The following is a 56,754-nucleotide window of genomic DNA, read 5'->3' as shown; positions in this document are numbered from 1 at the left end:
AGTGTCACCGCTGCCCGTTGATAATACGTCAGCTGTCTCCTTTTGGCGTGAACGCTACACTTCGCCTTGCGGAAGTTCAGTTCAGCGTTGCAAACGGCTGCATCGCGCCGTCTATGTCGGTAGTTTTCTCGACCCCGGCAGATAGAACTCCGTAATCCCCCGCTTCCCCTCGGCCCGCCCGAGCTGGACGATCACATCGATGGATTTCCGGATGTATTCCCGAACCTCGGCAAAGGTCAGTGGTGTGCCGGCCTGCAGCACCATGATCGCCAGTCGATCGATTGCGAGTTCTGCGGTTTCCGCGTGGATGGTGGAAACCGACCCGCCATGGCCGGTGTTGATGGCCTCGAGGTAGGTCAGGGCCTCGGCACCGCGCAGCTCGCCGACGATGATCCGGTCAGGTCGCATACGGAGGGAGGCTTGAAGGAGAGCGTTGGCGCTGCGTTGCGAACCGGCACCGCGGTCGGCAAGGAGGGCGACGGTGTTGGGCTGGCCGGGGAAGAGCTCAAAAGCGTCTTCGATGGTGATCAGCCGCTCGTGCTCGCTCACATGGGTCAGGAGGTGGCGGGCGAACGTGGTCTTCCCGGTCGAGGTGCCGCCGCTGATCAGGACGTTGAGCCGCGCCTCGACCAGAGTCTGCAGCGCGGCCTCAAGGTTCTCCTCCGCTAGACTGGCGATGTTTTTCATCTTCTCCGCGCGGAGGGCGTCGAGCGAGACGGCCTTGCCGAAGAGATAAGCCGGGGCGTAGTCCCTAATGCTGCCAGAGGCGAAGAGGCGAATGGTGATCGAGGCACCGCGATCGATGGCGGGCGGCACGGCGACCTGGACCCGAAGCGGGCGGCCCGCATATTCCACCTTGCCGGAGACGAGGGGGTTCTTTTCAGAGACGCGGGCCTTGGCATCGCCGACGATGGTCTGGGCCATGTTGAGGGCTGTGGTCCGATCCACGGTCTGACCTTCGTGGCGCATGCTGGCATCCCCCGCGACCTCGAGCCAGACCTTGCCGTCGGGGTTGATCGCGATCTCGACCACGTCGTCACGCCGCAGGAGATCGCGGAACGGGTCGAGATAACGCTCGAGGTATGAGGCTGGCGAGGCCTGATCCATCAATTCGGTGATTCCGGTAATATTGAACCTGGTTTCGCTGCCTCTCGCCTGCGGCTCGAACGCGAAACCTGATGCTTCTTTTTCATTGTGAACCGGAACCCCCGTAGATCACCACATCCCGGTCCACGAGCACGGTGACCGAGGCGCCCTGATCGACATAGATCGTCGGCGCGATCGAGACCTGATCGGCGATGACCGACCCGACAGCGTCCTGCAGGTCGCTGCTGACATCGCCCAGGACAATGCTTGTCGTCTCGTTGTTGGCACTCTCCGCCGCCACGGCAGGCGCCGCCCCGATCACGGAAATCAGCGCCGCCCCGCCGAAGCGCTCGGCAAACTTGGTGTCGACGAGACCAGTGAGGCCCGAGCGGCCAAGCTGGTCGCCGCCCACAGCGGCGATTTCCATCGAGGTGCCGTCCGGGGTCAGGACGCGGGTCCAAAGGATCAGGATGCGCTTCTGGTGCATTTCGATCCCGGAGCGGTATTGGCCAAAAAGGCGGGAGCCCCGGGGGATCAGGATCCGGTCTCCGGAAAACGCCAGCACCGGCTCGGAGACCACCGCGACAACGGAGCCGGGCAGATCGCTGTTAATAGCGGTTTGCAGCGCCGCCTGGATGACGGATCCTTGGGTCAGCGTGCGTTCGGGATGGATGAGGCGGGCGGCCTCCTGCACCTCGAGCGGTCGCGCACTCTGCAAGAACTGCTCGTTGCCCGAGAGGGCCGGTCCACTTGCGCCAGCGGCGGCAGGATCGGCCACCGCCGCGCCACTCGCACCACCACGTGGACCGTCCGCATAGACCACGGCGGGGGATTTGATCTGGGCAGTCAGAAGCTCCTCGGCGATGCGTTCGGCCTCGCGCAGACGCTGCTCCTCTTCCTGACGCCGGCGTTGTTCGAGAAGGCGCTGATCGGCGATCACCCCTTCGCGATCGAGCTCGGCCTCAAGCCCCTCGCGCTGCGCCCGTTCGGCATCGAGCATGGCCTGCAGCCCCTCGATGCGAGTCTCGGTCTGGCGTTGGAGGTTTGCCAGCTCGGTTTCCTTTGCGGCGAGCGTTGCTTCGAGCGCGGCCTTTTGCTCGTCGAAGGCCTCGCGCAGGTCCGCGACAGCGGATTGGATTTCCGAGTTGCGGGCAGCCTGGCTGGCGGCGAGGGCTTCGCGGAGCTTGGCGATTTCGGCCAGCACCTCGGCGCTCGGTTCCGGGGCAGGGGCGGCGGGCACGTCGAGCGCTTCCTCGACGGCGATCAGTGCGTCATTGACCCGTTGCTCGGTCTCGTCGGGCGGAAACTTCAGCCGCCCGCCGGAGCCGGGGCGGCGGTCCTGAAAGGTCTCGACATCGGAGGTCTCAAGCGCACTGTCACCTTCCTGCAGACCGGTGGCCAGAAAATACGCGACCCCGGCCCCGCCAAGGGCGAGGGCGGCCGCGAGCGCGCCGACCCCGAGGCTGTTTCCGCGGGGCTTGGACTTGCCGCGCTGGCTGAACTGGTCGAGACGGTCCTGAAGGTCGGGAGGGGTTTGTTCGGCCATGGTCAGTTGCTCACGTAGATGGCGCTCTCGTCGCGCCAGGCGCAGATCGCCTCATCGCCGATACGCAGCGACCAGTAGGTGTTCACCCCAAGCACCCGGACCGTGTTGCCTTGCTGGGTCCAGTTGACCGTGCGCTCACGGCCCTGGTCATCGGCCTTGAAGAGGGCGGGCTGGCGACCGTTTTCCGGGATGACGAAGTAGGTATAGCGCCCGTCGTCATAGATATGGCTGGGGCGGAAATCACCTTCGCCCGAGACGCGGTAGTTGTAGTTGCGGGGCGCCTCAAAGCCTTTGGGCTGGGTAGCCGCCGTCGCTCGACGTTCCTCATCGGGGTAGCGGAAGCGGACTTCGAAGAACATGCCGGTGCGGTTCGGGATCGAGCCTTCGCGCAGGTGGAAGGAATAGGTGCGTCGGTTGGTGATCACCGTCATGTTGGTGGAGGCATTGGCCACATGCGGTTTGATGGTCAGCACATTGCCAAGCTCTGGGATCGGATCGACCTGGAAGCTTTCGGTGTCGCCGACGATCACGGCCTCGAAGCGCTCGCCCGCCCCGAAATGGATCGTGGTCGAATGCCTCAGATCGGTTTCGATCCGATAGACCTGGTTTTCACTATAGACGGCGGTGCGGATGCGGATGTCGAGCGGGCCGCCTTGCGGCGTGGCCTCGGCGTTTGCGGCAACAGGAAGGGCAAGCGCCAGGAAAAGCGCGGGCAGAGATTTCATCTTGGTCAGTTCTCCAGAGTCTCGGCGTCGACGCGGTAGGAGGTCACCACGAAGCCCAAGGGGTTGGCCCAGACGTCCTGAAGGCGCTGGCGGGTTTCAGGTTGGAAGTCATAACCAACGGTAGCGACATAGGACCGGGTGACGGTGCGGGTGTCGCGGGGACGGCGCAGCGTGCGGGTGAAGCGGACCTGGGCCACGCCGCGCTCGATCTGGTTCACGGACTTGATCACCACCTCGATCTTGGCGTCGCGGCCATAGACGGTGATCGGGTAGTCTTCGTTGGTCGAGGACCAGAGATCGCGCAGCGTGCGGGCGGCATCGCCATCGGAACGGTTGAGCACCGAGTTGATACGCTGCTCGCCATCGGTCAGGTCATAGGTTTCCCGATCATCGACATAGGCCACGAGATTGGCCTGGATGATGGCGTCGCTCTCGGAAAGCGTCAGCGCCTGTACGGCGGCGACCCGGTCCATCTCTCCGGTTTCCTTGTCGACCACGACGACGAAGGTCTCGGTCGATTTGAGTGGAAAGAGGCTCGCGCCCGCGACCATGCCGGCAACACCAACCAGCACGCCTGCCGCCGCAACGAACCAGGCGAAACGCTCACGCCGTCTTGGCCCGTAGATGAAATCCGCCTCGAAAGCGTCGCGGTCAGGCGCGGAGGAACTGGTCACAAGCTTCTTCAAAGTCGTCGTCTTTCACATCAGGGTTTGCGGAAGGCCTTGGCGGCGGAGAGAAGCGCGCCGGGGCTTTGCCGGATCAGCTCGCCGGTCTTCACCACACCCGCATTGGCCATCTGGTTCAGCTCATGCGGGGACTTGCCGGTGACGAGGCGCGAGGTTGCGCCCGCGCCATACTCCCGTGTGTTCACGAACCCCTGGCGCGCAAGGCCCGTGAGACCGACGGCATTGGACGCGATGCCGACGACACCGGTGAGATTGGAGGCGATGTAGGGCACCGAGGCCATGATCCCGGCGCTGAGGATCAGAATGACGAGGAAGGGCAGGATCAGGCTGACGGTTTCGACATCGCCCGGATCGGCGGAGGCGTCCCCGATCGCTTCGGCGATGGCGACGATGATGCCCGCGGCGCCTGCTGCGGCGACCGGCATGAGCGCGTAGCCAATGGTGGCGCGGGTCCAGGCCTCGAAGAGGGACTGGGTCGGTTTGAACAGCGAGGTCACGATCATGAAGGGGGCGATGACGATCATCAGCGCGAAGACGATGCGGGCGAAGGCGATGATCCCTGCGGTGACGGCGGCGAAGACGGCGGAGAGGACGAAGAAGATGGCACCCAGAACCGCGCCGAAGACCCAGCCCGCGCGGTCGCCGATCGTATCGCCATAGGCGGTGATGCGGGCGACCATATTGTCGAGGCTCTCATAGACCCCTGCCTCGTCGCCCGAGCCGGTAAGCGCCAGGATCGAGGCGCCCACGGAGTCGGGCACGCGCGTGACGATGTCATAGATGACGCTGAAATTATCCCAACTCTGCGCGAAGATCCCGACCAGGGCCACTTTCATCCCGAAGGCAAACCCGGTTCCGAAGGGCAGGGGGCGGAGCTGCATGACCGCGTTGATCCCGAGGAGCACGACAAGGAGCGTCGCGCCCGCCGAGATGACATTACCGACCGAGGCCGCCGAGGAGATAAAGCCGTCCTGCGCCACGGTGTTCACCGCGGCGTCGACTTGGCCAAGGATGTCGCGAATGACCCCCATTTACTCCGCACAGGCCTCCACAACTTGCGCCTCGAGCGCGTCCGCCTTGGCGTAGAGCTCGAGCACGTTGAAGGGCAGGCGCGGGTTGTCCGAGGTCTGGAACCGGGGCAGGGCGGCAAGCGCCTGATCCCAGGCGAACTGATCCAGCAGGCAGGTGCAGGTTTCCGAAGCGAGCGCCTCTTCGGCAATCAGGATGCGCAAGATCGCGCGGTAGCCATTGCGCAGATAGGCGGTTTCGGCCAGATCGGTAGGGGGTTTCGGAACACGACATTCATCCGTTTGATCCCGCGCGATGGCCATCGAGTTGAAGGGCGTGTCGCCGGAAGGGTTCGTGCTCGGGGTCTGGGCCGACGCAGCATTGTGCAGGATGCTCAAGACAAGGGCGGCGAGACCGAGCGCCCGGCCTGGAGCCAAGCTGCGGGTCATGGTTTGCCTCATGGATCCACCGCCATCGAGCGGAACTTGCGCTCATCCGCGAGGGTCGCGGCATCGACAACGCCAAGCTGGCCGGCACTCACGCCTTGCGCCGCTTCCAGCCGCCAAATCTGGGTCAGGATGATGCCAAGCTCGGCGGTGACGCGGGTGTTGAGATCGACGGCAGCCTTCAGCCCGTCCTGATCGTCGATGAGCCCGACCATGGTCTCGAGCCGCTCAAGGCTTTGGCCCGCTTCTTCGTGGCTTTCCTGTGCCGCGACGGAGAGCATGGCGCTGGCCCCGGCGGAAGCGGCGATGCGGTTATCGGCGGGCTCATCCGAGCCAGAAAGCGTGCTCAGGCGTTCCGAAGTAAACCCGCTGCCCGAAAGCACCCGTTCGACCGAGGCCGAGAGTTCTGCACCCGGATTGAAGCCGCTGAGAAAATCGCCGCTTGCCAGCGATTGTGCGGTATTGAGGGGCGCCACCAGCTTGCCGCGCAGCGCTCGGAATTCTTCGACCGTGGCGAAGAGTTCTCCGAGCCCGCTGCCTTCAATGAGCGAGGTCAGTTGCGCCTCGAGGTTCGTGAGCTGCGAGAGCTGGGTTTCCAGTTCCAGCCGCATTGTGGCGAGCTGCTGCATCTGGACATTCAGGTCCTCGGCCATGTGTTCGAGCTGCGCCACGAGTTGACCAAGCTGCGAGCCATCAAAGGTTGGGACGCCCTGGGCCGTTGCGGGCGAGGTAAACCCGAGTGTGGCGACCGCGGCCACGGTCAGGAGAAGCTGTCTCATTCGGGAACTCCCATCTGCATGAAGTCGCGCTCCGCCAACCGGTCTGCGACGAGGTGCTGCGCATAGACCGCCTCGCGCTGCTGGTTGGCGGCCATCAGCCGGACGCGAAGGTTGAGGATGCGGCCAATCTCGGCCTTGGCGTAGGTGTTGAGTTCCCAGGCCGCCTTGGCATTGGGTTGCGCATCGATCTGCAGGATGATCGCGCGGAGGCGGTTGATCACTTGCTCGGTCGTTGCCGAACTGTCGGCGGCGTAATAGACGCCCGCCTCGGAGATGCTGGCATATTCGGCGAGCGCAAAATCCGAGGGCGAGAGCGTGCCAAGCGCGTCGGCACCGCCCACCACAGCGAGGTATTCGTTGTAGAATTTCGAGATGTTGCGCACATAGCCTTGGGTCTCGGCAAAGGGCGGCACGCCCCCGTATTCGATGACCCGACCCGGCCCCGCGTTATAGGCCGCGAGCGCATGGGGTATGTTGCCGAAGCGGTTGAGCTGGGTGGTGATATAGCGCGCGCCGCCGCGGAGGTTGTCTTTCACGTCATAGCGGTCGACGCCGAGATCGGAGGCGGTGCCAGGCATGAGCTGGGTCAGGCCATAAGCCCCGACCGGGCTTTCAGCGGCGACGTTGAAGCGACTCTCCTGTTTAATCAGAGCCTGGAAGAGGCAGCGCCACTGGGTGGCCGAGAGACCGGCGCGGGCCACACCGGGCGCGCCTGCGAACTCGCCGGCGACCTCGACGATCATCATCTCGACCGTCTCGCGGCCCTCGCCGAAGAGGCGGCTGTTCATCGGGCTTGGATCGGTATTGGGATAGACCGCCGCCACCCCGAAATCCGCATTGCCCTCGAGCGCACGGATGTCGAAGCCAGGCCCGGTAATGGCAGCGGTCATTTCCTCGAGGACGCGCAGCTGGTCGGCCTGCACATCCGCCAGCGTGGACTCGGTCCGATCCTTGTCCTGCTGGACGCTTAGATCCTCGGCCAATGCCCTCACCCGGGCGATGGCGCGACCGATCGCGGAATTGTCCTGTGTCGGCACGCCCTGGGCATGCGCAGGCAGGGCGCTGAGGCCGAGGCAGAGCCCGGCGGATATGATCGCGGCGCGGCTCATTCCGAACGGGGCAGGGGCTCGAAGGTGCAGTCAGGCTTGGCCGTCTCCTGCACCGGTGCGCCCATGGTCGAGAAGGACAGGGCGGACCGCGTCACTTGCGGCTCGCCATTGCGTCCGAAACAGGGCGAGGTTTTCTCGGTGTATTTCTCGCAAGCGGAAAGAAGGCTCGCGGCGGCGCAAAGCGCGAGGAGGGGTTTCGAACTCATATCACATGTCTCCAGAAATCGGGATTGGCGCGCCAATCGGCAGGCACGCGGGCCTCGCCAGTGGCGCCGCCGCCAAGGATGGGAAGGAGGTCGCCAAGTGCGGAGAGATCGGCATCGACGAAGACGCTGTCGCCCGCCGAGCGGATAAGCGCGATGCGCTGGCCGATGGTCGGCTGCACGAGAAGGGCAGCCTCCTTGGCGTTGACGCGGAGAAAATCGTAATCGGAGACGGTGGCGCGATCGTTCGGGAAGAGGATCTGCGTCGGCACCGTCTCGACGATGGTTTTGCCGACGCGGCTGTCGCGCAACTGGCTCGGATACTGCGTCATCATGATGACGACGCAGTTCATCTTGCGAAGCGTCACCAGCCAGTTTTCCAGCCGCGCCCCGAAATACGGATCGTCCAAGAGCTTCCACGCTTCGTCGAGCACGATGATGGTGGGACGGCGGTCTTCGACCACGCGTTCGATCTGGCGGAAGATGTAGGAGAGTACCGCCATGCGCTCGGTCGTCATGTCGAGGATCTCGGTCATATCAAACCCGACGATGTCGCCCGTGAGCTTGAGGCCCGCGCCGCGCTCGGGCTCGTCGAACACCCAGCCATAGCGCCCGCCGGGGGCCCATTCGGCAACGCGGGATTGCAGCTCGCCATCATCATCGAGTGACTGGAACAGGGTCTCGAAACTGGCGAAACGCTGCAGCGCCGCCCCCGCATCGGCGTTCTGGCCGACCGCGCTTTGGATATGGCGGGATTGCTCGCCCGAGAGCGTGCCATTCCGTGTGAGAAGTGTCGCAAGCCAGTCCGAGAGCCAGGCGCGGCCGCGCTCGTCGGTTTCGGTGGCGAGCGGGTTCAGACCTGTCGGCACGCCAGCCCGGATTTCGTTATAGCGCCCGCCGAGGGCGCGCACGGCCATCTCCAGGCCGCGATCCTTGTCGAAGAAGAAAAGCCGTGCGCCGACCCGCTGCGCCTGCGCTGCGAGAAAGGCAGTGGTGAGCGTCTTGCCGGTCCCGGTGCGCCCCAGAACCAGCGTATGGCCAACGGTCGGTTCCTTGCCTGGGGCTCCCGCCTCGTGGAAATTGAAGCGATAACCAGAGGTGCCGACCGTGGGCAGGACCGAAATGGTCTGACCCCAGGGCGACTGATCAGGACCGCGTCCTTCGACGCTACCATGCAGAGCTGCGAAGTCGGCGAAATTGATGGAGGAAATCGGCGTCTTGCGAGCGCGGTAGCCGAAATTGCCGGGGGATTGTGCGAAGTAGGTGGCTTTCAGCGCCATGTTCTCGCGCACGATGACGGACATGATCTCCTGACCCACGCGTTTGATCTGGGCGGCGGCCCGTTCGAGCGTGTCGCGGTCCGGCGCGTAGACCGCGATGGAGAGGTGATGGTCCCCGAAGGCGATGCGTCCTGCCTCCTGGTCGTCGGCAGCCTGGCCCAATTGTTCGCGCAGGGAGACGGCCGCATCGTCGGAGGCCTGCATCTGGCGGATGATGCGCTGGATGCGTTCGGCCATGATGTTGTTCGGGATCGGGCTGAAGGAGTTCGTGAGCACGATGTCGAGCGGCAGGTCGAGCGCGTCGAGCAGCGTCACATCGGTCAATGCCGGGTAGGTCTTCATCGAAAAGAGCGCGCCGTATTTGACCCGCCCAGTCACGGCGTCGGTCAGGGTGACGACGTCGCCGTCGAAGGTCGCGCGGCAATTGCTCAAAATATGTGAAAGAGGCAGAGCGCTTTGTCCGAAGGCTATGGGGGAGAAGCTGCCCGCGTTCAGCGTGTTTAGATAGCCCAGCCATTCACCACCCGTGCGGGTCAGGCGCACAGGGTTGGCCGAAGACAGAGCCACCTCGAAAAAGCCCATGACCTCGTTCAGCTCCTGCAGGCGCGTCGCGCGGTCCTTGACCCAGGCTTTGCGGGCCAGCGTCCGAAGGAATGGAATGCGCGCGGAGATATCGGGGCGCCGGATCACGCTGAGATAGAGTTGGCGCTTGGCCGGGCGCAGGTCTTTCACATGGGCCTGCCAGCGGGCATCTATCGCGGCGGCGAAGCTGTCGCCCTCGATGGGGCGCATCCCCAGATCCTGTGGCACGGAGATGCGGTGGATGTAAAAGCCGAAGGCATTGCCGGTCTGGGCGACGATGGCGGCAACCGCGCGCTTGAGCGCATCGAGCCGTGCGTCTTCGCTGGTCATCGGGTTCAGACCATCAAGGCGCAGGGTCGCCATCAGATCGCCCTCGCGCAGCACCATCACATCGTCATCGGCAAGCGCGAAATACGGCAGGTGATCAGCGAGATAGCTCTCCCGCGCGAACTCCCCGCCGCCAGCCTGAAGCAGAGCGGTTCCGTGAGTGGAAAGTGTGCCCGCATCAAGCGCCAAAGCTGTCGCCTCCATGCAGGGCGCGGTTCTTCGTCGGGCGCACCGAGCCGTAGGAAACGCGCAGGACCTCGAAGAAATGCGGCTCGCGGTCGGCGACGAACCAGAGGATCGGATAGGCGACGAGGCCGATCAGGAAGAAGACCATGGACTTGGTCCAGATGAACGGCAGAACGACCCCGGTCGCCAGCACCACGAGGTATCCGACAGGGAGGCCCAGATACTTGGGCGGTCGGGCGAGGCCCAGAAAAAGGGGGGATCGTTCTGCCAACTCTATTCTCCAACCTCAGGAGAAGCCGTCGACGATGGTGCCGGCCGAGAAGATCAGCACGATCCCGATGATGACCGAGGCGAACCAGCCCCAGTTCAGCCGCCCCATCATGCACATGAAACCAGTGCCGATGACGGCGAGTGTGGCAACCGCGATCCCAATCGGACCGGTCAGCGCGGCCTCGACGGTTTCCAGCATGGTCTGGATCGGCGACAAGTCCTGCGCGAAGGCAGGGCTTGCGAGAGCCGCCAAGGTTGTGGTGGCAGGCAAGAGGCGGCTGAGGCGATGTCGAAGCATGCGAAGTTCCCTTGTTTTACTGAAGATCGATGAGGACCGGCGCGCGGGCTGGAACCCGGTCTGCGACGCGGATGTCCGGCGCGGAAACAGGTGTACCCGCAAGTCGGGACCGGATCCGGTGGATGCGCGCGATGTAGTCGCGGGTCTCGATGAAAGGCGGGATGCCGGAATACTCGACCACCCGGTGCGGTCCGGCATTGTAGGCCGCGAGCGCCAAGTCGATGTCCTTGAACGTTCCGAGTTGTGCGAGCAGATACCGCGCCGCGCCGTCGAGGTTCTGGGAGGGATCGCGCGGATCGACGCCGAGCGCACGGGCAGTATCCGGCATCAGCTGGCCAAGACCATAGGCATCCTTCGGGCTGACGGCGGTCGGGTTGTAGCTGCTTTCAGCCTCGACCAGGGCGCGGAACAGAATTTGCCAGTCGTCCGCATCAAGGCTGACCTGCCGCAGGGCACGGTTCCCCTGGTGGCGGACGGCAGTCGTGCGGATCAGGGAGAGGGTGTCGTCGCGACTGGAAGGCGGCGTGGCGTCCAACGAGGCCAGAACGACCTCGGCTTCAGCGCTATGTTCCAAACCAGCCCAGGCAGGGCGCTCACCGTGAAAGGTCCAGCCCGAAGTCCGGGCTGTGCCGTCGCGGCCGAAGGCGATAACGTCAGCCGCGCTCCTCGAGGGTGATGCTGTAGTCAGGACCAAAGCGCAGATCGCGCCCGTCACCGAACTCGAGATGATGTTTGAAGAGCCCTGGCCATATGTTGAAATACCGCGGCTCAGGCCCGTGCGGGGTGATCCGGGTCGAGACCAGAATGGCTTCCGGCTCACCCTCGCGCAGGTAGATGCACTGGTAGCGCGGCTTGCCATCGTCCGTGAACCCCACGAGTTCATACCGGCAGCGGAACGCGATGCCCTGTTCGGACAGGTCTTTGACACCATCGATGGTGATCAGGATCTGGTTGCGCGCTATCGGCATGTTCGGACTCTCCCCACGAGAGCCCTTCTACTGCACGACACTAAGGCCATAAAGTCATATGGAGTCAATACGACATATTGCAGAAAAATACATATTGCGCGATAGTCTGCGCAACTTTTGCGGGAGAGCGACATGAAGCGACAGGCGATGGCAGCGGCGATGGGGGTGATGGCGGTGTTCGGAGCCCCGGGGAAGGCGCAGGCCTATGACATCGACTGCGCCATCATGCTCTGCATGGCTGGCGGCTTCCCCCCGAGCGCAGTCTGTGCACGGGCCTATCGCACTATGATCCGCCGCATCACGCCCTGGCCGAGCCTGCCGCCCTTCGGGGTCTGCACCTTCGCACATGTGCCGGTCGAGCTGGGCGGGCCCGGCGGGGAGGGCGAGCTCGACACCACTCTGCCCGAATACGAATGGCTGAACCGCACCCATGTGATCTGGTTCACCGGTCAAGCCTATAGAGAAAGGGGAGGTGAACAGTATTGGGACTGGTCTCTCCGTTCCTGCGACCGAGAGAACCGCACCTGCCGGTACATCCAGCGGGTCTACCGATCCCACACGCCCTGGCCCGAGGCATTCGTATCGGAAGGCGGTCAGGAGATCGCCTATCCGACCGGCGGAGGTTCCTCGTACTTCTATTTGCGCAGTATCATGGTTGAATACGGCGACTACGAGGGCAACATGGGCCACTCGGAGTGGTTCTCCTACTGATCCGAACGGTCTGATGCCTTCAGGGAAACTGGGCGAAGCTCGACCAGACAAGCATCAAAGCGTTCTGGATCGACATGCCAGCGGCGGCTCACCGAGCCATCATTCCAACGGTAATCGGTGAACAGGTGAATCTCCTGCGCACCGTCGTTCAGAAACCCGTTCTGGAAGGGCCAGCCTGTCTTCTTCTTACCCATCGAACTCTCTGCACTCCATTTGACTACCTCTTGAGACGTTCCGCTCCAGGACGCATCAGGGGCTGGCAAAAACTGGCTAGCGTTTTGTGAAGAGCTCTGCTGGATCTACGTTCAGTGCTTTGGCGATACGTTCGAGAAGGTCGAGGGAGGCCGCGAACTTGGCGTTCTCGAGCTTGCCCATATGGCCGCGACTCACATCGGCCCGATGAGCAAGCTCCTCCTGGCTGAGGCTGCGGGCGCGTCTCAATTCCTGGATGTTTAGTGCTACACGGTCCCGCAAGTTCATGCCGTTGAAACGGACACGATGCGCGAAATATCGCCACGCGATATATGTTACATTCGGAAGTGCAGAGAAGAAATCTTGGGATGGCGCGAGATCGCCGGAATGGAATGCCTGCCGAAACGCAGGTCACGTGATGATCCGTCTCGCAAACATTATGGGCCGTTCAATCGTTCTTTCAGGAAAGGGCGGCACCGGAGAGAGGTTCCGGTACCGCCAGGGTATCGCCCACAGGGAGGTGGTAGAGGGCGAATTCTACACGGAAAATTTGGGGTCGACCAATAATCGCGTAATCATGATTATGGTAATTTTTAGGCTGTCACGGCACCTCAGACAGCTTCGAGTGCGATTGCAATTCCCTGTCCCACGCCAATACACATGGTCGACAACGACTTTTCTCCAGGTTTGAGGTCCAGCATCGCTGAGCCGGTGATGCGGGCACCCGACATGCCAAGCGGATGGCCGAGAGCAATAGCGCCGCCGTTTGGGTTCACGCGGGCATCATCATCCGCGATCCCCAGGTGCCGTAGTGTGGCCAGACCCTGCGAAGCAAAGGCTTCGTTAAGTTCGATCACCGAGAAGTCTTCTTGTTTCAGTCCAAGTCGCGCCATCAGCTTTTTCGACGCCGGTGCCGGCCCGAAACCCATGATGCGCGGTGCAACGCCGGCGGTTGCGCCGCCCAAGACCCTTGCGACCGGCGTGAGGCCAAATTTTTTTGCGACGTCGCTGGTGGCAAGGATCAATGCTGCGGCACCATCGTTCACGCCTGAAGAATTCCCTGCGGTTACCGTGCCATCCGCTTTTACGAAAGTTTTCAGTTGGGCGAGCGCTTCCAAAGTCGTACTCGCGCGAGGGTGTTCATCCTGTACGACGATCTTTGGCTCCCCCTTTCGCTGAGGAATCTCTACCGGGACAATTTCACGGGCCAAACGACCGTTCGCCATAGCAACGCTCGCCTTTTGCTGGGAATGTAGGGCGAAAGCATCTTGGTCGGCGCGGTTGATGCCGAAGACTTCAGCCACGTTTTCGGCCGTTTCAGGCATACTGTCGACGCCGTATTGGCTCTTCATCAGTCTATTGACGAAGCGCCAGCCGATGGTGGTGTCTTCCACACTATTCTCGCGCGAGAATACTGTTGTAGCTTTTGGCATCACAAACGGAGCACGCGACATGCTTTCCACACCACCTGCGACAATGAGATCGGCCTCTCCTGATTTGATAGCGCGGGCGGCCGTGATTATCGCATCCATGCCCGACCCGCACAACCGATTCATTGTTGTCCCCGGTACACAATCCGGAAATCCAGCTAGTAGAAGCGACATGCGAGCAACATTACGGTTGTCCTCTCCCGCTTGGTTGGCGCAGCCAAAAATCACTTCGTCAATGGTCGCTAGATCTAGCCCCGGGTTTCGGCTGGCCAAGGCCCTGAGTGGGATTGCGCCAAGATCGTCGGCTCGCACAGAAGAAAGCGCGCCGCCATAGCGACCGATTGGTGTGCGGATGTAATCGCAGATATAGACGTTTGTCATTCTTTGAGTGCCTTTGTCAGGTCCGGGACTGCGTCGAAGAGGTCTGCGACGAGGCCGTAATCGGCGATTTGGAAGATGGGGGCCTCTTCGTCCTTGTTGATGGCGACGATGACCTTACTGTCCTTCATCCCCGCAAGGTGTTGAATTGCCCCGGAAATCCCGACCGCGATATACAGCTCGGGCGCCACGACCTTGCCGGTCTGGCCGACCTGCCAGTCGTTCGGTGCGAACCCAGAGTCCACAGCCGCGCGCGAGGCGCCGACGGCAGCACCCAGTTTGTCCGCAAGTGCTTCAATAATCGCGAAATTTTCCTCGGAACCGACGCCGCGCCCGCCCGAGACCACGACCTTGGCCGAGGTCAGTTCCGGACGATCCGACGCCGCGACCTTGTCCTCGACCCAGGCGCTCAGGCCCGCGTTGCCGGCTGCTGCGATGGCCTCGACGGCGGCCGAGCCACCCTGGCCAGCCGCGTCGAAGGCGGTGGTGCGGACGGTCAGTAACTTCTTGGAATCGTTGGACTTTACCGTCTGCATCGCGTTGCCCGCGTAGATCGGGCGCTCGAACGTGGACCCGTCCAGGATGGCCGTCACGTCCGACAGAACCATCACATCCAGCAGCGCCGCAACGCGCGGCAGGATGTTTTTCGCGCTTGCCGTGGAGGGAGCAACGATATGTTCATAATTGCCTGCCAGGCTGACCACCAGATCGGCGACCGGCTCGGCCAGGCCGTTGGCGTAGGCCGCGTCATCCGCGACCACAACCTTCGCCACGCCGTCGATCTGCGACGCGGCCTGACCCGCAGCAGCAGGGCCCGCAACCAGAACGGTCACATCGCCCAGCGATTTGGCAGCGGTCACCGCCTTGGCGGTGGCGTCCAGCGCCAGCGCGCCACCGGCGATTTCTGCAAGGAGAAGAACAGCCATTACACGATCCCCTTTTCTTTCAGTTTCGACACCAGCTCGTCGACCGAGCCGACCATCTCGCCTGCCGACCGTGCGGCGGGCTCGGCGGTTTTCACAATCTCCAGGCGCGGGGTGACATCGACGCCGTAATCGGCGGCGGTCTTCTCATCCAGCGGCTTCTTCTTGGCCTTCATGATGTTGGGCAGCGAGGCATAGCGCGGCTCGTTCAGGCGCAAATCGGCGGTGACGATCGCCGGCAGCTTGACCTTGATCGTCTGCAACCCGCCATCCACTTCGCGGGTCACGACGGCATGATCGCCTTCGATCCCGACCTCGGAGGCATAGGTCGCCTGGCCCCAGCCCAGCAGCGCCGCCAGCATCTGGCCGGTGGCGTTCATGTCATTGTCGATCGCCTGCTTGCCCGCGATCACCAGGCCCGGCGCCTCGGCGTCGATCACGGCCTTCAGGATCTTGGCCACCGCCAGCGGCTCGATGTCCTGGTGCACGTCATCGGCGGCCACAACCAGGATCGCCCGGTCCGCGCCCATCGCCAGCGCCGTGCGCAGCGTTTCCTGCGCCTGCTTCACGCCGATCGAGACGACGACAACCTCGTCCGCCTTGCCCGCTTCCTTCAGCCGGATCGCCTCTTCGACCGCAATCTCGTCGAACGGGTTCATCGACATCTTCACATTCGCGAGATCAACTCCGCTCCCGTCCGCCTTAACGCGAACCTTCACGTTGTGGTCAATTAGGCGTTTTATAGGAGCAATTATTTTCATTGGCTTTTATCGTTTTCAAAATTTGCAATGGTGGTAACGGCCCGGATTCCGAGCCGTTACTCGGGATGGGTCCCTGTCAATTCGCAGTATAACCGCCATCTACTACAATCTCTGCTCCGTGAACGAACGATGACTCATCCGATGCGAGGAACAGGACCGCATTCGAAACCTCTTCAGGTTTGCTTGGTCGCTTGAGCAGCGTCGCCCCCAGAATTGCCTGCCGGGTAACTTCGTCGGCGTGTAGCAGATCTTTTGTCATGGGAGTATCGATGACACCGGGATGGATCGAATTCACGCGTATGCCACTTTCAGCCAGGTCGACTGCGCAGGATTTCGTCAACATCCGTACGGCGCCTTTGGATCCAATGTAGGCTCCCGCCGAAGCGGCTCCAACAATCCCATAGATTGAAGAAATATTGATAATAGATGCCTTTTCGGCCTCTTTCATCAATGGAACCGCGGCTCGGATGCCGAGATAAATACCGCGTACATTGACGTTGAACGTCATGTCAAATTCGTCAGGCGAGGTTTCGTGGAGCGGCTTAAGAATGAGAATGCCAGCGTTGTTCACTAGCACATCAAGCCGACCAGCACTTGATTGCACCGTAGAGATGACATTCTTCCAATCTTCTTCAAGCGTCACGTCATGTTGAATGAATTCCGCCTTCCCTCCGGCTTCAATGATACCTTTCACTACGCTTTCAGCCGCTTCCGTGTCACGGTCGGTTACAAATACATGCGCACCTTCACGTGCCAGCGTTTCACAATGGGCTTTTCCCATGCCCATCGCTCCACCTGTTACCAGTGCGACTTTTCCGAATACCCTTCCCAAATCTCTCTCCCTAGTTTTCATGAACAAATTTAATTGGTTCCGCCGGGGATTCTTGATGCCCGGCGGAATTCTTTACACCTTCTCGGCAGTGCGGTTGCGGATCAGGGATGTATAACCTTCCTCCTTCACTGCATTAATGGCATTTCGGTAATTGCCAATCCCGGCCATGTAGAACATTACTGCATTCTTCTTTCCGGGGATATTTGCGCCGAAGATCCAGCTTTCAGCTTTGGGGAAGAGTGTCATGTCGGCGATTTCACGACAGGTGCGAACCCAAGCATCGCGCGCTTCCACGGTTGGCTCCACATTTCGAACCCCCTCTTCTTCCACCGTGCAAATCGTGTCAGCGATCCATTCGACTTGCGTCTCAATGCTGGGGGGCAGGTTGGTGAAGGGGCCATTAGGGCCAAGGATCATGAAGAAGTTCGGGAAGTCGACCTCCATCATGCCGAGGTAACCGAGCGGGCCTTCCTTCCAAGTGTCGCGCATGGTCACGCCTCCGCGTCCGCGGAGGTCCATTTTGACGTAATTGCCGTCGACCGCATCGAAGCCAGTGGCAAAGATTACGATGTCAAGCTCATGCTCCTCGCCGCTTTCGAGACGTATGCCGTTCGGAGTGAACTCTGCGATCGGATCGGCCTTAACGTCGGCGAGGGTCACGTTGTCTCGGTTGTAGACCTCGTAATAGTTGTTTCCGCAAAGCGGGCGCTTGGCGTAAAGGTCCTTCGGCGTCAGTTTCTCTGCGACCTTGGGGTCCTTCACGATTTTCTTGATTTTGCCCTTGATGAAGTCAGCGGCCGCATCATTGGCCACTTGGCTGGTCGCAATATCGCAAAAGGTGCCAAACATGAAATAGAAACCACCGCCGCGCTGCCAGGCGGCTTCGAAGACCCGCTCCCGTTCTTCGGGGGAGGCGGTTTCGGCGGGCTTGACGCTTTCTTCGAAGCCGAAGGCCACAACAGAATTCTTCACTTGATTCCAGATACTATCGTAGTTTGCCTTTTGCTCTGCGATGGTAGCATCGTCTTGCGGGGTGTTCCCAATCGGCACGACATATTGTGCAGAGCGCTGAAAAACAGTCAGGTGTTTTGCAACTGGTGCCGTTGCTGTAATAACCTGCACACCGGTCGAGCCAGTGCCAATAATGCCCACGCGTTTGTTGCTCAAGTCCACGCCGTCGGGCCAGGCACCTGTGTGTAAGATACGGCCTTTGAAATCATCGATGCCCTTGAATTTTGGAACATTCGTTGCGGACAAGAGACCGAGGCCAGTGACAAGGTATTTGGCGGTAACTGTCTCACCACTATCAGTGATCACGTTCCAGAGACCGGTTTTTTCATTATAGTGCGCGCCGTCCACCTTGGTGTCGAACTTGTAGCTGCGTCGGAGATCGAGATGATCCGCCACCTCGTTCATGTATTCGAGGATCTCGGGCTGGGTCAGATACCGCGTTTTCCAGCGGCCTTTTTGAAGCAACTCTTTGTCAAAAGAATAGCGGTAGACATAGCTTTCCGTGTCCGACAGCGCACCGGGATATCGGTTCCACCACCAGGTGCCGCCAACGTCACTGGCGCTGTCATAGCCCCGGACGTTCAGTCCCTGCTCGTTGCGAAGTTTGTGGACGGCGTAAAGCCCGCCGAAGCCCGCGCCAATGACGACTGCGTCGTAATCCGCTCCGGATGTTTTAGTAATCTCAGTCTGAATGTTCATGTCACTCCTCCCAGAGTAAGACTGCTCCGCCCCGCAGTTTGCGGGTGAGATGGCAGATGAATGTGTCGTAGGGGTTTCTCTCGCACCGCACCGCACCGCACCGCAATGCAGTGCGAGTACAGGTGTCAGAGGGCCTGATACCATGCGGCGATGCGACCAAGTTCCTCGTTCGCCTCGGGCGCGCGTCCCGAAAGCGCGGGAAAGACATGCTGCATGCCTTCGACGATAGACAGGGTCACATTTACGCCCTGTGCCTTGGCCTTTTCGTGCAACCGCTCGGCATCGCTCCTAAGCGTCTCAGCCCCTCCGGCATTGATATAAAGCGGCGGGTAACCGGTGAAATCGTTCTCCAGAGGGTTGGCCAACGGATTTAGCTGATCAGTGCCTTCACCGAGGAACATTCCCGCCATCGCTTCGAGAATCGGTTTCCCGACTAGCGCATCGGTTTCCGCGTTGGTTTCCAGTGTTTCCCCGCGCATCGCCATGTCTAGCCAGGGCGAATATGCGATGACCGCTCCGGGCAGTGGCAGCCCAAGTTCGCGAAATTTCAGCACGCTGGCGATGGCAAGATTGCCGCCAGCACTGTCGCCAGCGGTCAGAATATTTCTTGCCTTGAAGCCCTTATCCAGCAATGCTGTGTACGCGGCTACCGCATCTTCGATCTGCGCCGGAAATGGGTGCTCGGGTGCGCGTCGATAGTGCAGGATCACCGACGTAACCCCAAGCACCTTAGCGAGGTGCCCTGCCATTTTCCGATGACTATCGGCTGAGCCGACGGCAAAGCCGCCACCATGAGTGTAAACAATTACACGCGAGGTATCGGCCCCGACAGGCAGTGCCCAGATAGCCTCGACTCCTCCGATATGATCGCTTTTGTAGCTAACGTTTTCCGGCTCTAGAGCAGGCTGCCCCCATTCATCGAACATGCTGCGCAAGTTCGCGATCGTCAGGTCTGGGTTCTCGACCATCTGATCGGTCCAATTCTGATAAAGCGCCCGCAGCGTATCCGCTTCTCTACTGATTTCCATATTTATCCTCCCAAGAGTAACATTTGGCAAAGCCACCACCTGACGTCGCCAATCTCGGAGGCGTCAAACGGTCTGAGGCGTACGCCAATGATCTCAGAGTAAGGGCGAAGAATGCACCGTGTATTGAACATACCTGCTTTGGAAATTGTATGATCTTGCTCAGCCTGTCGTGAGGCAGATATGCCTGCTACTAGGCTCTGTTGAACAAATTCCGTGCGGGATCCATCTTATGAACCCGGCTTGGTAGCCGGGGTGCATGAGCAGACTGCACCCCCGACCTACAACACCAGGAACTTGCGAGCCTACAATGAAGCGCTCAAGCGCCGGGGCGCTCTGGCAATCTGGTTCGACCCCGAAATGAGCTGGGAGGCCGCGCCGATAGGCAGTCGTGGCCGGCAGCAGACCTACAGCGATGCCTCCAGCCAGACCTGCCTTTCCATGAAGGTGTTATTCGGCATGGCGCTCCGGTAGACGACTGGGTTCGTCTAGAGCCTGCTGCAGCTGGTTGGTCTCGTCCGGACTGTGCCCGACTTCAGCACCCTGTCCCGGCGTCAGAAGACCCTGGCCGTGAACATCTCGAATCGCGGCTCCAAGGGGCCGCTGCACCTGCTGTCAGCACGCGTATCAAAGTCGCGGGCGAAGGCGAGTGGCACGCCCGCAAGCATGGTGGACCCAAACGGCGCGTCTGGACCGAGATCCATCTCGGGGTTGACGAGGAAACACTGGAGGTTCGCGCAGTGACGAGGTCACAGGGAGCCACATCGGCGATGCATGGGTTTTACCCGACCTCCTCAACCAGATCCCGGCGGACCAGTAGATCGGCAGTGTCATGGCTGACGGTGCCTACGACACACGGAAATGCCACGACGCAATTGCTGACCGTGGTGCCCACGCCGTTATCCCGCCACGCAAGAACGCAAAGCCATGGAAGACCATCACCGCCGGAGCCGTGGCGCGAAACGAGGCCCTGCGCGCGGCGAAGTGCCTGGCTCGCGCGCTCTGGCGACGATGGAGCGGATACCACCGCCGAAGCAGTGTCGAGACGAAAATGAACTGTGTCATGTCGCTGGGGCATCGCCTTATAGCGCGGGACTTTGACCGTCAGGTCGCGGCACTCCCAGTCCGCATCGCCGTCCTGAACGGATACACTGCACTCGGCATACCCGTTACGGAAGCTGTGGGATAAGTTTATCCGGGGAAAGGGCAACCACGGCCATCACCCCATTTGCAAAACAGACTCCCTCTACCACAGAAAGACAACTTATCTGCCGGTGATCGTGGGAAACATGCTGACATGTTCCTCCCCGGTCGCGAAAACTCTTTCTAAATAACGAGGCACCCTCCAGCCGCAAGGATCCTCTTTGACATGCGCGCTGAAGAGCGCGGTCAACCGATCCTTGCCGATATTTTTGGCGTGGTGCATCAGGCCTCCCCGCCAGCGGGGAAATCCGTAGCCGTGAATCATTACTAGGTCGATGTCTTGCGGTTTTTCTGCTACGCCTTCGTCAAGGATATCGCAGGCTTCCGCCACCATTGTGAGCAAGAGCCTTTCTACGATTTCGTCAGCTGAGAACTCGCGGCGAGTGAAGTTCATTTCTTCTGAGACACGGAGTATTTCGCTAGCGACCAGCTCCGAATGTGAGGGTTTGCCGTCTGGCCCATAGTCGTACCATCCGGCGCCCGATTTGCGTCCTAGGCGTTTGTGCTTTTCGACCAGCCGCTCGACCAAGGGCACGTGACCACAGCAGTTCCCTTCGGCAACTGCCTTGCGACGGATATTCGCGTAGGCGATGTCCAGCCCCGACATGTCCTGTGCAGCATATGGACCCATCGCCATACCGAATCCGCGCATAGCCGCGTCGATCTCGTCGACATTAGCCCCCTCCACCAGAAGGCGATTAGCGGCGCGACGGTAGCTCGACAAAATTCGGTTTCCGATGAAGCCATCGCAAACACCAGACAGTACCGGGATTTTACCAAGCCTGTGCGCCAGCACAAGTGCTGCACCTAATGTTCCGTCTGACGTTCGGTCGCTCCTGACGACTTCCAGAAGTTTCATAATATGCGCAGGACTGAAGAAATGCATCCCTACAAAGCGTGCCGGGTGTTTCAACCCATCAGAGAGCCGATTTACATCGAGATAGGATGTGTTTGTGGCAATGATGGTCTCGGGTGGCAGTGCGCCTTCGAGTTCGGTCAGGATCGCGGTCTTAACCGCAAAATCCTCGAAGGCCGCCTCGATTGCTAGATCGGTTGGTGGCAGAGCGTCATAGCCTGAGACCGTAACCAGCCGGTCTTCAACCGTCTTTGCCGCATCGACGGACAGAATACCGCGACTGATACCCTGATCAATCAGCTTTTGCAGGTTTTTACTGGCCCACTCGGCGGACGAGGCACTACGTTCGACGACAGTCACCGAGATCCCTGCGGTCGCCAGCGTGTACGCAATAGCTGCGCCCATATTGCCACCACCGACCACGATGGCGGTTTCAGCATCTCGGGAAGGTCGGGGGTAGGCGCGCCCCTTGTTGGTTGCGGTACGCTCGGTGAAGAAAACGTGCCTAAGGGCCCGCGCCTGATCCGAGGTACGAAGGTCCAAAAACGCAGAGCGCTCGCTGGCTAGTGCGTCGTGCAGCGGCGTCGTCGCACTGGTCGCGACTAGGTTCACCGCAACCTGCGGGGCATTCTGGCCAGGCATACGCCGCGCTACATGCGCTCGGGCGACTTCCGCTGCGACGTGGTTTGGCTTTGGTGAAGGAAGATTGTCGGGTGCCTGTGCCGCCTCAAGTACATCGTCATCGAGAGCTATGGCCGCGCCAAGCGGGTCATCGGCTAGCAGCTGGATCAGTCCCATTTTCAGTGCCTGCTCGGCGGAAACAGCCTTCCCGGTGACAATCATGTCAAGCGCAGCTTCAATACCGATAAGTCGCGGCAGTCTTTGGGTTCCCCCTGCGCCAGGCACGATCCCCAAGTTTACCTCTGGCAAGCCCAGTTTGGCAGAAGTTGAGGCGATGCGATAGCAGCAAGCCAGAGCAATCTCTAGTCCCCCACCAAGCGCAGCCCCGTTGATTGCTGCGATAGTAGGAATCGGGAGGTGTGCAAGTTGCATCAGCACATCATTTAGTTGTGGATCAACAGGCAACTTACCGAATTCCTTCGCATCCGCGCCCGCGACGAAGGTCGTTCCTGTGCCGGTGATAATCAGCCTGGTAGCCCCAGTTTCGAGGACTTTGAAGATACAGTGTTGTATTCCAGCCCGAACCTCCGCGTTGATTAGGTTAAGCGGCGAATTGTCTATGGTCAGAATTGCTGCGTCATTTGAGAAGCTTAATTCAACAGGCATGGGCATCCTCACAGCACTGGCGCGCGATTGCGCGAGATAAATTTGGTAATGAGATAGCCTTCGAAGGTTTCCGTCCCGCCTTCAGTCCCATAGCCGCTGTCTCTCACGCCTCCAAACGGAGTCTCGGGCAGAGCGAGGCCGAACTGGTTGATGCTTACCATACCTGCCTGCAAACCCGCAGCTGCTTTATCTGCACGCTCTAACGAATTGGTAAAGACATAGGACGCCAGCCCGAAGGGTAGCCCGTTGGCCCGCGACAGTCCGTCCTCTATGTCACGAAAAGACGAGACGACAGCAATCGGGCCGAAGGGTTCTTCGCGCATCAAGTCAATGTCGTCGTTGGGCGTATCGACGATTGTCGGGGCATAGAAGTTACCATGATTTCCAAGCCTTTTGCCTCCCGTCAACACCCGTGCGCCGTTTTCGCGGGCATCCTCGACGAGCTTTTCCATCGCATTCACGCGTCCGCGATGACACAATGGTCCCATCTGCGTGCCTTCGGCTAAACCAGCGCCCACCTTTACGCTCTCAAATGCTGAAACTAGTTCGGACAGAAATCGATCGTAGATGCCTTGTTGTACGTAAAACCGGGTTGGGGCGATGCACACCTGGCCTGCATTGCGCAGCTTGTTGACCGCCAAGGCGCGCGCCGCGGCCGTGGCATCGGTGTCGTCGAACACCAATACGGGCGCGTGACCGCCGAGCTCCATCGTCGCCCGCTTCATATGGCGGCCAGCCAATTCTGCCAGATGCTTGCCCACCTCGACCGAACCGGTGAAGGTGATTTTGCGCACCTCGGGGCGCGCAATTAGAGTTTCCGAAATGAAGGCCGCATTACCCCAGACAAGGTTCAGACAGCCTTCGGGCAATCCTGCATCCAGCAGATAGCGAGCAATTGCCATGCAACCCGCCGGAGCCTCTGCCGGGGCTTTTAAGATCATCGTGCAACCTGACGCAAGCGCCGCCGCGACCTTGCGTACCGCTTGGCTCAGCGGAAAATTCCAAGGCGTGATGGCAAGGCAGACGCCTATCGGTTCGCGCACGACAAGCTGCTGTACCCGCGGGCTGCGTGATGGAATGATGCGCCCATAAATGCGCCGACATTCCTCGGCGTGCCAGTCAACGTGGTCAGCCGAGGCGCGGACCTCAGCCAAAGCCTCAGCCAGCGGCTTGCCTTCATCGAGAGTGATCCAGCCAGCGATCAGTCTGTCATTTTGGCGCAGCAGGTCGGCAAACCGCCGCAAAATCGCACTTCGTTCCATGGGAGAGCTGTTTTTCCATCGGCGAAAAGCTGATTCGGCCGAGTGAACCGCATGGTCTAGATCTGCGGCGCTAGCCTGCGGAATCTGTCCGATAGTTTGCCCGTTTGCAGGGTTTATGACTGCACGATCCTCTGGCGTGGGAGAAGCGATCCAGTCTCGTCCGATGAGGTGCTGGATGGTCGGATAATTCATTTCTTTCATGGCATTATGCCCTCGCTTAGTTGTGTCATCCGCAGGATCCGGCACGAATGGGACTAGGTGGACGACCTTAATTTTCCGCATAGCGGGAAAGTTTACCGCAGTATTGACTCGGACGTTATCGATCGTTTAGGTGTGTTTCAAGACGCATAATTCTTTCCGAGGAGGGATATCGTGAGACCAAGGAAAGACCGCACCAAGGATGCCGAGAAACAGGATCGCGATTTTGTCACGGCGTTGGCGCGCGGCTTGGAGCTGTTGCGGGCCTTTCGGCGGGAAGGGGAGGCTCTGGGGAACGGTGAGTTGGCCGAGCGCACTGGCCTGAGCAGATCGACGGTCTCCCGGCTGGCCTATACACTGAACAAGCTGGAATACCTCAGCTACGACCCGGATACAGCACGTTATCGACTGGCCCCTCCAGTGCTTTCGTTGGGTTTCTCCTGCCTTGCAGGGATTCCGCTGCGGCAACTGGCGAAGCCCTTTATGCAGGAGCTGGCTGATTACACAGGCATGCCGGTGGCCATGGCCAGTCGTGACCGGCTATCGATGGTCTATCTGGAGCGGTGCAAGGGCACTAATGCCGTCACGCTGGCGATCGAGGTTGGTGCCCATATTAAACTGGCCACGACCGCGGTTGGTCGCGCCTGCATAGCGGCGCACGACCCGGATGAGCGGGCCAGAATTCTGGCCCTTGTGGAGGAACATGAAGGCGACAACTGGCCGAATGTGCAGCCCGGAATCGAAGCAGCTATCGCAGACTACCAACAGCACGGTTACTGCACGTCCTTCACGGAGTGGAAACGTGATGTGAACGCTGTAGCGGTGCCCTTCGTGCCGAAGGACGGCTCACCCATTATTGCCTTCAACTGCGGTGGCCCTTCGCAAACCCTTACGCGCGACTGGATCGAAAGCGACGTCGCGCACCGCCTTGTCGATCTTGTCCGCCGCGTTGCGGCGGTCGCACCCTGAACAATAGAGAGCATCATGGCCCTTGATAAAGATACCCTTTCCCAGTTTCTCGACGCGCTCGACCGCTTCGTGAAAGAGCGACTAATCCCTTACGAGGATCGCGTCGCCGACGAGGATGTGATTCCGCCGATGCTGGTCGATGAAATCCGCATGATGGGCCTTTTCGGCATGTCGATCCCGGAAGATTTCGGCGGGCTCGGCTTGTCGATGATAGAGGAAGTGCAAGCCGCTTTCGTTCTTGGCCAGGCTTCGCCTGCGTTCCGGTCGCTAGTTGGCACCAACAACGGGATCGGCTCTCAGGGAATCATCATCGATGGAACCGACGAGCAGAAGGCGCAGTATCTACCAGCTCTCGCGTCCGGAGATATGATCGCATCCTTCGCCCTAACCGAGCCAGATGCTGGGTCGGATGCTGGCAGTCTGCGCACTACGGCGCGGCGTGACGGTAACGATTTCCTTCTGAACGGCACGAAACGCTACATTACCAATGCACCGCGTGCCGATCTATTCACGGTTTTTGCCCGGACCAATCCAGAGGCGGAAGGTTCTGCCGGCGTAAGCGCCTTTCTCGTCGAGGCAGGGACGCCAGGCATAACGCTTGGCCAGCCTGACAGGAAGATGGGGCAGAAGGGCTCGCACACATGCGACGTCATCCTTGACAATGTCCGCGTGCCTGCCGCGAACATTATCGGCGGGCCGGACCGTCTGAACAAGGGCTTTAAGACAGCAATGAAAGTCCTTGACCGGGGCCGACTGCATATTTCTGCCGTCTGTGTGGGCGCCGCCGAACGGCTGATCCGTGACAGCCTATCCTATGCGATGGAACGCAAACAATTCGGTGAACCCATCGCTGAAAAGCAACTGATCCAAGCCATGCTGGCTGACAGTCGCGCCGAGGCCTTCGCAGCGCGTTGCATGATCGAAGAAACAGCACGCCGCAAGGACGCTGGTCAGAACGTGTCGACTGATGCTGCCTGCTGCAAGATGTTTGCCAGTGAGATGGTAGGTCGAGTGGCCGATCGCGCAGTGCAAATCCACGGCGGTGCAGGATACATGGCCGAATATGCGGTCGAGCGCTTCTATCGCGATGTGCGTCTCTTCCGCATCTACGAGGGGACAACCCAGATTCAGCAAATACTGATCGCGCGGAATATGATCCGCACTGCAGCAGCTTAACAGGAGCGAAGACAAACTATGGACTTCAATTTCCTTTCCACCCCGAGGATCGTCTGCGAGAGCGGTGGGCTTGGCCGGATCGGCAGCCTGATGCAAGATTTGTCTTGCACCCGTGCGCTGGTCGTGACGGACCCGGGCATATTGGCCTGTGGTTTTGCGGACGAGGCAGCCGCCTCACTTAGGGCTGCTGGCATCGAGGTTGAGATTTTTCATAAAGTCGAAGCGGACCCCCCGATCGCTGTCGTCGAGGCCGCGGTAGAGGTCGCGCGGGCCTTTGGTGCTGACGGAATCATCGGACTTGGCGGCGGCAGTTCACTGGACACTGCCAAGGTCATCGCAGCGGCGGTAGCCAACGATCAACCGATTACGGACATGATCGGGATTAATCAGGTCACCGATAAACGCTTGCCACTGATCCAGGTGCCAACCACGGCAGGGACCGGATCAGAGGTAACATGGGTGTCCGTGCTGACTTCGGAAAGCCACGAAAAAAAAGCGGTATATGCACCGCAGCTTCTGCCTGACGTTGCCTTGCTAGATGCAAAGCTAACATTGGGAATGCCTCGTCACATCACAGCGGCCACGGCGTTAGACGCAATGGTTCACGCCATTGAGGCAGTAACCAGTCGCACCAGAAAGAATCCCATTTCCGATGGAATGGCGGACAAAGCGCTGGTGCTTCTCGGTCAGAACTTACCAATCGTCATGGAAACGCCTTCGGACCTGTCAGCGCGAGAGGCCATGCTGTTGGGGGCGACACTGGCTGGGATGGCCTTCATTAATGCCAGCGTGGGGGCGATTCATGCCTTGTCATACCCACTTGGAACAGGTTTCAAGGTTCCTCACGGGCACGCAAACGCTCTGGTCGCAGGACCAGTGATGAGGTTCAACATGCCCGTTGCAGAAGCTGAATATGCTCGTCTATCGCGGTTACTACTGCCCTCGCGGCCTTTCAACTCTGATGCGGCTGCGGCCCATGGCCTGATCGACGAGATGGAACGGATGCTAGTCGAAAGCGGACTTGAGTCTCGACTTTCTGGTGTCGGAGTGACCGAGGCAGCCATTCCCGGAATGGCTAATGAGGTCGTGACCGGTATCACGCGATTGCTGGAGACCAACCCGCGCGACATGACAGCCGAAGATGTGTCGCGCCTCTATCAGGAGGCGCTTTGATGGCTGGCTCATTGGACGGGATCAAGGTGGTCGACCTCAGCCGCGTGCTGGGCGGGCCTTACTGCACCCAAATGCTTGCGGATCATGGCGCTGAGGTCATCAAGGTGGAGCCGCCTCTGGGCGACGAGACCCGCAGTTGGGGCCCGCCTTTCAATGATGAACTCAGCGCTTATTTCTCTGGCGCCAACCGCAACAAGCGGTCCATCGCTATCGATCTGCAGCAACCGGAAGGGCGCGACCTGATTTTGCGGTTTCTTCAGGATGCGGATGTTTTAGTTCACAATTTTAAGTCTGGTACTCTTGAAAAATGGGGGCTTGGTTATGCTGATGTTCTCAGGGCACGTTTTCCTAGACTGGTACTCTGCCATGTGACTGGATTTGGTTCCGATGGCCCACTTGGCGGTTTTCCCGGCTATGACGCCGTGGTACAAGCTATGACGGGCCTCATGAGCATCAACGGCAATCCCTCCGAAGGCCCGACACGCATGGGTACGCCCATCGTGGACATCGGCACCGGTCTGATCGCCTGTAACGCTATTCTCGCCGCACTTTTGGAACGGGGCCGGTCCGGATTGGGCCAAGCCATCGAAGTGCCGCTATATGATTGCGCGATCAGCATGATGCATCCCCAAGCGGCTAATTCCCTCATGTCCGGACAGATACCAATGGCGACCGGCAATGGGCATCCAAATATCGTACCATACGACATGTTCGAAACAAGTAATGGCAAACTCTATCTGGCTATCGGTAACAATGGTCAGTTCGCAAAACTCTGTGACGTGCTTGGCCTACCTGAGGTGCCCTGCGATCCACGATTTGCCGACAATGCCGCGCGTCTTGCGCATCGGTCAGAGATGACAGAGGTCTTGTCAGAGTGCCTGGTGCAACATGACGCCTTCAAACTTGAGCCGGTGCTTTTGAAAGCTGGGATTCCCGCCGGAGTCGTTCGGAATGTGAATGAAGCGTTGGAGCATCCACACACCCGACATCGCGGCATGGTGGTATCAGTTGGCACCTACCGCGGCACCGGCGTGCCAGCACGCTTGTCGCGTACCCCCGGAGCGGTTCGCGCGGCACCGCCTCGCTTCGGGCAGCATAGTAGGGAGTTGCTTAGCGAGGCTGGACTGACAGAAGCTGAAATCGATAGATTGACTCAAGCGAATATCGTTCGAGAAGAACCGCGGATGCGCGAGACGACCTAAGCCGAAATTTCAGCTCAAGCGGACGATCGTGAAAAAGTTCAGGGAGGCCAAGATGGAAAGACTGCTCATATCACCGGACCGGATACCCGAATGGATTCCCGGCACGACTACGTTGGACAGTTCCGGGTGCAACTGGAACGGCATTACCCTGAAGGGCTATCGTTATGAGCGACAAGACGCGGCAATTCCCCCCATGCGCGACTATATGATTGTTGCATATGATGGCGCGCCAACCACTATGCGCCGCACGAGTGGCGGCCCATGGCAAAGCGCGCGCGTAGAGAAAGGTAGGATTTCCTTGCTCACGCGTGCAGAGGAATCCACTTGGAGTTGGTCCGAGCCTATCACGGTTAGACACGTCTATCTCAGTCACAGTGAACTCGAAAACACGGCCCTTTCGGTCTTTGATCGTGACCCGAAGTCCATTGAGATCAATGATTGTCTGTCTGCGAAGGACCCCTGTATCCTGAACTGCATCCAATTGCTAGAGAATGAGCTAAAGAACGGTGGAATCGGCCAGAGATTGATCATCGACGCCCTGCGCATCCAGATCGCCGTTCACCTTCTGCGTCAGTACGCCAAGGTCTCTTTGACCAGCGACGCAAACTCGAACTTCAGCCCTGCTCAAAGGCAGAGAATCATCGATCTCGTTGAAAGCTGCTTAGGTGAAAACCTCAGTCTGGAAGACATGGCCGCATCTATCGGTTTCAGCCAGTTTCACTTTTCGCGTCAGTTCAAGGCGGAGTTTGGGTTGGCACCGTATGCATATGTTTTGCGCAAGCGAATATCGAAGGCCCAGGAGATGCTGAGAAAGGGTAATGCCCCCCTGAAAGTGGTCGCGCTTGACTGCGGTTTTGCAGATCAGAGTCATTTTAGTCGAACTTTTCGAAAAATGACAGGCGCGACCCCCGCCGAATTCCGGCGCATGGCATAATTACCGGAAAACTATTCCTTCCTATCGCTGTCACGCACCAGAGACAAAGAAATGTTGAGCCCGTAACGCTGCAATGAATGTACCAGAAACAGAATTTAAACCACGATTTGCCTTCGAACGCAGGATTTTCTTTGGCGACTGTGACCAGCTGGGAATCGCCTTTACTGGCCGGATCACGAATTTCGCGCTGGAAGCGATCGAGACTTTCTGGGACGATTTGCTTTCAGGCCGGGGCTGGCTTTTTCTACTCACGGAAAGAAACACGGCCATGCCTTTTGTCTCTATGGACCTACAATTCCATGCGCCGGTGAAAGCAGGCGCGAACCTAGCATGCGAGGTCTATGTGGTCCATGTCGGGGAAAGTTCAGTTGGTCTAAAAGTTGTCGGCCGTCAGCATGACTTGATTTGCTTCGAATGCGAAACGAAGTCAGTTTTCCGAGATGCTTCAACATTTGGAAAAGTCAAAATTGAAAGCTCAATTCGGCAGATTTTGCTCGCGGAAGTGGGTTCGGAAAATCAAACAGTGAGCTAGCAACCTTTGAGGTTGCCGCCTGTAATCAAAGAGGTTTTTCGCCCCGTTTGCGTGTGACCGAGTGCAAATTTCTATCTGGCCTTCAAGAATGGCATTTTGAAAAGCCGCGGCCAGAGACGAAGGTCAGCGGATGAGGTCTGAAGTGGTCCCAGGAAACCGGACAGTCAGCTAAGGTGTTTCCCGAACCTTTGAAGGGATACGAACATGGCAAAGCGCCGGAACTTTACAGATCAGTTTAAGGCCAAGGTGGCGTTGGAAGCGCTGCGTGGCGACAAGACCGTGCAGGAGATCGCGGCGAAGCATCAGTTGCACCCAAATCAGGTCAGCACATGGAAGCGGCAGGCCATCGAGGGCATGGCCGATGTGTTCTCGGGTGGCAAGCAGAGCGGCCCGACCGAGGCGGAAGTAAAGGAACTTCACGCCAAGATCGGGAGGCTGGCGGTCGAGAACGATTTTTTGTCGGAAGGGCTGAAGCGATGAGCCCTGGAAAGAAACGCGCGATGATCAACCGGGATCACCCCAAGCTGAGCATCAGCCAGCAGTGCAAGCTGGTGAGCCTGAGCCGGTCGGCGTTCTACTACACGCCCGCCGGGATCGACGCCGACACGCTGTCGATGATGAAAGAGATCGACCGGGTGTTCACCAAATACCCATTCTTCGGGTCGCGCCAGATCGCGGCCTATCTGCGCCGGGAAGGCATTGTTGTTGGCCGCCATCGCGTCAGGCGATTGATGGCGAAGATGGGTCTTGAAGCGGTCTACAAGCGCCCACGAACCAGCCAGCCGCATCCTCAGCACCCGGTCTTCCCGTATCTGCTGAGGAAGATGGTGATTGACCGACCGAACCAGGTCTGGTGCGCCGATATCACCTTTGTGCCAGTCAGAAATGGCTTCCTCTATCTGGTGGCAATCATGGACTGGGCGACGCGCAAGGTGCTGAGCTGGCGGTTGTCGAACACGATGCACGCCGACTTCTGCGTCGAAGCACTGAGCGAGGCCATCGCCAGGTACGGCCCGCCTGAGATCATGAACACAGATCAGGGATCGCAGTTCACCGGATCGGCCTGGATCACGACGCTGACCGAGGCGGGCGTGCGCATCTCGATGGACGGGCGCGGGCGTTACCTCGACAACATCTTCATCGAACGCCTCTGGCGATCCCTGAAGCAGGAGGCCATCTATCTCGAAGAAATCAATGAAGGCTTCCGGGCCCGTCGTGTCATCAAGGGCTGGATGGCATTCTATAACACCAGCCGACCCCATTCCGCGCTTGATCGGCAGACGCCGGACGACGCATATTGGGCAGGCTTGGAAGAGCGACACGCAGCATGAAACCTAAACCCGATACACCTTAGAAACGCTGCAAACCTGTCCGAAAAGATGGGACCACTTCACACGTCAACGCACAGTGAAAGCCAGAGAAAGGGAAGCCCGGGTGCCGGGCTTGAAAGGATAGAGAGAGGCTCATCCGGGTCCGGCGAGACAAGGACCCTGACCATGGCCAAGACCACGACCCGCCCGAATCCCACCACCTCAAAAAAGACCGAAGCCGTTGGATCGGCCGCGCCTGACGGCGGTGCCGACATCCGGATGATCCCGCTCGACAAGCTGGAGCCGAGCCCACTCAACGTCCGCAAGGTGGCCGCAAGCGCCAGCGACGATGCCGAGATTCTTGCGAGCATCCGCGAGACGGGAATCAAGCAGAACCTGGTGGTTCACGCACTTTCCGAGACACGTTTTGCCGTCGACGCAGGCGGTCGTCGCCTCAAGGCGCTGAAACAACTCGCCGAGGACGGTGTGATCCCCGCTGATCATCCAGTGCCCTGCCTTGTCGAGGACGAGCGCAACGCCATCCTTACCTCGGCCACAGAAAACCTCCAGCGCGCGGCGATGCATCCGGCAGACCAGTTCGAGGCCTTCGACAAGATGATCGGCGAGGGTCGCAGCGAAGACGAGATTGCGCTCAAATTCGGCGTCTCCGTCGACCTGGTGCGCCGTCGCCTCAAACTCGCCCGTGTCGCACCCGAAATCATCGAGCAGTTTCGTGCCGGTGATCTGACCCTCGAATGCGTGATGGCTTTCACGCTGACCGACGACCATGACCGCCAGCTCGCGGTCTGGAACGCCGTGAAGGGCGGCTATCACATCCATCCGCAGAGCATCAAACGTCAGCTGACCGGGGCCGCACATTCGGCGAACTCGGCAATTGGTCGATTTGTCGGCATCGAGGCGTATGAGGCGGCGGGCGGGGTTCTGCTGCGGGATCTCTTCGACGACCGGGCAACCGCTCATATGGAAAACCCCGACCTCTTGGAGCGTCTCGCCATTGAGAAACTGCAGGCTGCGGCCAAACCCTTCGAAGGGATATGGAAATGGGTCGAAGTGCATCTTTCGGTGGATTATGGCGCGTTTCGCAGTTTCGGGCGGGTCTATCCGCAGGACATCGAACCGGATGCGGACATGCTGGCCGAGGAGGAACGTCTCATCGCGCGTGAGGAAGAATTGGCGGCGCAGAACGACGGGGAGGACTGGACCGACGCGGAGACCGAAGAATACTACGCCATCGAGCCGCGTTTGCGCGAAATTGAAGCCATGCAGCGCGAACGGCAACCCTATGCCGAGGCAGATCGCGCTATCGCCGGTGTAGTCCTGACCATCGGCCATGACGGGGTGTTGCGCGTCGAGAAAGGCCTGGTGCGGCCCGAGGACATTCCTGTTGCGCCCGAACCGGACGATACCACCGCAGATCCGGATGGCGCTCCCTCCCCTGCCCGCCCACAGGTGACGCCGCCGACCTCCTCCACGCCGGTGCCGAGCTCCGACCCGGCCGCGACGTTGCGCAAGGCGGACGGGATTTCGGCGAGCCTGGCCGACGATCTGCGCGCCACGCGTCAGCACATCCTGCGGGCGCATCTGGCGGCGGATTTCGAGGTGGCTTTCGATGCGATGCTCTACGCGCTCTGCGAGCAGGCTTTGGGGCGGTCCTACAACAACGAGGCGCTCGATATCTCCATCCGGCCCTTCCAGGCGCAAAACCGCGAGGTGCTGCATGCGGACACCGTCGCTCAGAAGATGCTTGAGGCGTTGGAGCAGGACCTCGCCACCGACTGGATGAAGCTGGAGAAACCCGATGACTTCCGGGCGATGTCGGCCCTGCCCATTGCGGACAAGCAGGCGCTTTTCGCCTGGGCGACGGGTCTCGCGGTCAAGCCGCAGCTCTCCTCTGACAATCGCCCCTCCCACATCATTGAGGAGATTGGTGCGCGGCTCGACGTCGATGTGGCGGCCTGCTGGCGCCCGAGTGCCCAGAACTACTGGGGTCGCGTCAACAAGGGGCATGCGGTGGCCACGGCGCGCAAGCTCATCGGCGATGATTACGCCGAGGATCGCAATCGCGAACGCAAGGGCGATCTCGCAGCCGCGATGGAGCGCGCTTTCGCGGAAACGGCCGGCGAGACGGAAGGTTTCGACGCGGCGACGGCAGCAAAGACAACGCGCTGGCTGCCAGACGGGATGGTGTTTGCCGGTGCGGCGGAGGCCGACGCCAAAATGATTGGCGATGCGCCCGAGGCGGAGGAAGGCGACGTGCCTGCCGCAGACGCTCTGGCCGAGGCGGAGAGCAATGAACCATCGTCCTTGCCCGCCTTCCTTAGCGGAGATGCGGCCTGACGAAGCGAACACCGACCTGATCACGACATGAGCTTTGGGCCGCCCTCACATCGAGGGCGGCTCTTTCCGGCTGACGGGTTGCCGACAGCCGATATCGGATCGGCTGGCCCGTCCCGGAGACATCCTATGACCACCAGACTCGACCTCGATCCTGTTCAGGAAGCCGCACGCATCGCCGCGCAGAATGACGCGTTTCGCAATTCCATCCTCGGCAATCCTTCCGTTGCCGATGCCCCGCAGGGACAGTTTGTGATGACATGTGGCGTCGCCGCGCTTGGACCCGACGCACAACTGGAACTCACACGCCGCGTTGCCGCGTTCGACGCCTTCAATGCCGACAGTGACCCGCAGGGATTGCACGAGATGGGGGTCATCGAATTCAATGGCACGAAGGTTTGGTTCAAGATCGACTTGTACGACGTCGATTATCAGTACGGCTCGCCTGAGCCTTCCGACCCGAAACAGACGCGTCGCGTGCTGACCTTGCTTCTCCCGTCGGAATACTGACGCCCTCCACCCCCAATCGCCGCCCCGGGCCGTCCTTGCATAAAGGGCGGTCCTTTCGGGCTGGCGGGTTTCAAGGGGCGCGATGATCGCGTCCGGCCTGCTGCAGGAGACCAGAGATGGCCAAGACACTCGATTACCAGATCACCCTCTATCCCGCGCATCGTGACGGCGCCTTCGTTGTTACCCAGTTCCATATGATGGCGACCTACCCCGAAAAGCGCGTCCAGGCCGCGGGCATGGACGATTTGATCGACAAGGTGACGCAGTTCGCAATGGAGCATGGTGAGAGTTGCAGTGCTTCGGTGCGTTGCCTCGCCCCGCGCAAACCGCCGGGGTTCAAGCGCGCGACCGAGAATCTGTATTTCAACCTGGTTGACCGGACGGCTGAAAACCGCGGCGACGCTGCGGCCTGAAGCCCCCCAAAGGAAACTCCGGGGCGGCCTCGCGTAACGGTCGCCCTCCCCTCTCCCAATTCCAAAGGACAAAAAGACATGACACAAGCGACTGATTTCTACGCACAGATGCTCGAATCCCAGAGACGCGCATCCGAAGAGCGGGGCGAGACTCGCGCTGCCCTTCTCTCCGAGCTGCGTGCCTTCGGCGTGACCAGCATCGAGGTGCAATATGAAGGCTACGGCGATTCCGGCAATGTCGAGGATGTCGTCGTGACACCCGACACGATCACGCTGACAGAAGAGTTGCGACGCCGGGTTGAAGATTTTGGTTGGGATTTCGCCTATGCGCTGAGCCCCGGATTCGAGAACAACGAGGGCGGTTATGGCGAGCTGACCTGGGCGCTCGAGACGGACAAGATCGATGTTAGCCACTCGAACCGCTATATCGAAACCAACACCACCGAACACGAGGGGCTCTGACATGGCACATCCCCTCCACCACGCCGAAAGCTCCGCCCGAAAATTCGGCGGTGTTCCAGATGACTATCAGTTCGTGCATGACTGGTTTGACTCATCCAAAGAGCACCTAGGTCTCTTTGTTCACAGAGCCCAAAAACATCATACAGTCGGGATCTATGATGCCGAACGTCACTTCGGCCGCAGCCTGACCAACAGCGCGGGCCGGGTCGTCCCGATCCGCTGGATCGGTGAGCAGCATGTGCGCGAGGACTGCCAGGGACGGATCCCGTCGCTGGCGGACTGGCTTGTCCGCATTCAGCCGGAACCGTGGATGGCCAATGGCCGGATCGACAACGATCCTACGCAGATTGTTGGCGATCCGCGTGCGGTCTGGATCGAGGCGGTCTCCAATCACCAGACCATTCTCGGTTTTGAGGACTGGCTGCTGAAGGTCTCTGTCGAGCACATCCAGCATCGCCAAAACCGCGCCGCTGCCTGATCCGCCGGCCAGAAAACTCACCAACCACCGGATCCCATCCACTTCGACCCGCCTGCGCCACAACCGGCTTGGCGGGTCGATTGCGTTTCAAGAAAGGATATCGACATGCAAGACCCTGTCTACGAGGAGGCCTACCAAGGCCACGTCATCAAGATCTATCACGACCCCGATTCTGAGAACCCAAGGGAGTGGTCCAACCTCGGAGCGCTGATCTGTTGGCACCGCCGATACCGGCTGGGGGACAGCCACCGGTTCGACTGCCCCGAGGCGTTCCTGCGCGATCTTGCGGGCGTCTCGGATCAGAGCGATCTTTCACTGGATCGCCTCCGCGAGCGCGCCGAGCGCAAGGCAATCATCTTGCCCGTGTACCTCTACGACCATTCCGGCCTCGCGATGAACACCATCGAGTTCCATTGTCCGTGGGATTCCGGCCAAGTTGGCTTTGTATACGTAACGCTCGAAACGGTTCGAAAGGAGTTCGGCGCGAAGCGCGTCACCAAGGCGATGCGCGAAAAGGCCAAGGACATTCTGCGCGCTGAGATCGTCACCTTCGATGCCTACCTCGGCGGACGGGTTTATGGCTATGTCGTCGAGCGTGACGGTGAAGAGATCGACGCCTGTTGGGGGTTCTTCGAGCACTATGATCTGGACTGCCTGTCCGAGGCGCGGGCGGTTGTAGATCCTCTGATTTTGCGAGAGGTACAAAGACCCGCCGCTGCGGAACAGGGCGCAAGCCCACCCCCGAGTTGAAACGCCCGCAATACTCATATATCTTATTCATGCGTATTACGGAGGTGAGCATGGCAAGCACAAGCGTCACACTTGGCCCCCATTGGGACGAATTCATCGCCCTGATGCTTAAAGAGGGGCGTTACGGGTCAACCAGCGAGTTGATCCGCGCCTCTCTGCGCCTGATGGAGGAGCAGGAAGGTCAGCGGGCGCGGCTTCGCGTTGCGCTGATGGAGGGCAAACAATCCGGTGACGCCGGTCCGCTTGACATGGATGAGATCAAGCGCGACGCGCGGAGCCGCTCTGGCGCTTCTGATGCGTGACATTCATCACTCTCAGGCGGCAAAATCCGACCTCGTCGATATCTGGGTCGAGACAGACCGACAGTGGGGCGAGGCGCAGGCGGACCGCTATCTCGATGATATCGATCGCGCCCTGAAGGGTCTCATCGCCAACCCGCAAATGGGGTCTGACTGTTCCGATCTCTTGCAGGGTGCGCGTAAACTGATCACGGGCCGGCACCTCGTGTTCTACGAGGTGGACCCGGACAGGATCTTCGTGATCCGAGTCTTGCATCAGTCCATGGACGTGCCGAGGCATCTGCGGTCGTCCTGATAACGGGCGAATTCGCACCGGGGCTTTGCCATGAAAGAGCGAGAGGCAGGGCAGGAGGGGTGACCCCTCCCGGGTGAGAGAGTGCGCGCGGGGCTTGGGGCCAACCCTAAACCCCGGAGATTGCCGATGAACGCTCACCCCCATTCCGTCCAACTTGCAACCGAGCCCGACGCCCCTGCCCTGCCAGAGGCTCCGGGCTTCGCCCAACACCTGATGCAGGTTGCGAAAGCCCTCGTCCCCCTGTTCGAGGCGGGCAGGTCCATCGACGCCGCCGCCCTTCGCACTGCGATGGAGCAAGCCTTCGGTGCCAGCGACACCAGCGGCTCCTGGATCTGGAAGGATGCTTACGAAGCCGCAGAGGTCGCCCAGATCCTGATGCTTTCGCGCTACGGTGCGCTGATGCAGCGCCAGGTATCCGCGCCGCGGGCATTTCTCACCATGATCGAGCGTCTCGCCGGTCTGGCCCCCTCCCACACGCGGCGCTCTGAAGACAGTGTCCGCCTGCAACAATTCTCGACCCCTCTGCCCCTCGCGGCCATCGTTGCGCAGGCGGCGGGCTTTCGGGACGACGACCTGGTGCTCGAGCCTTCGGCCGGTACCGGCCTGCTGGCGATTTTCGCAAAGATTGCAGGCGCTCGCCTGGCGCTGAATGAGCTTGCCGAGACCCGCCGCGCCCTGCTGGGACATCTGTTCCCCGGTGCAGTCGTCTCGGATCACGATGCCGCCTCGATCGATGACCGGCTGGATCGGTCGATCACGCCCTCGGTCATCGTGATGAACCCACCGTTTTCTGCGGCCAACCATGTCGACGGCCGGTTCCGGCAGGCCACCAGCCAACATGTCCTGTCCGCCCTAGCGCGTCTCGCGCCGGGTGGGCGGCTTGTCGTCATCACCGGCGAGAGCTTCCGCCCCTCGACGAAATCCTTTCAGTCGACGTTTCAGCGGATCGCACAAAGCGCCGATGTGGTATTTTCCGCCGCTATCGACGGCAAGGTCTTTGCGCGGCATGGCACCACGATCGACACACGGCTGACGGTGATCGACAAGCGTGCGACTGGCGCTGATGAGATCGCATCGGTCGAAAGCGAGGCCGTCTACCATCCGATCTGCGCGACCACCGCCGACCTTCTCAACGCAGTGCTCACCCACTGCCCGCAGCGCCACAGCCCCTCGCCCTGCCCCACCAGTACGGCCCTGTCGGCTCCGACCGCTTCGACCCGCACCAACCTGCAGGCCCTGCGCAATGCCGCGCGCAAGGAAACCCGTGCCCTCGCCGAAGAACGCGCAAGGCACCCGTTTGACGATATCACGACGGCCCCGATCGACTACCTGCCGAAGGCTTGGAGCCAACCCGACGGCACGCTGCAGGACACGGTCTACGAGGCCTATGACCTTCAGGCGATCAGGATCGATGGCGCGGCGGAACATCCGACCGCGCTGGTGCAATCCACCGCCATGGCCTCGGTGCCGCCGCCCGTGCCGACCTATCGTCCCATCCTGCCGAAGAACCTCGTTCAGGACGGCCTTCTTTCTGCGCCGCAGCTGGAAAGTGTCATCTATGCGGGCAACGCGCATGAGACGCATCTCAAGGGCTGGTTCAAGCGCGGCGAGATCGAAGGCCAGTTGATGGCGGCGGCCGAGGGCGACGAAGGCGCGTTTCGCCTGCGCAAGGGCTGGTTTCTGGGTGATGGCACGGGATGCGGTAAAGGGCGACAGGTTGCCGGTATCATCCTCGATAATTGGCTCAAAGGGCGCCGACGGGCGGTCTGGGTCTCGAAGAGCGACAAGCTCATCGAAGATGCGCGTCGCGACTGGATAGCGCTCGGGGGACGCGAAAGCGATATCGTGCCGCTCTCGAAGTTCCGCCAGGGCAGCGACATCCGCCTGCCCGAGGGCATCCTCTTCGTCACCTACGCCACGCTGCGCTCGGCTGAACGTGAGGGCAAAGCCTCCCGCCTCGATCAGGTCACGTCCTGGCTCAGCGATGGGTTCGACGGGGTCATTGCTTTTGATGAAAGCCATGCCATGGCGAATGCTGCCGGAGAAAAGTCCGACCGCGGCGACAAGAAGGCGTCCCAGCAGGGCCTCGCTGGCCTCGCGCTGCAGAACGCCGCGCCCGATGCACGGGTTCTCTATGTCTCGGCGACCGGTGCCACAGTCGTCGGCAATCTTGCCTATGCTTCGCGCCTCGGTCTCTGGGGCACCGGCGATTTCCCCTTCGTGACGCGGGCCGAGTTCGTCGCCGCGATGGAGGCCGGGGGCATTGCGGCCATGGAGATGATCTCGCGCGACCTGAAGGCGCTTGGGCTCTATCTGGCGCGGTCCCTCTCCTATGCCGGGGTCGAATACGAGATGCTGGTCCATGAGCTGAGCCCCGCTCAAGTCGCCATATACGACAGCTACGCCGATGCCTACCAGATCATCCACAACAACCTTGAGGCAGCGCTTCAGGCCTCGGGTATTTCTTCTGAGACCGGCACGCTGAACGCCCAAGCGAAATCCGCCGCGCGTTCGGCCTTCGAGAGCAACAAGCAGCGCTTCTTCAACCATCTCATCACCGCCATGAAATGTCCCTCGCTGATCCGCGCCATCGAGGCGGACCTTGCAGCAGGGCACTCGGCCGTGATTCAGGTGGTCTCGACCAGCGAAGCGGTGATGGAACGCCGCCTTGAAGAGATCCCTTCCTCGGACTGGGACGATCTGCAGGTCGATTTCACGCCGAGGGAGAACATCATGGACTACCTGATGCACAGCTTCCCGACGCAGCTTTTTGAGCCTTACACCGACGAGAATGGCGATCTGCGCTCGCGCCCCGCCCTCGATTGCGATGGCAACCCGATCATCTGCCGCGAGGCGGAGCGGCGGCGGGATGATCTTGTCGAGCATCTTGGGGCCCTCGCCCCGGTGCAGGGCGCGCTCGACCAGATCCTCTGGCATTTCGGAGGCGATGCAGTGGCTGAGGTCACGGGGCGCAAGCGGCGCATCGTCAAGACGCGTGAGGGGCGGCTCAAGGTCGAGAACCGCCCCGCCTCCTCCAACCTCGGCGAAACCCAGGCCTTCATGGACGATGCAAAACGCATCCTGATCTTCTCCGATGCGGGTGGCACCGGGCGCAGCTACCACGCCGATCTCGGGGCCAAGAACCAGCGCCTTCGGGTGCATTACCTCCTGGAGCCCGGGTGGAAGGCCGACAATGCGATTCAGGGTCTCGGGAGGACCAACCGCACGAACCAGGCGCAGCCGCCACTCTTTCGCCCCGTCGCCACAGACGTGAAGGGCGAGAAGCGCTTTCTCTCCACCATCGCCCGCCGCCTCGACACGCTGGGTGCCATCACCAAGGGACAGCGCGAGACCGGCGGTCAGAACATGTTCCGTGCCGAGGACAACCTTGAGAGCCCCTACGCACGCGCTGCGCTGCGCCAGTTCTTCTACAAGCTGCGTGCGGGTAAGATCGAGGCCTGCTCCTATGCGAAATTCCAGGAGATGACTGGGCTGACGCTCGATGAAGCGGATGGCACGATGAAAGAGACCCTGCCGCCGATCCAGCAGTTCCTGAATCGTTGCCTCGCGCTCCGCATCGACATGCAGGACGCGATCTTCGAGGCCTTCGGCGGGTTCCTCTCGGCCATCATCGAAGATGCGCGCCAGGCAGGCACGCTCGATGTCGGCCTCGAAACGCTCAAGGCCGAGAAATTCGAAATCGTCGACCGCAAGGTCATCTTCGAGCACGGGGCTACGGGCGCAACGGCAACTGCGCTGACCGTGGAGCGTACCGATCGCAACGATCCGCTCACCCTGCCCCGGATCAAATCGATCTGCGCAAATACGGACGGCGCGACGCTGTGCTGGAACACCTCCTCCAAACGCGCGGCGCTGATGGTGAATGCGCCGGCCTTCATGGACGAGGACGGCGTGCCGATCCTGCGGGTGAAGCTTCTGCGTCCGATGGCCACAGAAATCCTCGCGCTGACCGAGTTCTCGAAGTCGCACTGGGAAGAGATCGATGATGCGATATTCGAACAGCTCTGGCAGGCCGAGGTCGAGGCAGTGCCGGAGTTCACCACCTCAAAGATTACGCTCATCTGCGGGCTTCTCCTGCCGATCTGGGATCGGCTTCCCGCTGACAACATGCGCATCTACCGCCTTCAGACCGAGGATGGGGAGCGCGCCATCGGTCGACTGGTCAGCCAGGAGCAGCTTCTCAATGTCTTTGCACGCCTTGGTCTCGATTGCCAGATCGAGATGACGCCGCGGGAAGTGCTCGCCGCCGTGATGGAAGCCAGGACGACGCTGAACCTCCTCGGCGGCTATCAGCTGCGCCGGTCGCTGGTCATGGGGCAGCCGAGGCTTGAGCTGATAGGTGCTTCAGGCGCGGCCCTGCCCGGACTGAAGGCAATGGGCTGTTTCACGGAAGTGATCCAGTGGAAGACGCGGGTGTTCATTCCGGTCGACGGCATCGAGGTGCTGACACGGGTCCTTGCCGAGCATCCAGTTGGCGCCGGCACATCGGAGGCCGCCGCATGAGCGCGCGCCACAGTATCGCGGACCTCTCGGCCGATCTGGCAGACCATGCCGAGAGTTTCTGCCGCCAGTATTTCCCCGAGGGGCGCAAGCTGGGTAATTATTGGCAGGTCGGCGACACGTCCGGTGCAAAGGGCCAGAGCCTCGCCATCCGTCTGCAGGCGCAGGTTGGTCGTAAAGCCGGGTCCTGGCAAGATTTCGCGACGGGTGAATATGGCGACCTGATCGACCTGCTGCATGAACGGCTTGGGTCTGTCACGCTCAAGGAGACCCTGAGGGAGGCTCGATCCTTCCTCGGCGAAGCCCCCTGCCCTGCCGTACCTCGAGACACCCAAAGGGCTGAGCGCCCGGATGCAGCCTCCAGCAAACGCATCGCGCGGGCGCGCAAACTTTTCGCTGCTGGCAAGCCGGTGTTTGGCACCTTGGCCGCCACCTATCTGCAGGGGCGCGGGATCACACGGCTCGGCCCGGCCCTGCGCTATCACGCGCGTGTCTTCCTGCGGCAGGGCGAGGACGACCCCGATCTGCTGGAACGGGCCCCTGCCCTACTGGCAAAGATCACCGACAATCGCGGCCAGATCACCGGATGCGCAAGGGTTTTTCTCGACCCGTCCACCGGCGGTTTGGCCGAGATCGAGAGCCCGAAGCGGATCCTCGGACAGCTGCACGGCCATGCCATCCGCTTCTGGTCCGGCAAGGCGCGCAGCGATCTCATCGTCGGTGAAGGTCTCGAGAACACCCTCTCGGTCGGCACGGCTCTCCCCGAGTTCGATCTCGCCTCCTGTCTCACTGCCACCCATCTCGGCCTCTTCATCCCGCCGCCGAGGATCAAGCGTATCTGGATCGCGCGGGACAATGACGAAGCTGGACGCGACGCATCAATAAGATTGCTTAACCAACTGGAATCGCTTGGAATTACCTGTGGTGATCTCGTACCAAACATGGGCGATTTCAACGACGATCTGCGGGCATTTGGCAAAGATGCGCTGCGCCGTTCTCTGCTAAAGGCCATGAAAGCACAAGGTCTGGAGATCGAGGACGGGTGACCGCCAACCTCCCCGGGGATGCCTGACCGGGCAAAGGTTTCGCCGGTTCTATCTGATCCCGTTTGGACAAGGGGAGCGATGGACCGGCGGGTCGGAGCAGAGTGCTCCTCGCCCGGGCAGCAATGCGCCCGCTACCCGGAAAATTCCCCTGCCCCACCACATGACCGTGGCGGGCCATTCCTCGCGGGAACAATTTTCCGGTCCGGGTCACATTCTCCGCTGCGCTCCGATCCTGACGGATGCGGCCCGGTCGCCGCCGGTCCTGTTATCGCCCCATCCAAATCGGGTCAGATCAAACAGAGGAACCAGACAATGCCCCATCAGACAGACATCCAAGAGGAAACCGGCGTGACCTCCGCCATCCTCGACCACCTCGCACTTCACGTCGCAACGCCCGGGCCCGGCGAGACCGATCATCGCCCCCTGCCCCAGCCCGACGAGGTCGAACTCGCCATGGCGACGCTCTTTGACACCACCATCGGCCTCCTCACCGGAAGCCAGTTGGAAGACAATCTCGAAGAGATGCTCTGGTCCCTGACCTCGATCTTCCATCGCCGGCTCACCCATATCCAGAAGCTCCTCGATGACAACGAATTCGAGGTCCGGGAAAGTCTGGCCATCCAGGACGGCTCCGAGGTCGCCTCGGTCGAACTCGAGCGCCTCCAGATGATCGGGCTGAAGCTCTGGGACCATCGCGACGCTTTCGAGCAGATGCGCGATCTGGCCGTGGACCACTTCTCGGCCGCCACCGGTTCACCCTGGCTGCCCCGCACCGGATCCAAGGTCTCGCATCGCGGTCTCACCTCCGCCGTGGTGGACAGCCGGGCCTATCTCTCGGCCAAGCGGCGCAAGGAGACCGAGGTTCACTGCCCCGAAGGCACGCGGATCGCCTTCTCGGGCGGGGACTATCACGCCTACGACCTGATCTGGTCCGTCCTCGATGCCACCCATGCGAAATACCCAGACATGATTCTTTTACACGGCGGCACACCAAAAGGTGCCGAGATGATCGCTGCCCGCTGGGCAGATACCCGTGGTGTCACGCAGGTGGCGTTCAAACCCGACTGGAAGAGCCATGGCAAGGCTGCCCCCTTCAAGCGCAACGACAAGATGCTCGAGACCATGCCCCAGGGTCTGATCGCCACGCCCGGTTCGGGCATCACCGAGAATATCGTCGACAAGGCCCGCAAACTCGGCATCCGCATCAAGAGGATCGGGGCTTAGGCCCCGGTTCACGCACCGCGCAGGAGATCCCGCACGACCACAGCCTCGGAGTAATGGAACGCTACCCTTGTGGTGGACTTGGTGCACGACGCAATATCTAGAAAGTGCTTGCACGAATCTGGCTGGTCGGGCAATAGTCTCGAAAAATAACGCGCGGTCACATAAAAAACGCGCCCACGGATCGGGGCAGACATGAGCGAAGCAGAACAGGATCTTGATATCGCCATCGGGCACTACGCGGAACTTCTCGCGTCGAACCTGCATGCTCAGCGCGCTGCGCACTTCCCACCAGATGCAAAGAAGGTGATGCGCACTTTGACCAGCGGCGAAGCTGCTGAGCTCCTTGGCGTCGACCATACCTATCTTCGGAAGCTTCATCGAGAAGGAAAGATCGTTGACGTCGAGACGACGGCGGGAAGTCATCGCCGCTATACGCTCGACGATATCTGGGAAATCCGGCAGACGCTTGAAGGAAATGCAAAAAAGTCTGGAACTTACGTGCCTGGGCGTCGCGACGGTGACGAGCTTCAAGTCATATCAGTGGTGAACTTCAAGGGCGGCTCCGGCAAAACGACGACGTCTGCTCACCTCGCTCAGCGCTTGGCGCTAAAGGGGTACAGGGTTCTTGCGATCGATCTCGACCCCCAAGCATCTCTTTCGGCTCTTCATGGAATCCAGCCAGAACTCGACCTTATGGAGGGCGGAACCCTCTATGATGCCGTTCGCTACGACGATCCGGTTCCGATCGCCGAAGTGATCCGCAAGACTTACATCCGCGGCCTTGATCTTATCCCGGGCAACCTTGAACTCATGGAGTTCGAGCACGAGACGCCTGCTGCTATCCAGCGAGGCGGAGCGAAGGCGTTCTTCGCGAGAGTTCATGACGCACTCGATAGTGTTGAAGCAAACTACGACGTTGTTGTGATCGACTGCCCGCCGCAGCTTGGTTTCTTGACGATGTCAGCACTTTCTGCGTCCTCGGGTGTCCTCGTGACGGTTCACCCGCAGATGCTTGACCTCATGTCGATGTCTCAATTCCTGCGAATGACTGCGGATCTCCTGGGAGTGATCAGGGATGCAGGCGCAAATCTGCGCTTCGATTGGCTGCGCTTCTTGCCAACGCGATACAAAGTCGGCGACGCGCCACAAACCGAAGTCATCGCCTTCATTCGCGGGCTGTTTGGGAGGTCGGTCCTGACCAATCACATGGTTGAATCGACCGCAATATCTGATGCCGGCTTGACCAAGCAAACGCTCTACGAAGCTGACAAAAAGGACTTCACGCGTCAGACGTTTGATCGTGCGATCGAATCCATGAACGCAGTGAACGATGAGATCGCTGAAATCATCCAGAACACATGGGGTCGGAATGGCAAGAAAGCCTAAACTTGGCCTGCCGCTGCAGACCCTTCGCAACGCTCCTGACGCTCTTGAAGGGCGCCGACTGCGTGGCGGTGTATTTGAGATCGATCCGGCGCAGATCCTTACCGAAGGACGGTTGGATGACAGGCTTCAGATTGAAGTTGAGGGCCTGAAGAACTCTATTTCCAAGAACGGTCAGCGTGTGCCCGTCTTGGTGCGCCCACTGGAAGGCGATCGCTACAACCTGATCTATGGCCGCAGACGCTTGGAAGCATGTCGCGAACTCGGTATCAAAGTTCGAGCCATCGTCACAGAGGTTGAGGGTGATCAAGCGCTTCGAGATCAGCTTCTCGAGAACCAAGAGCGTCGTGATCTGAGCTTTATTGAGCGTGCGCTCGTTGCGACGGCACTTCTGGACGGTGATCATTTGGAAGGGGCTGAGCGCACCAATCGAGGTGTCGCCGAAGTCCTTAACCTCCACGAAGCCGGGGTTTCACAACTCTTGAGTGTCGTTCGGACGGTCGGCGAGGAACTCATCCAGGCAATTGGTGCGGCTCCCGGGATTGGTCGCCCGAGATGGGAAGAGCTCAAAAAGGCTTTGGGTGCCTACGACGGTGATCGAGACCAACTGCAAGCCGTAGCTCATGCAGCCAAGTCCGAAAGTTCCGGCTCGGTCGATGAGGTTTCTGAGCGTGCGTTTCTCGCAGTTCTGGCAGCCGCGAAGAGCGCAGAGAAGAAAGCAAGCCCGTCTAGAAAAGGCGTGCCTGCTTTGGCGATCCCCGGTGTCGGAGCTGCGACGGTCAAGACCAGCCGCCAAGGCAAGCAGCTTAAACTCGATCTGACTACGGATGAACCTGATTTTATCAGCTGGTTGGAGGGCAATGCCCCAAAGCTGATTACCGAGCTTCATGAGCGCTGGAAGCGTTCAGAAGACTGAGGAAGAGCAACCAACAAGAAGGAGGCACGATACAGGCAAAAAGAAAAAGGCCCCGAGAAGCTAGCTTCACGAGACCTTTGTAAGGTTTCGCACCGGGATCAGCCCGCTACAAAATCTCAGTTTTCGCACTTCTGAATGTAGCGTTCTGGCCCCTACCCCGCAAGCGCAAAGCGATTCGCGGGCCCTAGAATTTTTGTCTTCGTGAACATTTTCATGGAGTACACACCAATTTCGCCGTTTATGCGGCCGATTTCGCACGCTCATTTGCGCGTCATCGAGCGACCCGAGGCATCTGTTCCGGCCAGACCCGTTAACAAGTGGGAACTCCTGCGCGAGCTCTCCAAGGCGCAAGCGGCCTTTGGGGTCTCGGAACGTGATCTGACTGTTTTGCAGGGGCTCCTCAGCTTCTTTCCGGACGATGCGCTTGGCGGGAACGCCGAGATGGTCGTCTTCCCCTCGAACAAGGCGATCTGCGAGCGCCTGAATGGCATGCCGTGCTCAACGATGCGTCGTCACCTCGCGCGTCTCGTCGAGGCTGGCTTGCTCCAGCGGCGCGATAGCCCCAATGGGAAGCGCTACGTCCGCAAGCACGGCGAAGACCGCGTCGCCTTTGGCTTCGATCTTTCCCCGCTCTACTGCCAGTCCGAGGAGATAGCACGGGCCGCAGAGGCCGTACGTGAGGCTGAGGAGCGCGTCAGGCGCCTGAGAGAGGTCGTAAGCCTCATGCGACGCGATCTCGCGGCCCTCGCCGAGTTCGGAGACGAGATGCAGCCAGGCCTAGGCTTCTGGGATCAGCTTCGCGACAAGGCTGCCCTCACAGCCCGCGCGCTTCGCCGCAAGCTTTCAATTGAGGACCTCGCGGCCTATCGAGCCGATCTTGAAGCTCTCCTTGACCAGGCACGCAACATCATTGATGGCCCTGAAACAGAAGAAATGAACACCAATGATGCCCAATCTGAGCGTCACCATCATAATTCAAATAAAGAATCTATAGATTTTGAGCCGGCTTTAGAAAAAAGCGGGGCGGCGGCGGGTGTGCCAGATGTGGATACGAATGAGCCGGTGGCTGACGTTGATGAACAGGACACAAGACATCTGCCAAAGATCCCGCTTCACCTAGTGATAGCGGCATGTCCCTCGCTGAAGACCTTCTACCAAGGTGAGATCCGGCATTGGCATCAGCTTTTCGATGCGGCGGGCCATGTGCGGCCAGCCATGGGGATCAGTGCGTCTGCATGGGAAGAAGCACAGCGGTTCATGGGTCCGGAGCAAGCGTCGATCGTCGTTGCTGCGATGCTGGAACGCTTCGCCGACATAAGATCGCCTGGTGGATACTTGCGAGCTCTGACTGCCAAAGCTGCGGCCGGCGAGTTCTCCTGTGGGCCGATGGTCATGGCATTGATTGGGCGACGATCTGCAGCTTAACAGCTGTTAAGGTTGAGAGACTGCGTACTTTTCCGCCACCTCGGGACTGTCGACTTAACAGCTGTTAAAGTCCTGCCTCGCGAGCGTCAGAATATGAGAGGGAAAGGGTTGTTGGTTTGAGGGTGACGGGAAGTGAGATCGGAAGAGTGGCTTCCGGCGCCCGTCGTGGAGGAGATCTGATGGCGAAACCTGCCCAGAAAGTCACCCAGTCCCCGTTCCGGGACATTCCCTTCGACAAGCTCGTGCTGAGCCAGTCCAACGTCCGGCGCATCAAGGCCGGCATCTCGGTCGAGGAACTGGCCGAAGACATCGCCCGCCGCGGGTTGCTGCAAAGCCTGTGCGTCCGGCCCGTTCTGGCGGATGATGGGTCCGAGACAGGCAAGTTCAAAATACCCGCTGGCGGTAGGCGCTTCCAGGCCCTGTCACTCTTGGTGAAGCAGAAGCGCCTGGCCAAGACGACGCCCATTCCCTGCTTCGTGCGGGATGCGAAGTCCACGATCCTCGCCGAAGACGACTCGCTCGCCGAGAACATGAAGCGCGCTGTCCTGCATCCACTCGATCAGTTCCGCGCCTTCGTGGCGCTGCAGGAGAAGGGTCAGGGCGACGAAGAGATCGCAACCGCCTTCTTCGTCAGGCCGCAGGTGATCAAACAGCGCTTGAAACTCGCCGTCGTGGCCCCTGCCCTGCTCGAGCTTTATGCCGAGGATGAAATGACGCTGGAGCAGCTGATGGCCTTGACGGTTAACCCGGATCATGAGCGCCAGGTTCAGGTCTGGGAGGCGATCCGCTCGTCCTGGAACAAGGAGCCCTATCAGATCCGGCGGATGCTGACGGAAACCTCGGTGCGGGCATCCGATCGTCGTGCTGTCTTTGTCGGCATCGATGCCTATGAGTCTGCTGGCGGCACCATGTTGCACGACCTCTTCCAGGGCGATGACGGCGGCTGGCTGGAAGACCCCGCCCTGTTCGATCGTCTGGTCAGCGAGAAGCTTCAGGCTGAAGCCGAAGCCATTGCGACCGAAGGTTGGAAATGGATCGAGGTCTCGCTCGACCTGCCCTATGGCTACAGCCACGGTTTGCGGCGGCTGAGCGGAGACCCGGCACCGATGACGGATGACGAAGGCGCGGCCCATGCCAAGCTTCTTGCCGAATACCGGGCGCTCGAAGAGGAATACGAGGGCCAGGATGAATTCCCCGAGGAAGTCGACGCGCGACTTGGCGAGTTGGAAATTGCGATGGAGAAGCTCGAGACTCGGCCGTTGATCTTCGACGATGAAGAGATCGCGCGGGCAGGGGCTTTTGTGACGCTTTATCGCATGGCGAGCTTGTCGTTAATCGCGGCTTTGTCCGGCCCGAGGATGAGCCTCGGGAATACGCTGATGTCTTCAGCTGTGAACCGACAGCAGGGCGCTGAGCTTTCAACGGGGAGTTACGCGGATGGTATCGGCCACGGTACGGAAATCACTTCTGCTGGTCAAGCGCTTGGCGCGAACGCACGCGACGACGAGGACGATGGTGCGTTGAAGCCCTTGCCTGAGCCCGTTCCCGACACCGAGCAGGCTGAAGATGCAGATCTTCTTGACTTCATCAGCTCAGACCGGCCAAGGATTAATGACAGGATGACAGTTCGCAAGATTACAATCCAGCGGCTTTCGTCAGGTTCACGCGGAAGCGGTCGCGGCGGCGTTGGTAGCGGCGGGTCATCTGTGCCGAAGCGTGGCCAAGGTGCTTCTGCACATACCGCTCGTCCACCTCGGCCGAACTGGCGAGACCTGCGCGCAGAGAATGGCCAGAGAACAGTGCCAGGCGTTCCTTTTCGGGCAGTTCGGATCGGATGCCGGCGTCCAGGACCGTTCGCTTGATCAGCCGCGCGACATGCTTGTCGTTCAGCCTTGTCTCCAGGGCCTTCTTTCCACCCCGAGTGGTGCCGACAAAGACCGGCCCGAAGTCGATCCTGGCGAAGTGCAACCACTGCTCGAGCGCATGCACAGGGCAGCTGGAGTTAGACGATCCCAGACCGATCTCGACCTCGCGCCAGCCGGTCTTGGCGTTGAGCGTCAGCACGGCGCCGTCGTCGAGGATCTCGATCCAGCCGCCTGAATCGGGCGTGTCGTCCTTTCCGACATCCAGGCTGACGATCTCGGAGCGGCGGAGCCCGCCGGCGTACCCGAGGAGCAGGATGGCGCGGTCCCTGAGCCCGCGCAGGTCGTAGGGCAGGGTGGCGACCATCGCGAGGATGTCCTCGGCCAGGATCGCTTCCTTCTGCACCGGCGGACGGGCGTGTTTGCGTTTGATCCCGGCCAGCACTGTTGCGATGTGGCGGTTCTTACGATCGAGGACAAAGCCGCGTTGCGCATAGTTCCAGGCAAGGCCGGAGAGGCGACGTTCGATGGTACTGACCGATAGGGCAGGGGAGGGGCCCGCTCCGGACGCCAGGTCTGCGAGATAAAGCCCGATCATTTCAGGCGACGGGGGCAGAGGCTCCGCGCCCTTCATCCGACACCACCGCGCGAAATGCGCCCAATCCTTGGCATAGGCTTTCAGCGTATTGTCAGAAGCTGCGGCGCGCGCATAATCTCGGGCGGCGTCGACCAGGCGATCAAGGCTGCCGGATCCCGCGACGTGGGCGGGTAGGGAGATGTCGTCGCTTTTTTCTTGATCGCTGTCGCCGTTCTGAGCGATACAAAACGCACCAGAGTTTGATGATGTCGACTTCTCGTCCTCTGAGGGCATTTTCCAGTGAATCCGGTGGTGAAATTAAACTGCGTCCTAGCATATCTCTTGATGTCCGATAATGCAAACTTATTGGACATAGCGCGATCTTGCAGGCTGCGGCGGTTCTAACGCTATTTTCTGGTGAAAAGCGCCGCGATGACGTAGGCTCCAAGCATGACATATGCTCGGCTCGATCACACCAGCGACCTCGACACATTACCCCGGATGCCCGCCTGGGTCACCTCAGCGCGGGCTGAAAGCCTTGAAGATGTTGCGTTTTTGTCGGGCGCAGCGCTGAGCCACCTGCATGTTGTGCTGGAGCGCGAGGAGGTGCCCCAAGCCTTGTTGCGGGATCGGCTCGCGCTGCGCGCAGCGGAGGCCTGTGTCGCGTTTTCGGGGCGCCTGGAGAGAGCAGGGGATCTGCGCGACGCGGTGCATTTGTTGCGTTCTGGCGATCTGCCGGGACCGGCTGGCGAGACCTGCCTCGCCTGGCGGCGCGCGGTGGAGCGGCCGGTGTCGACCAAGGCTCTGGATCGAGCCTTGCCGGCCTTCGAGTCGGGCAAGATCGCGATGTGGCTCAATGCAGGGAAGGGGGCGCCGGTGACTCGGGCCGCGATGGTGCTGGAGGCGGTGCTGACGGAGGCGCCACGCGCTGACGTAGCTTCGCTGGTCCTCGCGGATGCGGCTCTCGCCCAAACATTCGGTTGGGATCATCTCGTGCCGTTGTTGGCCGCGGGTCTGAAACGTGCCGACCTGCGCAAGCAGGGCGACGATTTGCGTCTCGTCTGTCATCGGGCACTCATCTTATCGGCGGTCGAGGCTGTGCGTCTCTCCGCCGACCTCGCGCGTCGGGCGGCACACCTAAAGGCCGTTGCGCCAAAGCTTCGCGCCAAGGGAGCGGATGCCGCTGTCGAGATGTTCCTCACCCGCGATGCCGTGGCACCTTTGGCCTTGCCCTTGTCGGATCGCGCCGCGCGGCGGCTTTGCGACCGACTGGTCGATCTCGGCGCGGTGCGCGAGCTGACAGGGCGAGACACGTTTCGGCTCTACGGGGTGTAGCGATGGCGAAGGATCGTTCAGAGCCGGACCTGGACCGTGAGTTGGCCGACCTGCCGCCTGAGCTGCGCTGGCGGGAATGGATGCGCCGGATCGAGGCGGTGCTGTTTGCCTCGGCCTCGCCGGTGCCGCGCGAAGACCTGGCGCGCGTGGTGGGGCAGGGGGTCTCGGTGGATCTGTTGGTCGAGGATCTCGTCGCCGATCTGGAAGGGCGGGCCTTCGAGATCGCCCAGGTCTCTGGCGGCTGGATGTTTCGGACGCGGGCGGCCTACGCTCCCGCGATCCGGGTCGCCGCGGATGTCGAGGATCAGCTACTCGACCTGAGTGAATTCGACGTCGCGGTCTTGGCCGCCATCGCCTATCACCAGCCGATCACGCGCGACGGGCTCAAGGACATCTTCGGCAAGGAGATCAGCCGCGACCTGATCGGTCGGCTGCATGCGCGCGACTTGATCGGGACCGGGCCACGATCGCCGCGCCGCGGTGCGCCATACACATTTGTGACGACCGAGCAGTTCCTTGTTGCATTTGATCTGGAGACTCTCGCGGATCTGCCAGAGCGGGAGCAGTTGGAGGACGCAGGTCTGGATGGCGGGTCATAGGAATGGTTGCGGGCTGGCGATCCCCGTATTGGCCAAACGGTGAGGCATGTCGTGGACATTTCGTGACGCTCTCAGTTGTGACTTGTTGAGAGAACTCAGGCTTCGATCCTGAGCCCTCTGAACAGAGCTTCCCAAGGGTCCCCATCCTCGGTCATCGCGCCCGGTTCCAGGTTTGCTATGTTCTCGTCGATGACTGCGTTGTGGTAGTTCTTGAGCCAGCTGTATTTGCGCCGCACCGTCGCGTTGGGACTGTCGGCGAGACCGCTCTCCACCAACGTTTTGTGCCTACCCAGAAACTCGATCCAGCCGGCGTATTCGCCGTCGAGCTCGCTCAGACTGGCGCGAAGATAGTCGATGTAGTGGAGGCCTGACTCGTCCTGGCGCAGGAGGTTGTTCAGGTGACGCTCTTCATCCTCATAGGAATGTCCTTCCCGCCAAAGCGTTTGGTCCTGTCGGTGGCGTTCGATGACATCTTCATGGATCGCAATGCGCGGGAAGATGACCTCGCCTTCTTCCATGAAATAAGCCTGAACGAGGGCAGGCCCAAACACCGGACCACTGAAGTCGATGCCGAGATGCATAGGGCCGATGGTCATCGCGCCGCGCACCATTATGCCGTTCGCCACGCATTCGATCTGGATGTGCAGCAGATCGATGAGTTCCCAGACCAAAGGGCCAGCCTGGTACTGAGTTTCAATGGTTCTGGTTCTTACGATCGCGTCAGACACGATCTCTGCATGGACTTCGCTGATCATCCGCATCTCGTCGGAGCGGGTGGGCGGCGTGGCATCCCCTTCGGACACCCTGCGAAACATCGAAAGCAAGTGCCTGATCTCTGCACCGCTTCGCGTGTGCAGGAGGTTCCTGAAACCGAGGACATCAAAAAAGGTCACAAGGCATTCTTCGTAGTCGGGGTCGTTCTCGAAATCAGTCATCTCTGGTCCATCTTCAGCCGAGGAGCTTCTCCAACTCTTCCCCTTGGGCGGCATGCTTCTTGGGGTTTTCTGCTTTCAGCTTGTTCACGTTGATGAGCTTCCATCGGACCGCTGGAAGCTCGGCCGCTTGAGGGCGGTCGATCGCGTCGAAGTCTGGATCGCCGTCATGCAGGGTTCTCAGAAACCTCTTCGCGCCCTCATCCAAGCGGGATTGGATATCACCGATCAGGCGGTCGCGCGTTGAGACCAATTCCGTTAGGTCGACTGCTTCCTTCGTCATGCCCTCGAATTCCCGCGCGTAGGGCTGATCTAGATCGATCAGGTTTGGATTCAGCAGTTCGTGCGGCGGGCGTGGTGAACTCGCGAGGTAGATCAGAAACGTGCGGAACAACTCGTCGGTAAACCCTTCGTTCTCGTAGAGCAGTTTAACGTCGTAGAGGTCTCGCGGGTGCTGGCGATCTAGGGCCGCATGTAGCTTGCCGCCGAACAAATCCTCGAAGGAGACGATGTTCATCGTCGCATATCCGAACGCCTCCTCGACGGCTTCGGAGACTTCGCGTTGTTCCGGATCATGCACGACGCCCCGGGTAACGGGGGAGGTTTCGATTTTGATTTCGGCTGTGCCGAGGCGGGCGAGCGCACGCGTGGCGCCGCCGCCACCGCCGGCAATTCGCTGCGCTTTGGCGCCGGCGATGCCGCCTTCGATGGCGGCGGTAATCCGGTCCATCGCGTCGTTGATCTCGACGAGGCTGTCGGCGCGGTCCTTGACAGGCAGATAGGTCAGATCGATATCGACCGAGAGGCGCGGAAGGTCGCGATAGAAGAGGTTGATGGCCGTCCCGCCCTTGAGCGCAAATATCTCCTCCTTCGCCACATATGGAAGTACCCGTACGAGCAGGGCCACTTGGGCGGCATAGTCTTCACGCGCCATCACCACGTTCCTTTCTTACAAACTCTTCGGGCACCATGATCCTGTAGCGTGGATGTATCTTGCCGCCTTTGACCAATGCGCGATCCCCGCTGCCGAGGTCGAAGTCTTCCGGATCGAGACGCTTGCGCCAGGCATGGTCGTGGCGGTCGGCGAACACGAAGAACAGGCGTTTGACCTTGATCTTCTTGCAACTTCTGAGCAGTGCCGAGAGGGTTCTTGGGCGCAACGTCGTCAGGCTTTCGAACACCATGTCGAGGTTGTGAAAGCTCTCCTGATCCGGCAACTCGTCAAGCGCTTCGAGGATGGCGCGTTCCGGCGAGGACATCACCAGTTTCCAGTCCCATGGCAGGGACGATGCTGTCTCGTTGAGATTATTTCGCGCGTCATTGACACCCAACTCTGGATCGGAGAACAGCGATACGCTGCGTGTGCGGAGTTCGGTGTTGAGCGGCAGTTTTTCGAGCCAGTTGGGGATTTTTGAGCCGTAGAGCCAGACTGTGCTCTTGTCGCCGAGTGAGAGGTAGTGCGCATAGCCTTGCAGGCCCAATGCCGTCGCCCCCCCGATATGGACAGGGTAGTGCATGATGTGCTGGAGCGAGAGCAGGCTGGTCTTCCAGTCGAGCGTATTCGTGGTGGCGCTGCTTGGTGCGGGACGGCGGAACACTCCGCGTCCTAGGCGTTCTAGCCAGCCGCGTTGCACATAGCCGTAGGACGAACGCCGACCTATCCCGTGGTGCTCCAGCCAGGCGGAGTCCACGAGGAACCCCGTGGGGACAGCCTCAAGAAGACTCTTTAGTTTTTCGTGTTCTTGTCCACTCATGGGCGACATAATGATGTATTTTTAAAGATGCCGCCACTTGTTTCTGTGATAACCTGTGAGATAGTCCGTCAAGGATCGACAAATTCTGGAATTTTCAAAGAGACTGGTGGTTGTCAGCTCTGAAGCTCACCAGCAAAGCAGGGCGTGGATGCCCTCGGAGGGCTGAGAAGACATCCGGCCATTCGGATCGAACAGTCGAAGCTATGTGCCCCTGTCGAAGCCGCTGCGCCAAACCAGAGTCAGGTTTCACTTTCGATTGTGGCGTTCTTTTGCCCATACAAACATCGCACCGACGGCAGCATTGGCTTGCTGCACGCTGAACACTTCCGGTTCGAACGCGCCCGCCCATTGCTTTGTATCGCGATGTTCCGGGTGGTGTTTGTCGGTCAGCGCGTCGAGAAACTCTTCGTAAGAGTAGGGTCCTCCACAGTCCTCTGGCGGGCAGGCTCGCTCTCCGTCAACACAGGCGGGAAAGTCCAGATCTGGTCTTCCGGTTGGTTTGCTAAACTTCTCAACGGTGACGAGATGCCGCCAGCCATCGCCGAAATCATAAGTGTATGTGAACTGACTGCCTTTCTTGACCAGCTTTCCAAGAGTAAACCTCTTCTCGTCCTTCCGCCCATCGGTAGGGTCCCAGCTGTCGTCACTTTCGTCGCGGGCCTCGAACCTGTCTTCGCCAATCTCGAACTCATGCAAATGATAGTCTTGCCAAGGCATAGCGCCCTGGAGAACGGAATGCAGGATGTCCAAGCTGATGTCATTCGGCACGACGATACGGCGCCAGATGGGTGGTTTGATGCCAACCAGTTCGATTTTCAGCTCAATCAAAGTGTGTTCCGCCTGTCTCAATGGCCCTGCCGTTGAAGTAACTTTTGATTCTTAAGTTGAAGCATTCAAGGGGAACATTGGCCCCTCCCGCCCTTTGGCCAGGACCGCGCCCTACTCGGTCGGCTGCGCGCAGCCGCCCTCCCCGAGCTGAAACGCCGCCTCTCCCTGCGACGTGCCGCTGGCCCGGCCGTCTCCTCCGGAGCCAGCCCGACCAGCCGTCGCATGGTCGTGGCAACGCTTCATCTCGGCCGTTCCGGTTACGGTCACTGGGGCAGGGGTGTGCCCGCAACGGTGCGAACAGATGTATGTGGCCATCGGCCCAATCAAGCATAAAGCATGGGAAGTGCTTCAACCATGACGTTAGTCGTTGCAAAGATGGCTGTGCAAAATAGTGTGGTTCGGAGAGGGTTCCGATAATGTCTTCAATAATCAAGTTTTTCCGAATTACATTCTTTCTCGTCCTGTATTTTTTCTTATGTATGGTCGTGGTGACCACAATGCTTCAGGGTTGGCCGATTGGCGGCCAGATGTTGTTTGCATTTGGTGTTCCCGTCATTCTGGTCTGGTGGCAAGAAAAACGGAGATCGCGGAAAGTCGCTGCAAAGGCGCAAGCTGAGGGGAGTTCCGAAAATCTACCCCCCCGACCTGAGCCGGTGCCGCGCCCAAGTGCCTACGACAAGCGTATCGAGCGTGAGCGCGAACGAACTCGCGAAGCCATTGCGTCCAAAGCGCCGGCTGCCGTTCAAGCCTATTCCCCACCAAAGCAGGACTACGGTGAAATCGTTCGGGTTGGAAAGTCTGCGGCGCCGGCACTTGCAGCGGTCGCTGAACGAAACCAGCCCTCACGAGTGGCATCGAGCGCATCGACCCGATCAACGAAAAGCGGGTGGGTCCCGTCTAATGAAACAGCTAGCGTCGCCGGCCGCAACATCGGCGGGATGGTCTATGTCGGCACGCCTCCCTTGCTGAACACCAACGGGTATCGTGACAAGTGCCGAGCCTATATCGATCCGTCTCTGTCTGTCGCGCGCTCTGGAGCCGACAAAGCTGGTGAAGGTATGCCCTACTGGCCCGGATACGCGGATATCTCACCTCAGTGCCGGGCGACCTACCTCGACTGGTTGGCCAACGGGCGCAACGACGCTTCCTACAACCCCGGATACATGTTCCTGTACTTCTACGGGCTGGAGCGTCGCTTCTTCGTCGATCAGTCCAACGAAGATGCCA

General features: G+C 60.2%; 54 protein-coding genes and 2 pseudogenes. 27 read left to right on the top strand and 29 right to left on the bottom strand.

The window, feature by feature from the left end; all coding sequences use genetic code 11:
* Positions 1 to 111 precede the first annotated feature (111 nt).
* From virB11 to AC5SSZ_RS16380, 14 genes are all read right to left on the bottom strand, one after another.
* Complete coding sequence (gene virB11, locus AC5SSZ_RS16445) at positions 112 to 1,107, bottom strand: P-type DNA transfer ATPase VirB11 (RefSeq protein WP_007120616.1); 996 nt, start codon at positions 1,105 to 1,107, stop codon at positions 112 to 114.
* A gap of 82 nt (positions 1,108 to 1,189) precedes the next feature.
* Complete coding sequence (locus AC5SSZ_RS16440; protein WP_007120615.1) at positions 1,190 to 2,632, bottom strand: TraB/TrbI/VirB10 family type IV secretion system protein; 1,443 nt, start codon at positions 2,630 to 2,632, stop codon at positions 1,190 to 1,192.
* A 2-nt stretch (positions 2,633 to 2,634) separates the two neighbouring features.
* On the bottom strand, positions 2,635 to 3,357 hold the full coding sequence (locus AC5SSZ_RS16435; RefSeq protein WP_007120614.1) for a TrbG/VirB9 family P-type conjugative transfer protein: 723 nt from the start codon (positions 3,355 to 3,357) through the stop codon (positions 2,635 to 2,637).
* A 5-nt stretch (positions 3,358 to 3,362) separates the two neighbouring features.
* Positions 3,363 to 4,043, bottom strand: coding sequence for a VirB8 family type IV secretion system protein (locus AC5SSZ_RS16430; protein ID WP_007120613.1), 681 nt, complete (start codon positions 4,041 to 4,043; stop codon positions 3,363 to 3,365).
* Between the two features lie 17 nt (positions 4,044 to 4,060).
* Complete coding sequence (locus tag AC5SSZ_RS16425) at positions 4,061 to 5,074, bottom strand: TrbL/VirB6 family protein (RefSeq protein WP_007120612.1); 1,014 nt, start codon at positions 5,072 to 5,074, stop codon at positions 4,061 to 4,063.
* Positions 5,075 to 5,500: a hypothetical protein gene (locus tag AC5SSZ_RS16420; protein ID WP_007120611.1), complete on the bottom strand. Its 426-nt coding sequence runs from the start codon at positions 5,498 to 5,500 to the stop codon at positions 5,075 to 5,077.
* Between the two features lie 8 nt (positions 5,501 to 5,508).
* Positions 5,509 to 6,276: a type IV secretion system protein gene (locus AC5SSZ_RS16415; protein WP_007120610.1), complete on the bottom strand. Its 768-nt coding sequence runs from the start codon at positions 6,274 to 6,276 to the stop codon at positions 5,509 to 5,511.
* The gene (locus tag AC5SSZ_RS16410) at positions 6,273 to 7,385 is read right to left on the bottom strand and encodes a lytic transglycosylase domain-containing protein (RefSeq protein WP_007120609.1); all 1,113 of its coding nucleotides are present in this window, start codon (positions 7,383 to 7,385) and stop codon (positions 6,273 to 6,275) included. The genes AC5SSZ_RS16415 and AC5SSZ_RS16410 overlap by 4 nt, the downstream gene beginning before the upstream one ends.
* Entirely contained in the window at positions 7,382 to 7,591 is a 210-nt protein-coding gene (locus AC5SSZ_RS16405) for a hypothetical protein (protein WP_007120608.1), read from the bottom strand. The genes AC5SSZ_RS16410 and AC5SSZ_RS16405 overlap by 4 nt, the downstream gene beginning before the upstream one ends.
* On the bottom strand, positions 7,588 to 9,981 hold the full coding sequence (locus tag AC5SSZ_RS16400; RefSeq protein ID WP_007120607.1) for a VirB4 family type IV secretion/conjugal transfer ATPase: 2,394 nt from the start codon (positions 9,979 to 9,981) through the stop codon (positions 7,588 to 7,590). The genes AC5SSZ_RS16405 and AC5SSZ_RS16400 overlap by 4 nt, the downstream gene beginning before the upstream one ends.
* Positions 9,956 to 10,234 (bottom strand): VirB3 family type IV secretion system protein, encoded by a 279-nt coding sequence (locus AC5SSZ_RS16395; RefSeq protein WP_038070148.1) that lies wholly within the window; start codon positions 10,232 to 10,234, stop codon positions 9,956 to 9,958. The genes AC5SSZ_RS16400 and AC5SSZ_RS16395 overlap by 26 nt, the downstream gene beginning before the upstream one ends.
* Positions 10,235 to 10,249: 15 nt before the next feature.
* On the bottom strand, positions 10,250 to 10,531 hold the full coding sequence (locus AC5SSZ_RS16390) for a TrbC/VirB2 family protein (protein WP_007120605.1): 282 nt from the start codon (positions 10,529 to 10,531) through the stop codon (positions 10,250 to 10,252).
* Positions 10,532 to 10,547: 16 nt separating this feature from the next.
* Positions 10,548 to 11,105: a lytic transglycosylase domain-containing protein gene (locus AC5SSZ_RS16385; RefSeq protein ID WP_007120604.1), complete on the bottom strand. Its 558-nt coding sequence runs from the start codon at positions 11,103 to 11,105 to the stop codon at positions 10,548 to 10,550.
* A 79-nt stretch (positions 11,106 to 11,184) separates the two neighbouring features.
* A complete protein-coding gene (locus AC5SSZ_RS16380; RefSeq protein WP_007120603.1) occupies positions 11,185 to 11,499 on the bottom strand; it encodes a hypothetical protein in 315 nt (104 codons plus the stop codon).
* Positions 11,500 to 11,631: 132 nt separating this feature from the next.
* Between AC5SSZ_RS16380 and AC5SSZ_RS16375 the strand changes: the two genes are divergently transcribed.
* Positions 11,632 to 12,210: a hypothetical protein gene (locus AC5SSZ_RS16375; RefSeq protein WP_007120602.1), complete on the top strand. Its 579-nt coding sequence runs from the start codon at positions 11,632 to 11,634 to the stop codon at positions 12,208 to 12,210.
* On the opposite strand, the gene AC5SSZ_RS16370 is transcribed toward AC5SSZ_RS16375, so the two are convergent.
* The 8 genes from AC5SSZ_RS16370 to AC5SSZ_RS16335 all read right to left on the bottom strand — a co-directional run bounded on the left by AC5SSZ_RS16370 (position 12,204) and on the right by AC5SSZ_RS16335 (position 19,464).
* A complete protein-coding gene (locus AC5SSZ_RS16370; RefSeq protein ID WP_007120601.1) occupies positions 12,204 to 12,404 on the bottom strand; it encodes a hypothetical protein in 201 nt (66 codons plus the stop codon). The two genes, AC5SSZ_RS16375 and AC5SSZ_RS16370, sit on opposite strands and share 7 nt — an antisense overlap.
* A gap of 76 nt (positions 12,405 to 12,480) precedes the next feature.
* The gene (locus AC5SSZ_RS16365; RefSeq protein ID WP_007120600.1) at positions 12,481 to 12,690 is read right to left on the bottom strand and encodes a helix-turn-helix domain-containing protein; all 210 of its coding nucleotides are present in this window, start codon (positions 12,688 to 12,690) and stop codon (positions 12,481 to 12,483) included.
* 323 nt (positions 12,691 to 13,013) lie between these two features.
* Entirely contained in the window at positions 13,014 to 14,213 is a 1,200-nt protein-coding gene (gene pcaF / locus AC5SSZ_RS16360; protein ID WP_007120599.1) for a 3-oxoadipyl-CoA thiolase, read from the bottom strand.
* Positions 14,210 to 15,136 carry an FAD-binding protein gene (locus AC5SSZ_RS16355; protein ID WP_009827022.1) on the bottom strand — a complete coding sequence of 309 codons (927 nt, stop codon included), beginning with the start codon at positions 15,134 to 15,136 and terminating at the stop codon, positions 14,210 to 14,212. The genes pcaF and AC5SSZ_RS16355 overlap by 4 nt, the downstream gene beginning before the upstream one ends.
* Complete coding sequence (locus AC5SSZ_RS16350; RefSeq protein ID WP_009827023.1) at positions 15,136 to 15,894, bottom strand: electron transfer flavoprotein subunit beta/FixA family protein; 759 nt, start codon at positions 15,892 to 15,894, stop codon at positions 15,136 to 15,138. The genes AC5SSZ_RS16355 and AC5SSZ_RS16350 overlap by 1 nt, the downstream gene beginning before the upstream one ends.
* Positions 15,895 to 15,970: 76 nt before the next feature.
* Positions 15,971 to 16,726, bottom strand: coding sequence for an SDR family NAD(P)-dependent oxidoreductase (locus tag AC5SSZ_RS16345; RefSeq protein WP_037954867.1), 756 nt, complete (start codon positions 16,724 to 16,726; stop codon positions 15,971 to 15,973).
* 72 nt (positions 16,727 to 16,798) lie between these two features.
* Positions 16,799 to 18,436 carry a flavin-containing monooxygenase gene (locus AC5SSZ_RS16340; RefSeq protein WP_009827025.1) on the bottom strand — a complete coding sequence of 546 codons (1,638 nt, stop codon included), beginning with the start codon at positions 18,434 to 18,436 and terminating at the stop codon, positions 16,799 to 16,801.
* Positions 18,437 to 18,561: 125 nt separating this feature from the next.
* Entirely contained in the window at positions 18,562 to 19,464 is a 903-nt protein-coding gene (locus AC5SSZ_RS16335; RefSeq protein WP_009827026.1) for an alpha/beta hydrolase, read from the bottom strand.
* 252 nt (positions 19,465 to 19,716) lie between these two features.
* Here AC5SSZ_RS16335 and AC5SSZ_RS16330 point away from each other — a divergent pair.
* Positions 19,717 to 20,650: pseudogene (locus AC5SSZ_RS16330) on the top strand (IS5 family transposase).
* A gap of 75 nt (positions 20,651 to 20,725) precedes the next feature.
* On the opposite strand, the gene AC5SSZ_RS16325 reads toward AC5SSZ_RS16330, so the two are convergent.
* Positions 20,726 to 22,807 carry an FAD-dependent oxidoreductase gene (locus tag AC5SSZ_RS16325; RefSeq protein WP_197918802.1) on the bottom strand — a complete coding sequence of 694 codons (2,082 nt, stop codon included), beginning with the start codon at positions 22,805 to 22,807 and terminating at the stop codon, positions 20,726 to 20,728.
* Positions 22,808 to 22,815: 8 nt separating this feature from the next.
* On the bottom strand, positions 22,816 to 24,270 hold the full coding sequence (locus tag AC5SSZ_RS16320; protein ID WP_232272174.1) for an NAD-dependent succinate-semialdehyde dehydrogenase: 1,455 nt from the start codon (positions 24,268 to 24,270) through the stop codon (positions 22,816 to 22,818).
* Between the two features lie 171 nt (positions 24,271 to 24,441).
* On the opposite strand from AC5SSZ_RS16320, the gene AC5SSZ_RS16315 reads away from it, so the two are divergent.
* From AC5SSZ_RS16315 to AC5SSZ_RS16210, 22 genes and pseudogenes are all read left to right on the top strand, one after another.
* The gene (locus AC5SSZ_RS16315) at positions 24,442 to 25,236 is read left to right on the top strand and encodes an IclR family transcriptional regulator (protein WP_007120594.1); all 795 of its coding nucleotides are present in this window, start codon (positions 24,442 to 24,444) and stop codon (positions 25,234 to 25,236) included.
* Between the two features lie 15 nt (positions 25,237 to 25,251).
* Positions 25,252 to 26,412, top strand: a complete 1,161-nt coding sequence (locus AC5SSZ_RS16310; RefSeq protein WP_007120593.1) for an acyl-CoA dehydrogenase family protein — start codon at positions 25,252 to 25,254, stop codon at positions 26,410 to 26,412.
* 18 nt (positions 26,413 to 26,430) lie between these two features.
* Complete coding sequence (locus tag AC5SSZ_RS16305) at positions 26,431 to 27,585, top strand: iron-containing alcohol dehydrogenase (RefSeq protein ID WP_007120592.1); 1,155 nt, start codon at positions 26,431 to 26,433, stop codon at positions 27,583 to 27,585.
* A complete protein-coding gene (locus tag AC5SSZ_RS16300; protein WP_007120591.1) occupies positions 27,585 to 28,787 on the top strand; it encodes a CaiB/BaiF CoA transferase family protein in 1,203 nt (400 codons plus the stop codon). The genes AC5SSZ_RS16305 and AC5SSZ_RS16300 overlap by 1 nt, the downstream gene beginning before the upstream one ends.
* Positions 28,788 to 28,839: 52 nt before the next feature.
* A complete protein-coding gene (locus AC5SSZ_RS16295; RefSeq protein WP_232272173.1) occupies positions 28,840 to 29,721 on the top strand; it encodes a helix-turn-helix domain-containing protein in 882 nt (293 codons plus the stop codon).
* A gap of 73 nt (positions 29,722 to 29,794) precedes the next feature.
* The gene (locus tag AC5SSZ_RS16290; RefSeq protein ID WP_007120589.1) at positions 29,795 to 30,253 is read left to right on the top strand and encodes an acyl-CoA thioesterase; all 459 of its coding nucleotides are present in this window, start codon (positions 29,795 to 29,797) and stop codon (positions 30,251 to 30,253) included.
* A gap of 204 nt (positions 30,254 to 30,457) precedes the next feature.
* Positions 30,458 to 31,584, top strand: a protein-coding gene (locus tag AC5SSZ_RS16285; protein WP_197918801.1) for an IS3 family transposase whose coding sequence is annotated in 2 segments (ribosomal slippage) — positions 30,458 to 30,728 and positions 30,728 to 31,584 — 1,128 coding nt in all. Because the reading frame shifts where the segments join, the coding sequence is not laid out codon by codon here.
* 165 nt (positions 31,585 to 31,749) lie between these two features.
* Positions 31,750 to 33,921, top strand: coding sequence for a ParB/RepB/Spo0J family partition protein (locus AC5SSZ_RS16280; protein ID WP_009827031.1), 2,172 nt, complete (start codon positions 31,750 to 31,752; stop codon positions 33,919 to 33,921).
* Positions 33,922 to 34,047: 126 nt separating this feature from the next.
* Entirely contained in the window at positions 34,048 to 34,428 is a 381-nt protein-coding gene (locus tag AC5SSZ_RS16275) for a DUF3768 domain-containing protein (protein ID WP_009827032.1), read from the top strand.
* A 116-nt stretch (positions 34,429 to 34,544) separates the two neighbouring features.
* Entirely contained in the window at positions 34,545 to 34,841 is a 297-nt protein-coding gene (locus AC5SSZ_RS16270) for a hypothetical protein (RefSeq protein ID WP_009827033.1), read from the top strand.
* Positions 34,842 to 34,919: 78 nt separating this feature from the next.
* Positions 34,920 to 35,303, top strand: a complete 384-nt coding sequence (locus tag AC5SSZ_RS16265; RefSeq protein WP_009827034.1) for a DUF6878 family protein — start codon at positions 34,920 to 34,922, stop codon at positions 35,301 to 35,303.
* Position 35,304: 1 nt separating this feature from the next.
* Positions 35,305 to 35,781, top strand: coding sequence for a DUF6915 family protein (locus AC5SSZ_RS16260; RefSeq protein WP_009827035.1), 477 nt, complete (start codon positions 35,305 to 35,307; stop codon positions 35,779 to 35,781).
* A 105-nt stretch (positions 35,782 to 35,886) separates the two neighbouring features.
* Positions 35,887 to 36,531, top strand: coding sequence for a hypothetical protein (locus AC5SSZ_RS16255; RefSeq protein WP_009827036.1), 645 nt, complete (start codon positions 35,887 to 35,889; stop codon positions 36,529 to 36,531).
* A 50-nt stretch (positions 36,532 to 36,581) separates the two neighbouring features.
* On the top strand, positions 36,582 to 36,833 hold the full coding sequence (locus AC5SSZ_RS16250; RefSeq protein WP_009827037.1) for a type II toxin-antitoxin system ParD family antitoxin: 252 nt from the start codon (positions 36,582 to 36,584) through the stop codon (positions 36,831 to 36,833).
* Complete coding sequence (locus AC5SSZ_RS16245; RefSeq protein ID WP_009827038.1) at positions 36,826 to 37,125, top strand: type II toxin-antitoxin system RelE/ParE family toxin; 300 nt, start codon at positions 36,826 to 36,828, stop codon at positions 37,123 to 37,125. Before AC5SSZ_RS16250 ends, AC5SSZ_RS16245 begins: the two co-directional genes overlap by 8 nt.
* Before the next feature lie 126 nt (positions 37,126 to 37,251).
* Positions 37,252 to 41,649: a strawberry notch-like NTP hydrolase domain-containing protein gene (locus AC5SSZ_RS16240; protein WP_009827039.1), complete on the top strand. Its 4,398-nt coding sequence runs from the start codon at positions 37,252 to 37,254 to the stop codon at positions 41,647 to 41,649.
* Entirely contained in the window at positions 41,646 to 42,692 is a 1,047-nt protein-coding gene (locus AC5SSZ_RS16235; protein ID WP_009827040.1) for a DUF7146 domain-containing protein, read from the top strand. Before AC5SSZ_RS16240 ends, AC5SSZ_RS16235 begins: the two co-directional genes overlap by 4 nt.
* Before the next feature lie 312 nt (positions 42,693 to 43,004).
* Complete coding sequence (locus AC5SSZ_RS16230) at positions 43,005 to 43,916, top strand: DUF2493 domain-containing protein (RefSeq protein ID WP_009827041.1); 912 nt, start codon at positions 43,005 to 43,007, stop codon at positions 43,914 to 43,916.
* A 192-nt stretch (positions 43,917 to 44,108) separates the two neighbouring features.
* The gene (repA, locus tag AC5SSZ_RS16225) at positions 44,109 to 45,302 is read left to right on the top strand and encodes a plasmid partitioning protein RepA (protein WP_009827042.1); all 1,194 of its coding nucleotides are present in this window, start codon (positions 44,109 to 44,111) and stop codon (positions 45,300 to 45,302) included.
* Positions 45,286 to 46,215: a plasmid partitioning protein RepB gene (repB, locus tag AC5SSZ_RS16220; RefSeq protein ID WP_037954833.1), complete on the top strand. Its 930-nt coding sequence runs from the start codon at positions 45,286 to 45,288 to the stop codon at positions 46,213 to 46,215. The genes repA and repB overlap by 17 nt, the downstream gene beginning before the upstream one ends.
* Positions 46,216 to 46,428: 213 nt before the next feature.
* Positions 46,429 to 47,640, top strand: coding sequence for a plasmid replication protein RepC (gene repC / locus AC5SSZ_RS16215; protein ID WP_037954835.1), 1,212 nt, complete (start codon positions 46,429 to 46,431; stop codon positions 47,638 to 47,640).
* 179 nt (positions 47,641 to 47,819) lie between these two features.
* Positions 47,820 to 49,178 (top strand): annotated as a pseudogene (locus AC5SSZ_RS16210) (ParB/RepB/Spo0J family partition protein); the annotation flags it as partial.
* Positions 49,179 to 49,275: 97 nt separating this feature from the next.
* Here the strand turns inward: AC5SSZ_RS16210 and AC5SSZ_RS16205 are convergent.
* A complete protein-coding gene (locus AC5SSZ_RS16205; protein ID WP_084353840.1) occupies positions 49,276 to 50,373 on the bottom strand; it encodes a tyrosine-type recombinase/integrase in 1,098 nt (365 codons plus the stop codon).
* 156 nt (positions 50,374 to 50,529) lie between these two features.
* Between AC5SSZ_RS16205 and AC5SSZ_RS16200 the strand changes: the two genes are divergently transcribed.
* Both AC5SSZ_RS16200 and scpB read left to right on the top strand, forming a co-directional pair.
* Entirely contained in the window at positions 50,530 to 51,414 is an 885-nt protein-coding gene (locus tag AC5SSZ_RS16200) for a DUF1403 family protein (protein WP_084353839.1), read from the top strand.
* A gap of 2 nt (positions 51,415 to 51,416) precedes the next feature.
* The gene (gene scpB, locus AC5SSZ_RS16195; protein ID WP_133840908.1) at positions 51,417 to 52,013 is read left to right on the top strand and encodes an SMC-Scp complex subunit ScpB; all 597 of its coding nucleotides are present in this window, start codon (positions 51,417 to 51,419) and stop codon (positions 52,011 to 52,013) included.
* 95 nt (positions 52,014 to 52,108) lie between these two features.
* Here the strand turns inward: scpB and AC5SSZ_RS16190 are convergent, their stop codons facing one another.
* The 4 genes from AC5SSZ_RS16190 to AC5SSZ_RS16175 all read right to left on the bottom strand — a co-directional run bounded on the left by AC5SSZ_RS16190 (position 52,109) and on the right by AC5SSZ_RS16175 (position 55,527).
* On the bottom strand, positions 52,109 to 52,948 hold the full coding sequence (locus AC5SSZ_RS16190) for a hypothetical protein (RefSeq protein ID WP_084353837.1): 840 nt from the start codon (positions 52,946 to 52,948) through the stop codon (positions 52,109 to 52,111).
* Between the two features lie 13 nt (positions 52,949 to 52,961).
* The gene (locus tag AC5SSZ_RS16185; protein ID WP_084353836.1) at positions 52,962 to 53,879 is read right to left on the bottom strand and encodes a nucleotidyl transferase AbiEii/AbiGii toxin family protein; all 918 of its coding nucleotides are present in this window, start codon (positions 53,877 to 53,879) and stop codon (positions 52,962 to 52,964) included.
* Entirely contained in the window at positions 53,869 to 54,699 is an 831-nt protein-coding gene (locus AC5SSZ_RS16180; RefSeq protein WP_084353844.1) for a type IV toxin-antitoxin system AbiEi family antitoxin domain-containing protein, read from the bottom strand. The genes AC5SSZ_RS16185 and AC5SSZ_RS16180 overlap by 11 nt, the downstream gene beginning before the upstream one ends.
* 246 nt (positions 54,700 to 54,945) lie before the next feature.
* A complete protein-coding gene (locus AC5SSZ_RS16175) occupies positions 54,946 to 55,527 on the bottom strand; it encodes a plasmid pRiA4b ORF-3 family protein (RefSeq protein WP_235866649.1) in 582 nt (193 codons plus the stop codon).
* A gap of 416 nt (positions 55,528 to 55,943) precedes the next feature.
* On the opposite strand from AC5SSZ_RS16175, the gene AC5SSZ_RS16170 reads away from it, so the two are divergent.
* A partial coding sequence (locus AC5SSZ_RS16170; protein ID WP_495438853.1) for a TerB N-terminal domain-containing protein occupies positions 55,944 to 56,754 on the top strand: 811 nt, incomplete at its 3' end.

The organism is Phaeobacter sp. CC-HEC084 (assembly GCF_059429255.1).
Note: the sequence above shows the minus strand (reverse complement) of the source record. Positions and strands in the feature narration are given on the sequence as shown.

Bases quoted from the DNA above. Each gene is read 5' to 3' on its own strand.
- virB11 (WP_007120616.1), bottom strand. From the start codon at position 1,107: ATGGATCAGGCCTCGCCAGCCTCATACCTCGAGCGTTATCTCGACCCG.
- AC5SSZ_RS16440 (WP_007120615.1), bottom strand. From the start codon at position 2,632: ATGGCCGAACAAACCCCTCCCGACCTTCAGGACCGTCTCGACCAGTTC.
- AC5SSZ_RS16435 (WP_007120614.1), bottom strand. From the start codon at position 3,357: ATGAAATCTCTGCCCGCGCTTTTCCTGGCGCTTGCCCTTCCTGTTGCC.
- AC5SSZ_RS16425 (WP_007120612.1), bottom strand. From the start codon at position 5,074: ATGGGGGTCATTCGCGACATCCTTGGCCAAGTCGACGCCGCGGTGAAC.
- AC5SSZ_RS16420 (WP_007120611.1), bottom strand. From the start codon at position 5,500: ATGACCCGCAGCTTGGCTCCAGGCCGGGCGCTCGGTCTCGCCGCCCTT.
- AC5SSZ_RS16415 (WP_007120610.1), bottom strand. From the start codon at position 6,276: ATGAGACAGCTTCTCCTGACCGTGGCCGCGGTCGCCACACTCGGGTTT.
- AC5SSZ_RS16410 (WP_007120609.1), bottom strand. From the start codon at position 7,385: ATGAGCCGCGCCGCGATCATATCCGCCGGGCTCTGCCTCGGCCTCAGC.
- AC5SSZ_RS16405 (WP_007120608.1), bottom strand. From the start codon at position 7,591: ATGAGTTCGAAACCCCTCCTCGCGCTTTGCGCCGCCGCGAGCCTTCTT.
- AC5SSZ_RS16400 (WP_007120607.1), bottom strand. From the start codon at position 9,981: ATGGAGGCGACAGCTTTGGCGCTTGATGCGGGCACACTTTCCACTCAC.
- AC5SSZ_RS16390 (WP_007120605.1), bottom strand. From the start codon at position 10,531: ATGCTTCGACATCGCCTCAGCCGCCTCTTGCCTGCCACCACAACCTTG.
- AC5SSZ_RS16380 (WP_007120603.1), bottom strand. From the start codon at position 11,499: ATGCCGATAGCGCGCAACCAGATCCTGATCACCATCGATGGTGTCAAA.
- AC5SSZ_RS16375 (WP_007120602.1), top strand. From the start codon at position 11,632: ATGAAGCGACAGGCGATGGCAGCGGCGATGGGGGTGATGGCGGTGTTC.
- AC5SSZ_RS16370 (WP_007120601.1), bottom strand. From the start codon at position 12,404: ATGGGTAAGAAGAAGACAGGCTGGCCCTTCCAGAACGGGTTTCTGAAC.
- AC5SSZ_RS16365 (WP_007120600.1), bottom strand. From the start codon at position 12,690: ATGAACTTGCGGGACCGTGTAGCACTAAACATCCAGGAATTGAGACGC.
- pcaF (WP_007120599.1), bottom strand. From the start codon at position 14,213: ATGACAAACGTCTATATCTGCGATTACATCCGCACACCAATCGGTCGC.
- AC5SSZ_RS16355 (WP_009827022.1), bottom strand. From the start codon at position 15,136: ATGGCTGTTCTTCTCCTTGCAGAAATCGCCGGTGGCGCGCTGGCGCTG.
- AC5SSZ_RS16350 (WP_009827023.1), bottom strand. From the start codon at position 15,894: ATGAAAATAATTGCTCCTATAAAACGCCTAATTGACCACAACGTGAAG.
- AC5SSZ_RS16340 (WP_009827025.1), bottom strand. From the start codon at position 18,436: ATGAACATTCAGACTGAGATTACTAAAACATCCGGAGCGGATTACGAC.
- AC5SSZ_RS16335 (WP_009827026.1), bottom strand. From the start codon at position 19,464: ATGGAAATCAGTAGAGAAGCGGATACGCTGCGGGCGCTTTATCAGAAT.
- AC5SSZ_RS16325 (WP_197918802.1), bottom strand. From the start codon at position 22,807: ATGCCTGTTGAATTAAGCTTCTCAAATGACGCAGCAATTCTGACCATA.
- AC5SSZ_RS16320 (WP_232272174.1), bottom strand. From the start codon at position 24,270: ATGAAAGAAATGAATTATCCGACCATCCAGCACCTCATCGGACGAGAC.
- AC5SSZ_RS16310 (WP_007120593.1), top strand. From the start codon at position 25,252: ATGGCCCTTGATAAAGATACCCTTTCCCAGTTTCTCGACGCGCTCGAC.
- AC5SSZ_RS16305 (WP_007120592.1), top strand. From the start codon at position 26,431: ATGGACTTCAATTTCCTTTCCACCCCGAGGATCGTCTGCGAGAGCGGT.
- AC5SSZ_RS16300 (WP_007120591.1), top strand. From the start codon at position 27,585: ATGGCTGGCTCATTGGACGGGATCAAGGTGGTCGACCTCAGCCGCGTG.
- AC5SSZ_RS16295 (WP_232272173.1), top strand. From the start codon at position 28,840: ATGGAAAGACTGCTCATATCACCGGACCGGATACCCGAATGGATTCCC.
- AC5SSZ_RS16290 (WP_007120589.1), top strand. From the start codon at position 29,795: ATGAATGTACCAGAAACAGAATTTAAACCACGATTTGCCTTCGAACGC.
- AC5SSZ_RS16280 (WP_009827031.1), top strand. From the start codon at position 31,750: ATGGCCAAGACCACGACCCGCCCGAATCCCACCACCTCAAAAAAGACC.
- AC5SSZ_RS16275 (WP_009827032.1), top strand. From the start codon at position 34,048: ATGACCACCAGACTCGACCTCGATCCTGTTCAGGAAGCCGCACGCATC.
- AC5SSZ_RS16270 (WP_009827033.1), top strand. From the start codon at position 34,545: ATGGCCAAGACACTCGATTACCAGATCACCCTCTATCCCGCGCATCGT.
- AC5SSZ_RS16265 (WP_009827034.1), top strand. From the start codon at position 34,920: ATGACACAAGCGACTGATTTCTACGCACAGATGCTCGAATCCCAGAGA.
- AC5SSZ_RS16260 (WP_009827035.1), top strand. From the start codon at position 35,305: ATGGCACATCCCCTCCACCACGCCGAAAGCTCCGCCCGAAAATTCGGC.
- AC5SSZ_RS16255 (WP_009827036.1), top strand. From the start codon at position 35,887: ATGCAAGACCCTGTCTACGAGGAGGCCTACCAAGGCCACGTCATCAAG.
- AC5SSZ_RS16250 (WP_009827037.1), top strand. From the start codon at position 36,582: ATGGCAAGCACAAGCGTCACACTTGGCCCCCATTGGGACGAATTCATC.
- AC5SSZ_RS16245 (WP_009827038.1), top strand. From the start codon at position 36,826: ATGCGTGACATTCATCACTCTCAGGCGGCAAAATCCGACCTCGTCGAT.
- AC5SSZ_RS16240 (WP_009827039.1), top strand. From the start codon at position 37,252: ATGAACGCTCACCCCCATTCCGTCCAACTTGCAACCGAGCCCGACGCC.
- AC5SSZ_RS16235 (WP_009827040.1), top strand. From the start codon at position 41,646: ATGAGCGCGCGCCACAGTATCGCGGACCTCTCGGCCGATCTGGCAGAC.
- AC5SSZ_RS16230 (WP_009827041.1), top strand. From the start codon at position 43,005: ATGCCCCATCAGACAGACATCCAAGAGGAAACCGGCGTGACCTCCGCC.
- repA (WP_009827042.1), top strand. From the start codon at position 44,109: ATGAGCGAAGCAGAACAGGATCTTGATATCGCCATCGGGCACTACGCG.
- repB (WP_037954833.1), top strand. From the start codon at position 45,286: ATGGCAAGAAAGCCTAAACTTGGCCTGCCGCTGCAGACCCTTCGCAAC.
- repC (WP_037954835.1), top strand. From the start codon at position 46,429: ATGGAGTACACACCAATTTCGCCGTTTATGCGGCCGATTTCGCACGCT.
- AC5SSZ_RS16205 (WP_084353840.1), bottom strand. From the start codon at position 50,373: ATGCCCTCAGAGGACGAGAAGTCGACATCATCAAACTCTGGTGCGTTT.
- AC5SSZ_RS16200 (WP_084353839.1), top strand. From the start codon at position 50,530: ATGACATATGCTCGGCTCGATCACACCAGCGACCTCGACACATTACCC.
- scpB (WP_133840908.1), top strand. From the start codon at position 51,417: ATGGCGAAGGATCGTTCAGAGCCGGACCTGGACCGTGAGTTGGCCGAC.
- AC5SSZ_RS16190 (WP_084353837.1), bottom strand. From the start codon at position 52,948: ATGACTGATTTCGAGAACGACCCCGACTACGAAGAATGCCTTGTGACC.
- AC5SSZ_RS16185 (WP_084353836.1), bottom strand. From the start codon at position 53,879: ATGGCGCGTGAAGACTATGCCGCCCAAGTGGCCCTGCTCGTACGGGTA.
- AC5SSZ_RS16180 (WP_084353844.1), bottom strand. From the start codon at position 54,699: ATGAGTGGACAAGAACACGAAAAACTAAAGAGTCTTCTTGAGGCTGTC.